The organism is Rahnella sp. 1L-D-7-B-C2 (genome assembly GCF_057290995.1).
This window is the reverse complement of sequence record NZ_JBXAVQ010000011.1, coordinates 56,827-114,497: the sequence shown is the minus strand read 5'-3', so window position 1 is coordinate 114,497 and position 57,671 is coordinate 56,827. Positions and strand designations below refer to the sequence as shown.

Genomic DNA, 57,671 nt, shown 5'->3' with positions numbered 1-57,671 from the left:
CTGGATATCGCGATGGGCGGCTCGACCAACACTGTTCTGCATCTGCTGGCTGCCGCGCAGGAAGGTGGAATCGAATTCGATATGATCGATATCGATCGTCTGTCACGCGTCGTACCGCACCTGTGTAAAGTGGCACCAAGCACGCCGAAATATCATATGGAGGACGTTCACCGCGCCGGTGGCGTACTGGCAATTCTGGGAGAACTGGATCGCGCGAACCTGCTGAACCGCGACGTCAAAAACATCCTTGGCCTGACTCTGACGGAAACGCTGAATCAGTACGACATCATGCTGACCAAAGATGAAGCCGTGAAAAAAATGTTCCGCGCCGGTCCCGCCGGTATCCGCACCACGCAGGCGTTCTCACAAGATTGCCGCTGGGACACGCTGGATGATGACCGCGCCGAGGGCTGTATCCGCTCGCTGGAAAATGCGTTCAGCCTGGAGGGCGGTCTGGCCGTGCTGTACGGCAATATTGCCGAAGCCGGCAGTATCGTGAAAACCGCAGGCGTGGATAAATCCAACCTGACCTTCCGGGGTCCGGCCAAAGTTTACGAAAGCCAGGACGACGCCGTGAGCGCGATCCTCGGTGGTAAAGTCGTTTCGGGCGACGTCGTAGTTATCCGCTACGAAGGGCCAAAAGGCGGGCCGGGTATGCAGGAAATGCTGTATCCGACTACCTATCTGAAATCCATGGGCCTTGGTAAAGAGTGTGCGCTGATCACCGATGGTCGTTTCTCTGGCGGCACATCTGGTCTGTCGATTGGTCACGTTTCTCCTGAAGCGGGCAGCGGCGGCATGATTGCGCTGGTTGAGGATGGCGACTTCATCGACATCGACATTCCAAATCGCAGCATGGTGCTGGACGTTCCGGCAGCCGAACTGGCAGCGCGTCACGCAGCAGAAGAGGCTCGTGGCGATCAGGCGTGGACGCCAAAGAACCGTGTGCGTGAAGTCTCCTATGCGCTGCGTGCTTACGCCATGCTGGCGACCAGTGCCGATAAAGGCGCCGTTCGCGACAAGTCTAAGCTGGGAGGCTAAAGGCCATGGCGGTATCTCAACCTTTGCCCGACCAGCCGTGCGGCGCTGAATATCTGCGCGCCGTGCTGCGTGCGCCGGTGTATGAAGTCGCACAGGTGACCCCTTTGCAGGTCATGGAAAAGATCTCTTCCCGGCTGGGTAATACCATTCTGGTGAAGAGGGAGGACCGCCAGGCTGTTCACAGTTTTAAACTGCGCGGCGCGTATTCCATGATAGCCAGTCTGACCGAAGAACAGGCTTCCCGCGGCGTGATTACGGCCTCAGCCGGTAACCACGCGCAGGGTGTTGCGCTTTCAGCCACCAAAAAAGGCATCAAGTCTCTGATAGTGATGCCGGTGGCGACTGCGGATATCAAAGTCGATGCGGTGCGCAGTTTCGGTGGCGAAGTATTGCTGTTTGGTGCGAATTTTGATGAAGCCAAAGGCAAAGCCATCGAGCTTTCGCAGCAGCAGGGTATGACGTTTGTTCCGCCGTTTGACCATCCTGCGGTGATCGCCGGTCAGGGCACGCTGGCGATGGAACTGCTGCAACAGGATGCGCATCTCGATCGCGTATTCGTGCCGGTCGGCGGCGGCGGTCTGGCGGCGGGCGTTGCCGTATTGATCAAACAGCTGATGCCGCAGATCCAGGTAATTGGCGTCGAAGCCGAAGATTCTGCCTGCCTGCGTGCAGCGCTGGATGCCGGTGAACCTGTTGATCTGGCGCGCGTCGGGCTGTTTGCCGAAGGCGTGGCGGTGAAGCGTATCGGCACCGAAACCTTTCGTCTGTGCCGTGAATATCTTGATGATGTGATAACCGTCGACAGCGATGCCATCTGCGCCGCAGTGAAAGATTTGTTCGAAGACGTGCGTGCTATCGCCGAGCCTTCCGGGGCGCTGGCGCTGGCCGGACTGAAGAAATACGTGCAGCAGCACAACATTCAGGGCGAGCGTCTGGCGCACGTGCTTTCGGGCGCGAACGTCAACTTCCACGGTTTACGTTACGTATCGGAACGCTGCGAGCTGGGCGAACAACGTGAAGCGCTGCTGGCGGTGACCATTCCTGAGCGCAAAGGCAGCTTCCTAAAATTCTGTCAGCTGCTGGGTGGCCGTTCGGTGACCGAGTTCAACTACCGTTATGCCGATGCAGATAACGCCTGCATCTTCGTGGGCGTGCGTCTGACGCGTGGCCATGCAGAGCGGTTGGAAATCATCGACGAGCTGAATCGCGATGGCTATCAGGTGGTGGATCTTTCTGATGATGAAATGGCGAAACTTCACGTGCGTTACATGGTGGGCGGACGTCCAACCAAGCCTTTGCGCGAGCGGCTTTACAGCTTTGAGTTCCCGGAATCACCGGGTGCTTTGCTGAAATTCCTGCACACTCTGGGCACGCACTGGAATATTTCCCTGTTCCATTACCGCAGCCACGGCACCGATTTCGGCCGCGTGCTGGCCGCGTTTGAGCTCAATGAGCAGGAACCGGAGTTCGAACAGAACCTGAAGGCGCTGGGCTATGACTGCCATAACGAAAGTGATAATCCTGCGTTCCGCTTCTTCTTAGCGGGTTAAAAATAAAACGGGACCCTGAAAAGCGTCCCGTTTTTTATTACCGGAAACAGTCAGAGCAGTTGCCAGAATGCGTCGATAAGCGGTTCGTTCAGGCGTTTTTTCTGCACGCAGACGCCCAGCTCCAGCGGTGCGCCGACGGTGACGTTATCCAGCACCGTAATGCGGTTACGGATGGATTCCGGGCTGTTATCGACGACGACCGAGGGGATTAGCGCAATGCCGCAGCCGAGCGCCACCATCGAGACAATCGCTTCGTGGCCGGAGACGGTGGCATAAATCAGCGGATTGCTCAGACGGTTTCGTTTGAACCAGATGTCGATGCGTTTTCGCGCCGGTCCGTGTTCCGGAAGAATGAACGGGATTTGCGACCAGTCGGGGTGCGGTTCGCTGGCCTGAGTCCGCACCGCGCAGGGCAGGGACGGCGAAATCAGGATCATCGGAATTTCGCCGATTTTGGTGAAATCAACACTACCCGGTAAGGTTTCAGGATGCCCGGCGATGCCTAAATCCGCTTCGGTGGATTGCACTTTTTCGACCGCATCGGCGGCATCACCGGTAGTAAGTTTGATTTCGACCAGCGGATGCTGCGCCCGGAAACGGTCAAGGATCGGCGGAAGATGGCTGTATGCGGCGGTGACTGAGCAGAACAAACGCAGTTCGCCGCTCAGCGTCGGGCCATGCTGATCCAGCCCGCTGCGCAGTTGCTGGTAATGCAGTAGCGTCTGCTGGGCAAAGTTTTTCAGTTGTTCACCCGCACTGGTCAGTTGCACGGTGCGGTTATCACGCTGAAACAGCGGCTGGCCGAGTTCTTCCTCCAGCCGTTGGATCTGGCGCGACAGCGTTGACGGGCTGACATGCATCGCTTTCGACGAACGGCCAAAATGGCGGCTTTCCGCCAGATGCAAAAACAGTTTCAGATCACGTAAGTCCATAAAGATTTCCCGGCTCTTTAGTTTCACAGATGACAAAATAAGAGTATTGCAGATTTTGCAACGTCATCTTCGTAATATATCAATTTAAGCAATGTGTCGCATGACATATAGTGAATTCACGGCGTTCACTGGTTCACCGGTGAAACAAAAAATAACAGCACTTACCTCGAAAGAACGGAGCAAGACATGGCTAACTATTTCAACACACTGAACCTGCGTCAGCAGCTGGCACAACTGGGCAAATGCCGCTTCATGGGTCGCGATGAATTCGCTGACGAAGCCAGCTACCTCAAAGGTAAAAAAGTGGTGATTGTGGGCTGTGGCGCACAAGGTTTGAACCAGGGTCTGAACATGCGTGATTCTGGTCTGGATGTGTCATATACCCTGCGTGCTGAAGCGATTGCTGAGAAACGTGCTTCATGGCGTAAAGCGACAGAAAACGGTTTCAAAGTTGGCACCTACGAAGAACTGATCCCGCAGGCGGATCTGGTGGTTAACCTGACTCCGGACAAACAGCACAGCGCAGTGGTTAAAGCGGTTCAGCCCCTGATGAAAGACGGCGCGACACTGGGCTACTCTCATGGCTTCAACATCGTTGAAGTGGGCGAGCAGATCCGTAAAGACATCACCGTGGTAATGGTTGCTCCGAAATGTCCGGGTACTGAAGTCCGTGAAGAGTACAAACGTGGTTTCGGCGTTCCAACGCTTATCGCCGTTCACCCGGAAAATGATCCAAAAGGCGAAGGCATGGCGATTGCTAAAGCCTGGGCTGCGGCGACCGGCGGCCATCGTGCCGGCGTTCTGCAATCTTCTTTCGTTGCTGAAGTAAAATCTGACCTGATGGGTGAGCAGACTATTCTGTGCGGTATGTTGCAGGCCGGTTCTCTGCTGTGCTTCGACAAACTGGTCGCTGACGGCGTTGATGAAGCCTACGCAGAAAAACTGCTGCAGTTCGGCTGGGAAACCATCACCGAAGCGCTGAAACAAGGCGGCATCACGCTGATGATGGACAGACTGTCTAACCCGGCGAAACTGCGTGCTTATGCGCTGTCCGAGCAACTGAAAGAGATCATGGCGCCGCTGTTCCAGAAACACATGGACGACATCATCTCGGGTGAATTCTCCAGCGGCATGATGGCTGACTGGGCGAATGACGACAAAAACCTGCTGACATGGCGTGAAGAAACGGGCGCTACCGCGTTCGAAAACGCGCCACAGTTCGACGGTAAAATTTCCGAGCAGGAATACTTCGACCACGGCGTTGTGATGATTGCGATGGTGAAAGCGGGCGTTGAGCTTGCCTTCGAAACCATGGTGGCGTCCGGCATCATCGAAGAATCTGCTTACTACGAATCACTGCATGAACTGCCGCTGATCGCCAACACCGTTGCGCGTAAGCGTTTGTACGAAATGAACGTGGTTATCTCTGATACCGCAGAATACGGTAACTACCTGTTTGCTAACGCAGCAGTACCGTTGCTGAAAGAGTTCATGACCACCCTGCAGGCGGGTGATTTGGGTAAATCTGTTGCCGAGACTCAGGTTGATAACGCGCAGCTGCGTGATGTTAACGAAGCTATCCGCAACCACCCAATCGAGTCAATCGGCCGCACCCTGCGTGGCTATATGACTGATATGAAACGCATTGCTGTAGCAAGTTAAGATTTCCCTGCAACGCGAAGTATTTTGGGTTGCGAGAGAGATATAAAAAGGGCACTGCATGAAAATGCGGTGCCCTTTCTTTTTTACTGCTCACTGCGCCGAAACGGAAACTCAGTTGCGGTACAGAATCTTGATAATGTGGTAACCAAACTGGGTATGCAGCGGGCCTTGTGGCTCGATAAGCGGCGCAGAGAATACCACTTTATCGAAAGCAGGTACCATGGCGCCTTGCTTGAATTCGCCCAGATGACCGCCTTTTTTACCTGACGGGCAGGTAGAGTGTTTTTTTGCCAGCTTTTCGAAATCGCCGCCGTTTTTCAACTGAGCCAGAATTTCATTCGCCTGTTCTTCTTCCTTTACAAGGATATGCATTGCTGCTGCGGTTTTTGCCATGATTGAGACCTTTTCTTGAGATGTGTTCCAGAGGCGTAATGTAACATTTGCAACTGCGCATGTGGACTCCGGCCTGCATTCCAGAGATAACAAATTGGGCGGTAAAGCCTGTCAATCTCAGGCGACGTTTCTGCTACAATCGCCGTCCTTGTCTATCCGGTGAGCAAAAATACGCCATGCGATTAAACCCCAGCCAACAACACGCCGTCGAATTCGTCACCGGACCCTGCCTGGTTCTGGCGGGTGCTGGCTCCGGTAAAACCAGGGTAATTACCAATAAAATCGCGCACCTGATCCGAGAATGTGGCTATCAGGCCCGTCATATTGCGGCCGTCACCTTTACCAACAAAGCCGCGCGTGAAATGAAAGAGCGTATCGGGCAAACCCTCGGGCGCAAAGAAGCGCGCGGTTTGCTGATTGCCACGTTCCATACGCTTGGTCTTGAAATCATTAAGCGCGAATTCGCTGCGCTGGGCATGAAATCTAACTTCTCCCTGTTCGACGATCAGGACCAGCTGGCGCTGCTCAAAGAGCTGAGCGAAAAGTGGCTGGAGAACGATAAAACGTTGCTTCAGCAGCTGGTTTCGACGATCTCAAATTGGAAAAACGATCTGGTCGATCCGTCTCATGCCGCTGGTCTTGCGCGATCCGAACGCGATCAGATCTTCGCGCACTGTTACAGCCTTTATCATGACCACATGCGCGCCTGTAATATTCTCGATTTCGATGACCTGATCCTGCTGCCGACGTTATTGTTGCAGAAAAACGAAGAAGTGCGCGAACGCTGGCAGAACAAATTACGCTATCTGCTGGTGGATGAATATCAGGACACCAATACCAGCCAGTACATGATGGTGAAACTGCTGGTCGGCAACCGTGCGCGGTTTACCGTGGTCGGCGATGACGATCAGTCCATCTACTCCTGGCGTGGCGCGCGCCCCCAAAATCTGGTGCTGCTGAAAGAAGATTTTCCCCAATTACAGGTCGTTAAGCTTGAGCAAAACTACCGCTCGACGCAGCGCATACTGAAAGCCGCCAACATTCTGATCGCCAATAACCCGCACGTTTTCGAGAAACGTCTGTTCTCTGAACTGGCCTACGGCGAATCGCTGAAAGTGGTGACGGCCAACAATGAAGATCATGAAGCTGAGCGCGTGGTCGGCGAGCTGATCGCCCATCATTTCATTAACAAAACGCAGTATGGCGATTACGCTATCTTGTACCGCGGGAATCACCAGTCGCGCCTGTTCGAAAAAATGCTGATGCAAAACCGCATCCCTTACCGTATTTCCGGCGGCACGTCGTTCTTTTCTCGTCCTGAGATTAAAGACCTGCTGGCGTATCTGCGTGTTCTGACCAACCCTGACGACGACAGCGCATTCCTGCGCATCGTCAACACGCCACGCCGCGAAATCGGTGCGGCGACCTTGCAGAAGCTCGGCGAGTGGGCGAATCAGCGCAACAAAGGCCTGTTTAAAGCCAGCTTCGACATGGGGCTAAGCCAGTCGCTGACCGGGCGCGGGCTTGAATCTTTACAACGCTTCACCCACTGGATGGGCTCGATTTCCGATTTGGCCGAACGCGAGCCGGTAGCCGCCGTGCGGGATTTAATTCACGGCGTCGATTACGAAAGCTGGCTGTTCGAAACGTCACCGAGCCCGAAAGCAGCAGAAATGCGCATGAAAAACGTCAATCAGCTGTTTAGCTGGATGACCGAAATGCTCGAAGGCACCGATCTGGATGAGCCGATGACGCTCACTCAGGTGGTGACGCGCTTTACGCTGCGCGACATGATGGAGCGGGGGGAAAATGAAGAAGAACTGGATCAGGTTCAGCTGATGACGCTGCACGCCTCGAAGGGGCTGGAATTCCCGTATGTCTATCTGGTTGGCATGGAAGAAGGTTTGTTGCCGCACCAGAGCAGCATTGATGAAGACAATGTAGATGAAGAGAGGCGTCTGGCGTACGTCGGTATTACCCGCGCGCAGAAAGAGCTGACCTTTACGCTGTGTCGCGAACGTCGCCAGTACGGCGAGCTTATCCGCCCTGAGCCGAGTCGTTTCCTGATGGAGTTACCGCAAGACGATCTGGCGTGGGAAAGCGAGCGTAAGGTGGTGAGTGCGCAGGAGCGAATGGTGAAAGGGCAGAGTCATCTGGAGAAAATCCGCGAACAGCTGGCGAAAGCCAAAGGCGGAAATTGAAAGATTAAGATGTAAAAAAGGCAGGGGATCAACCCTGCCTCAATAATTTACTGATTAATCAGGAAAATCAGCGTTGCTCTTCAACAAACAGAGGCCAGTGGACATAACTTTGCCAGTGGCTTTCCTGCTCTAACTCTTCGGCGCGCAGCGGATGCTGTTCCAGCCAGCCCTGTGGCACAATCACACTCAGTTCATCATCATTCGCACGTAAACGCACGGCAGGCAATGTGTCGTCACGGCGACGGCTGGCGAAGATGATCGCCAGTCGCAGAATGCGGCAAAGGCGCTGCGCCAGACGCGGCGGCAGAGCATTCTGCTCATTGAGCAAAGGTAAATCGAGCGTGCCGTTTTGATTCTGCAACAGCGTCGCCAGCAGTTTTTTCTGTGCCGGCGTGAAACCCGGTAAGTCCAGGTGACGGATCAGGTAGGCCGCGTGTTGCGGGGCTTTTTTGAAATCGACACTCAAACCAATTTCGTGGATCAGACAGGCGCTGTTAAGTAACTCACGGGCGCGGGCATCCAGCTTCCATTCCTGTGACACCTGTATCGAGAAGTTCTCGGCCAGCTGTGCCACCCGTTGCGCCTGTTCGTTATCCAGCAGGTAGCGACGTTGCAGATTTCGCAACGTGCGTTGACGGATATCCTGTTCGATCGGCAGATGCAGCATTCCGTACACCAGACCTTCGCGCAATGCGCCACCGGCCAGTGTCATGGTTTCGATATTCAGGGTTTTGAAGATGGCGATGAGAATCGACAGTCCGCTTGGGAAAACCAGCGCACGTTCCAGCGTCAGACCTTCAATTTCCAGCTCTTCCAGTTTGCCGCACTGAATCGCGCGCTGTTTGAGCTGCTGAAGTTTCGGCAACGTGATGCGCTCGTCCATGCCTTGCGCCACCATGATTTCCTGCAAAGCCTGCACCGTGCCGGAGGCGCCGACGCAAATCTGCCAGCCGTTAGCGATAAGATCTGGCGCAACGGGAAGGATCATGTCGATCGCGGCCTGTTCGGCCTGATCGAAGTTTTCCTTCGCCAGATTGCGATCGCTAAAATAGCGCTCAAGCCACGTGACGCAGCCCATCGGCAAACTGAACAGCGTGGTCGCCTGCGCGCCAACACCGGTCACTAACTCGGTGCTGCCGCCGCCAATATCGACCACCAGACGTTTATCCGGGCCACCCGTGGTATGGGCGACACCGTGATAAATCAGACGGGCTTCTTCTTCCCCGGCGATAACCTGAATCGGGCAGCCGAGAATCTCCTGCGCTTTGCCGAGAAATTCCTCGGCGTTGCTGGCAAGCCGTAAGGTGGCGGTCGCCACCACGCGGATTTGCTCGCGCGGGATATCCTGCAATCGTTCAGAGAACAATTTCAGGCATTGCCAGCCGCGTTGCATCGCTTCCTGAGAAAGCAGGTTTTGCTTATCCAAACCTGCGGCCAGACGCACTTTGCGCTTTATTCTGGCGAGGGTCTGGATACTGCCTGCCACCTCACGAACAACCAGCATATGAAAGCTGTTAGAGCCCAGATCGATTGCTGCGTAGAGTGAGGTGGAGCTTAGCATAGGTTATCAGCCCGGACGTTTACGGTTGCTACGCGGTGCGCTGCTGCGACGCGAAGACGAGTTGCTGTTACGGCGCGGACCGTTGCCGGTACGTGCACGTGCCAGACGTTTCGGAGCAGGCAAATCGGTTAACAGTGCTTCGCTGCTGTATTTGCTGACCGGAATGCTGTGGCCGGTATAGGTTTCGATTGCCGTCAGGTTCAGCGCATATTCTTCACACGCCAGGCTGATGGAGTGACCGCTCAGGCCAGCACGGCCGGTACGGCCAATGCGGTGAACGTAGTCTTCACAATCATCAGGTAAGTCATAGTTGAAGACGTGTGTCACGGCAGGAATGTGCAAGCCACGTGCGGCTACGTCAGTCGCCACCAGAATATCCAGCGTGCCTTTGGTGAAGTCTTCCAGAACGCGCAGGCGCTTTTTCTGAGGAACGTCACCGGTCAGCAGACCCACGCGATGTCCGTCGGCAGCCAGATGGCCCCAGACGTCTTCACAACGGTGCTTGGTGTTAGCGAAAATAATGCAGCGGTCTGGCCACTCTTCTTCAATCAGCGTCTGTAACAGGCGCATCTTTTCTTCATTAGAAGGGTAGAACAGCTCTTCCTGAATACGGTGACCGGTTTTTTGTTCCGGTTCGATCTCAATCGACTCGGCATTATTCATGTTTTCGAACGCCAGCTCTTTCACACGCCAGGAAAGTGTTGCGGAGAACAGCATGTTCAGACGTTGAGTGGCAGGCGGCATCCGGCGGAAGATCCAGCGGATATCTTTGATGAAGCCCAGATCGAACATGCGGTCTGCTTCATCCAGTACCACCACCTGAATCGCGCCCAGGTCGATGTGGTTCTGTTTTGCATAATCGATTAAACGGCCAGTGGTTCCAATGAGGATATCCACGCCGCTTTCCAGCACTTTAAGCTGTTTGTCGTAACCGTCGCCGCCGTATGCCAGACCTAATTTCAGCCCGGTAGACTCGGATAAAGCTTCGGCATCAGAGTGGATCTGCACAGCCAGTTCACGCGTCGGTGCCATGATCAAGGCACGCGGTTGGTTGGTCTTACGACCTTCCGCAGCGGGGTGAGAAAGCAGATAATGGAAAGTAGACGCTAGAAAAGCCAGCGTCTTGCCGGTACCGGTTTGCGCCTGACCTGCAACATCACGCCCAGCGAGCGTGATTGGCAAAGCTAATGCCTGGATAGGTGTGCAGTAATGGAACCCTTTCTTTTCAAGGGCTTCTACTGCAAGCGGGTGCAGGGCGAAGTCGGAAAACTTCTTTTCGGTCAAGTGTGTTTTGCTCATAGTGTGGTAGAATATCAGCTAACTATTGCTTTACGAAAGCGTATCCGGTGAAATAAAGTCAACCTAATGTTGGTTAATGCTACATCAACAAGGTAAAGATAATCCTTTGGAGTAGAACATGAGCGATAAAATTATTCACCTTACCGATGACAGTTTCGACAACGACGTATTGAAAGCCGAAGGGCTGGTGCTGGTCGATTTCTGGGCAGAGTGGTGTGGTCCTTGCAAGATGATCGCTCCGATTCTCGATGAAATTGCCACTGAGTTCGAAGGCAAGCTGACCATCGCGAAGTTGAACATTGATGAAAACCCAGGTACTGCACCTAAATACGGCATCCGTGGTATTCCTACCCTGCTGTTATTTAAAGGCGGCGAAGTCGCAGCAACTAAAGTTGGCGCACTGTCGAAAGGTCAGCTGAAAGAGTTCTTAACAGCTAATCTGTAAGCGGTCGGGATGACCCAGTTCAGGTGTTTAGCGGGCTGCCGTGTTTTTCACAATGTCCGCTAGACGCCTGTCAAGAAGCGTGCTAAGTTTACGCTTACTGCAAATAGAGCTTACCTGTAGTTTGATTCTTACGTTTTACTCTGTTGTGTCAAAAACATCTGCCTGATAGTTTCTTTGAATAAAAATTATATTGAACTGGCACTGTGCTTGACCATCTAACGGTTTTGAAAAAATCGGCTTTAAGACACCTCAATATCAGTTTGCCCCTCTAGAATCGCCCGCTGGCGACTGCCATCGGCTGGATTTTTAAGCTGTTATTTGAGTGTTGTTCTACACAAACAGGCACGGATGACCCTGCCATACCCATTCACGACAGATGTTCGAGACATACCCCGAGTTTAAGAACCCACCATTATGAATCTTACCGAATTAAAGAATACGCCGGTCTCTGACCTGATTGCACTCGGCGAAAATATGGGACTGGAAAACCAGGCCCGCATGCGCAAGCAAGACATTATCTTTTCAATATTGAAGCAGCATGCTAAAAGCGGAGAAGACATCTTCGGTGATGGCGTACTGGAGATATTGCAGGATGGATTTGGTTTCCTCCGCTCCGGCGACAGTTCCTACCTCGCAGGCCCCGACGACATCTACGTATCTCCCAGCCAAATCCGCCGCTTCAATCTTCGCACTGGCGACACCATTTCCGGTAAAATCCGCCCACCTAAAGAAGGTGAACGCTATTTTGCCCTGTTGAAAGTTAATGAAGTTAACTTCGACAAACCAGAAAACGCCCGCAACAAAATCCTGTTTGAAAACTTAACCCCTCTGCACGCAAACTCTCGTCTGCGCATGGAACGTGGTAACGGTTCAACCGAAGATTTGACCGCTCGCGTACTGGATCTGGCTTCCCCAATTGGTCGTGGTCAACGTGGTCTGATTGTCGCTCCGCCGAAAGCCGGTAAAACCATGCTGTTGCAAAATATCGCGACCAGCATTGCGTACAATCATCCTGACTGTGTACTGATGGTTCTGCTGATTGACGAACGTCCGGAAGAAGTGACCGAGATGCAGCGTCTGGTGAAAGGCGAAGTTATTGCATCCACCTTTGACGAACCGGCTTCCCGCCACGTTCAGGTAGCCGAAATGGTTATCGAAAAAGCGAAACGCCTGGTCGAGCATAAAAAAGACGTCATCATCCTGCTCGATTCCATCACCCGTCTGGCTCGTGCCTACAACACCGTGGTTCCTGCTTCAGGTAAAGTCCTGACCGGTGGTGTGGATGCGAACGCCTTACACCGTCCAAAACGTTTCTTCGGTGCAGCACGTAACGTGGAAGAGGGCGGAAGCCTGACCATCATCGCGACCGCGCTGGTCGATACCGGTTCTAAAATGGATGAAGTTATCTATGAAGAATTTAAAGGTACCGGCAACATGGAACTGCATCTGGCGCGTAAAATCGCTGAGAAGCGCGTGTTCCCTGCTATCGACTACAACCGTTCTGGTACGCGTAAAGAAGAGCTGTTGACCACGTCTGAAGAGTTGCAAAAAATGTGGATCCTGCGCAAAATCATCCATCCAATGGGTGAGATCGATGCGATGGAATTCCTCATCAACAAGCTTGCCATGACCAAAACCAATGACGACTTCTTCGATATGATGAAACGTTCGTAATTTGGTGTAAAAGTCAGCTAACGCCACGCTAAGCCGTGGCGTTTTTTGCTTTTGGTCGCTACCATTATGCGACTTAGGAGAAACAGTCAGTTTATTCGGATAATAGCTGATGGCTTTTCCATTGCCCTTTCTTTATTTTGTCGACGGACTCCCTGATAACATGAAGAAAGGGCAACAGATAAGGTATTGCCTGAGACAAAACCATAACTGTCACCCCCTGGATTAGATGTAAGGCTGTGAGGTTTATGATGTTCTTGTGCTCAATTCCACGCACCTTATTTTTGCAGAGATCTCTTAACTGTGAACCTACTCACTATGAGTACTGAACTCGTCATTGTTTTCTTATTTTCATTCCTGTTTTTACTTGTTGCCAGAAAGGTAGCGACCAAAATTGGTCTGGTCGATAAACCCAATTTCCGCAAACGCCATCAGGGTCTGGTACCACTGGTAGGCGGCATCTCTGTTTTCGCCGGGATCTGCTTCACCTTTTTCATTACCGATTACCGCATTCCCCACGGCCAACTTTATCTACTCTGCGCAGGAGTATTGGTGCTGGTTGGGGCGCTGGACGATCGATATGACATCAGCGTGAAAATTCGCGCGCTGGTGCAGGCCGGTGTTGCCGTCGCCATGATGAGCTTCGCCAACCTGACCTTGCGCAATCTCGGGCACCTGATTGGTCCCTGGGAAATGGTGCTCGGGCCGTTTGGCTATCTCTTCACGCTTTTCGCCGTCTGGGCTGCAATTAATGCATTCAATATGGTTGATGGTATCGACGGCCTGTTAGGCGGGCTTTCCTGTGTCAGTTTCGGTGCTATGGGCATCATCATGTACGACAGTGGCCATATGGATCTGGCGCTGTGGTGCTTCGCGATGATTGCGGCCACACTTCCCTATATTCTTCTCAATCTGGGCATCTTAGGCCGCCGCTATAAAGTCTTTATGGGCGATGCCGGCAGTACGCTGATTGGCTTCACAGTGATTTGGATCCTGTTGCAAAGTACGCAGGGGGAATCGCATCCGATGAATCCGGTCACCGCGCTTTGGCTTATCGCCATCCCTCTGATGGATATGATTGCTATTATGTACCGACGTCTGCGCAAAGGGCTGAGTCCGTTCTCGGCTGACCGCCAGCATATTCATCATTTGATCATGCGCGCCGGTTTTACTTCCCGTCAGGCATTTGTTTTGATCACCGTCGCTGCGGCGCTGCTGGCGGCAATTGGCGTCATTGGTGAGCATCTGCCGCTGGTGCCTGAATGGCTGATGTTAGTATTATTTTTCTTCGCGTTCCTGCTTTATGGCGTGTGTATTAAACGCGCCTGGCGGGTTGCACGGTTTATTAAACGGGTAAAAAGGCGTTTGCGCCGCTCCACCGTTCACTAATATTTATAACCCGAGGCTTACTGGCTGTGGATAAATCAGAAATGACAAGTAACCAGAATGAACGCGCCATCGAAAATGAACTCGATATCCGCGGCCTTTGCTGCATCTTATGGAATGGTAAGTTGTGGATTGCGGGTCTGGGGATCCTCTTTGCTCTCGTGGCGCTCGGTTCGTCCTATCTGATGAAGCAGGAATGGAGTGCCACCGCGATCACCGATCGTCCGACGGTGAACAACCTGTCGTCCTATTTCTCGCAGGCGCAGTTCCTGCGTAATCTGGATATGCGCAATGCGCCGCAGACTGACTCCAGCCGCCCGCCGATTTCTGATGAATCCTATAACGAATTTGTGATGCAGCTGGCGGCCTACGACACCCGCCGAGATTTTTGGCTGCAATCGCCGTATTACAAGCAGCATCAGGAAGGCGACGCGCGGGCAAATGCCGTTTTGCTTGATGATCTCGTTAACGATATTCAGTTCACCGCGCGCGACGGTCTGAAAGTCCCGAATGACATCGTCAAACTGACTGCAGATAACTCCGTCGATGCCAATAAGTTGCTGCGCCAGTACGTGAATTTCGCCAGCGCCCGCGCATCCCAGCACCTTTATGATGAACTTCAGGGCGCATGGGCCGCGCGTACGCAGTCGATGAAAGCGCAAGTGAAGCGTCAGGAAGAAGTCGCGCAGGCCATTTTCAAACGTACTGCGAACAATACGGAGCAGGCGCTTAAAATCGCCCAGCAGCAGAATATCAATAAGAGTGTGACGGACACGCCAGCCGAAGAATTGCCAGACTCCGACATGTTCCTGTTAGGCGTCCCGATGTTGAAAGCGCGTCTGGAACTGCTACAAGCTTCCGGTCCGGGGTACGATCTGGAGTATGATCAGAACCGTGCGATGCTTTCTACGCTCAATGTCGGCCCGACGCTGACTGCAAAGTTTCAGACTTACCGTTATCTCAGAACGCCTGAAGAGCCTGTAAAACGTGACAGCCCGCGCCGCGTATTTTTAATGATCATGTGGGGTGTTGTCGGTGGTTTAATCGGGGCTGGCGTTGCCCTGACGCGTCGCAAAAATAAGAGAAACACATTGTGAAAGTGTTGACGATTTTCGGCACCCGTCCGGAGGCCATAAAAATGGCGCCGCTGGTGCATGCTTTGTCGCAAGATGCGGCATTTGAATCCAGAGTTTGTGTCACGGCACAGCACCGTGAAATGCTCGATCAGGTATTACGTCTGTTTGAAATTACCCCCGATTATGATCTCGACATCATGAAACCGGGGCAGGGTCTGACTGAAATCACCTGTCGCATTCTGGCCGGGCTGAAACCCGTGCTGGATGATTTCAAACCGGATGTCGTGCTGGTTCATGGCGATACCACGACTACGCTGTCAGCTAGCCTGGCCGCGTTTTATCATCAGATCCCGGTCGGTCACGTTGAGGCCGGATTACGTACCGGCGATCTTTCATCGCCGTGGCCGGAAGAAGCCAACCGTCTGCTGACGGGGCATCTGGCAACGTGGCATTTTGCACCGACCGAAAATGCCCGCGCGAATTTACTCAAAGAAAATATCCCTGGCCAGGGTATTTACGTCACCGGCAATACGGTGATTGATGCCTTACTGTGGGTCAGGGATCGCTTCAGCGGCGATACCTCCCTGGCGCAACAGCTCGCCGCGAGTTACCCCTTCCTTGATGCCGACAAAAAACTCATTCTGGTTACCGGCCATCGTCGTGAGAGCTTCGGCGGCGGGTTTGAGCGGATCTGTTCCGCGCTGGCCGATATCGCCCGCCAGCATCCTGATGTTCAAATTGTCTATCCGGTTCACCTCAATCCTAACGTCAGTGAGCCGGTGAACCGTATCTTGCATGGTATCGACAACATTGTGCTTATCAATCCGCAGGATTACCTGCCGTTTGTCTATCTGATGGATAAGGCCTATTTGATCCTTACCGATTCCGGTGGCGTGCAGGAAGAAGCACCGTCGCTGGGCAAACCGGTGCTGGTGATGCGCGAAACCACGGAGCGCCCGGAAGCCGTCGATGCCAAAACGGTCAAGCTGGTCGGAACGGATCCCGCCAGAATTGTGGAAGAAGTGAACCGTCTGCTGACGGATGAAAATGAATACAACAGCATGAGCCGGGCACACAATCCTTACGGTGACGGCCATGCGTGTCACCATATTCTTGACGCACTGAAAAATCATTGGGTATCACAATGAGTTTTAATACGATCTCTGTTATCGGACTGGGCTACATCGGTCTGCCTACCGCCGCCGCGTTTGCTTCGCACCAGAAAAAAGTGATCGGTGTGGACATCAATCAGCATGCGGTCGACACCATTAATCGCGGGGCGATTCATATTGTCGAACCGGATCTCGATCTGCTGGTGAAGCGGGCCGTCGAAGACGGATTCCTGCGCGCCGTGACCACGCCGGAACCCGCAGACGCTTTTCTGATTGCCGTACCGACGCCTTTCAAAGGCGATCATCTGCCCGACATGAAATTCGTCGAATCCGCCGCGCTTTCTCTGGCGCCGGTGCTCAAAAAAGGCGATTTGATTATTTTGGAATCGACTTCTCCCGTTGGTGCGACCGAGAACATGGCCGCATTGCTGGCAGAAGTGCGTACCGACTTGACCTTCCCGCAGCAGGCAGGGGAGCAGGCTGACATCAACATCGCTTACTGCCCGGAGCGCGTTTTGCCGGGGCAGGTGATGGTCGAGCTGATTAAAAATGACCGCGTCATCGGCGGCATGACTGCGCTGTGTTCGCAGCGTGCGAGTGAACTTTACAATATTTTCCTCAAAGGCGAATGTGTCGTCACCAACTCCCGTACCGCTGAAATGTGCAAGCTGACTGAAAACAGCTTCCGTGATGTGAACATCGCATTCGCCAATGAGCTTTCGCTGATTTGTGATGCGCAGGGCATCAATGTGTGGGAGCTGATCGGCCTGGCAAACCGCCATCCGCGCGTCAATATTTTGCAGCCGGGACCGGGTGTGGGCGGCCATTGTATCGCCGTCGACCCATGGTTTATCGTCGCACAAAACCCGGAGCTGGCGCGCATTATCCGCACCGCGCGGGAAGTGAACGACAGCAAACCCTTCTGGGTGGTTGACCGGGTGAAAGCGGCGCTGGCAGATTGCCTGACGACTACCGGCAAACGCGCAGCCGATGTCAAAATCGCCTGCTTTGGTCTGGCGTTTAAACCGAACATCGACGACCTGCGCGAAAGCCCGGCCGTTGAAGTCACGCATTTGATTGCCGACTGGCATGCCGGAGAAACCTGGGCAGTTGAGCCGAACGTGCATCAGCTGCCAGCCTCTCTGGCCGAAAAAGTGACGTTACATGCGCTGGATGATGCGCTGAAAAACGCCGATCTGCTGGTGATGTTGGTCGATCACGCTTCCTTCAAAGCGATCCCCGCCGCTCAGATTGAGCAGTCGTGGATTGTGGATACCAAGGGCGTATGGCGATAAGCCTGCGCGGCAATGTTGATTCCCTCGACTGGGAGAGTGAGTTCTTCCAGTTGCAGAGCGCGAAGCTGACGCTCGATGCCGCCGCGCCTGAAGTCACGCTACAGGATTTTGTGCCGTATGCGCTGGTGCAGGCGAAAGTAGACGCCGATCTGACGGATACGCTGGATGCCCTCTCGGCGCTGGGTTTCCGGCTGGCAGAAGGTGAAACCGACGTTTGTGTGGCGACAGGCTCGCAGGACGCCGCGCTTACCGCCGGACGTCTGGCCATACCTGAAGAAATTGCGGATGTGGTGAGTATCGCCCGCCTGGCATTCCGGTTAAGCCGTTTTCGTGCGCCGTGGTATCACCCGCAGGACAGCGCGCGTTTCTACGCGATGTGGGCGGAGAAAGCGGTGCTCGGCACCTTCGACCATCTTTGCCTGTGGGCAGATGACGAACAGGGTAACGGGCTGGGCTTTGTGACGCTGCGAAGGCTCTCGCCGGACGAAGCAAGAATTGGCCTGCTGGCCGTCAGACCTGAATGTCAGGGACGGGGGGCGGGCAGGAAATTAATGGCGGCTGCGAAACGTTGGTGTGCCGAACAGGGAGTGTCGCGTTTACACGTCGCCACCCAAACCGGCAATCTCGCAGCCTTAAACCTTTATCTCGCCAGCGGTGGCAAAGTCACGCGCGCGGCGTACTGGCTGTACAGGTGAAACAATGATCCCTTTTAATGCGCCTCCGATCGTAGGTACTGAAATTGATTTCATGCGTGAGGCGATGAGCAGCGGCAAATTATGCGGTGACGGCGGCTTTACCCTGCGCTGCCAGCAATGGTTCGAACAGCGTTTTCACTGCCCGAAAGTGTTGCTGACGCCGTCCTGTACGGCTTCTCTTGAAATGGCCGCGCTGTTGCTCGATATCCAGCCCGGCGACGAAGTGATCATGCCGAGCTTCACCTTTGTTTCCACCGCCAATGCGTTCGTACTGCGTGGTGCGAAAATTGTGTTTGTCGATATTCGCCCGGACACGATGAACATCGACGAAACCCTGATTGAAGCCGCCATCACTGACAAAACCAAAGTGATTGTGCCTGTGCATTACGCCGGAGTGGCCTGTGAAATGGACACCATCATGGCGCTGGCCGAAAAGCATCGACTGTTTGTGGTGGAAGATGCCGCGCAGGGTGTGATGTCAACGTACAAAGGTAAAGCGCTGGGCACCATTGGCCATATCGGCTGTTTCAGTTTCCATGAAACTAAAAACTACACTGCCGGTGGCGAAGGCGGCGCGACGCTGATTAACGACGCAAAACTCATCGACCGCGCGGAAATCATTCGTGAAAAAGGCACCAACCGTAGCCAGTTCTTCCGGGGACAAGTGGATAAATATACCTGGCGCGATATCGGCTCAAGCTACCTGATGTCGGATTTGCAGGCCGCGTATCTGTGGGGAAATCTGGACGCCGCTGAGAAAATTAACCAGCGCCGGCTGTGCATCTGGAACGAGTATTACGAAGCCTTGCAGGATCTGGCCGATGCAGGCCGCATCCAGCTGCCGGGCATTCCGCAGGATTGTGTGCAGAACGCCCACATGTTCTATGTGCGCCTGAAGGATATCGAAGATCGCGATGCCTTTATCCGCCACATGAAAGCCGCGGATATTCTTACCGTCTTCCATTATATTCCGCTGCACGCCTGCCCGGCGGGTGAAAACTTTGGCCGTTTCGACGGCACTGACCGCTTTACCACGCAGGAAAGCGAACGTCTGGTGCGCCTGCCGTTGTTCTACAACATGACCGACGACACGCAGCGCACGGTGATTGCGGCCATGCTGCAATACTTCGCCTGATATGTCGCTGGCAAAAGCGTCTGTCTGGACCGCCGGCTCAACGCTTATCAAAATTGGTGCCGGGCTGCTGGTGGTCAAGTTGCTGGCCGTGGCGTTCGGACCAGAAGGTGTCGGGCAGGCGGGGAATTTTCGTCAGCTGGTGACGGTGCTGGGCGTATTGTCCGGTGCCGGGATTTTTAATGGCGTGACCAAGTATGTCGCGGAACACCACGAAAATCCTGAGCAGCTCAAAGCGGTCCTTGGCACGTCTTCATCGCTAATTTTAGGGTTCTCAACGCTGCTGGCGGCGGTATTTCTGCTGGCGGCAGCGCCGGTCAGCGTCGGGCTGTTTGGGCATGATCGTTATCAGGCGGTGGTTCGTGCCGTGGCCTTGATTCAGATGGGCATCGCCTACGCCAACTATTTTCAGGCCATCCTGAAAGGCTATCGCGATGCGATGGGCAACGCGCTGGCCGTTATCGGCGGCAGCCTGATTGGATTACTGGCCTATTTGCTGTGTTTCAAACTCGGCGGTTATGAAGGCGCACTGGCCGGTCTGGCGCTGGTGCCTGCGTTGGTGATTATTCCTGCGGCGGGTATGCTGTGGTGGCGCAAATCCTTTCCGCTGGCGTATCTGAGGCCGGGCTGGGATCGTTTTATCGCCAGCCATCTGGGCAAATTTACGCTGATGGCGGTGATTACCTCCGTCACCATTCCGGTGGCGTATGTGATGATGCGAAATCTCCTGGCAGAACATTACAGCTGGAAAGAGGTGGGGATCTGGCAGGGCGTTAGCAGTATTTCCGATGCGTACCTGCAATTTATCACCGCATCTTTCAGCGTGTATCTGCTGCCGACGCTGTCGCGACTGAAAGACAAACAGGCGATTTCCCATGAGATCGTTAAGTCGCTGAAATTTGTGCTTCCCGCCGTCGCTGCCGTCAGTTTTACGGTATGGCTGCTGCGGGATTTCGCCATCTGGCTGCTGTTTTCCAAACAGTTTATTGCGATGCGCGATTTGTTCGCCTGGCAGCTGGTGGGTGATGTGCTGAAAGTCGGCTCGTATGTTTTTGGATATCTGGTGATCGCCCGTGCGTCTTTGCGTTTTTACGTGCTGACTGAAATCAGCCAGTTCGCGTTACTGACCGGATTCTCACACTGGCTGATCCCGATTCACGGTTCCCTGGGCGCTGCACAGGCGTATATGGCGACGTATATCGTCTATTTCGCGCTGTGTTGCACCGTATTTCTTCTTTATCGTAGACGAGCATGACAACGCTGATTCACGTTTTGGGATCTGACATCCCCCACCATAATGTCACCGTACTGCGCTTTTTTAACGACGTGCTGGCCGAATGCGCGCCTGAAAAGTTAATTTGCCATTTTATGGTAGCAGCGAAGGACGCGTCGGCGTTTGCTGAATTCACGCGTCTGGATATTCGCGTTTATCCGGATAAAAAATCGCTGGCGGTGGCGGTAATTTCCCGCGCGCAGGAGCGGACGCACCGCTTTTTCTTCCACGGGCAATTTAACCCGACGCTCTGGCTGGCTATTCTGACCGGCAAAATCAAATCGCAGCAGGTGAGCTGGCATATCTGGGGTGCGGATTTGTATGAGTCGGCAGGTAGCCTCAAATTTCGGCTGTTCTATATGCTGCGCCGTCTGGCACAGGGACGTACCGGGCACGTTTTTGGCACGCGCGGCGATCTGATTCATTTCCATCAGCGTCACCCCCGTGTTCCGTCATCTTTACTCTATTTCCCGACACGCATGGATCCGGCGCTGACCCAGCCGGCAGGTCTGCCGGAGCCACAAGGGCCGATGACTGTGCTGGTCGGAAACTCCGGCGATCGCAGTAATCGCCACATTGAAGCCCTGCGATCCTTACATCAGCAATTCGGCCCGGATATCCGCGTGATTATTCCGATGGGCTATCCGGCCAATAATCAGACCTATATCGAACAGGTGCGGGCAGAAGCATTAAAACTTTTCGCTCCTGCCCATGTTGAACTGATGACCGACGCAATGGCGTTTGCGGATTATCTCAACGTGCTGCGTCGTTGCACGCTGGGCTATTTTATTTTCGACCGGCAGCAGGCGATTGGTACCCAATGTTTGCTGATCCAGTTCGGCGTGCCGTTTGTGGTCAGCCGCCAGAATCCGTTCTGGCAGGATCTGGCGGAACAGCATCTGCCTGTACTGTTTTACGGTGATGCACTGGATGTGAAAACCGTGGCCGAGGCGCGTCGCCAGTTGCTCAATACCGACCGGCAGAACATCGCTTTCTTTAATCCGAATTACATTACGGGTTGGCAGCAGGCGTTGCTGCTGGCAGCGGGAGAGGCATCATGACGCTGGCACAGTTAGGTGGCCTGTCTTTGGTTTACGCGCTCTCGCTGCTGTTTATCCTGACGCTAACCTACAAAGAATTCCGCCGTGTGCGTTTCAACTTCAACGTCCTGTTTTCGTTGCTGTACCTGCTGACCTTTTACTTCGGTTTTCCGCTGACCTGTGTGCTGGTTTTCCAGTTTGATGTCAAAGTGGTGCCGGTGGAAAACCTGTTGCAGGCCATGCTCGCCGCCACCTGTTTCTATGGCATTTACTACGTTAGTTACAAAACGCGGCTGAAGGCCAAACGTGACGGGCCTTCACGGGCGATATTCACCATGAACCGGGTGGAGACGCATCTGACATGGATCCTGCTGGCGCTGATCGCGGTAGTAACGGTCTCTATTTTCTTTATGCACAACGGTTTTTTGCTGTTTAAGCTAAAATCCTACAGCCAGATTTTTTCCAGCGACGTCTCCGGCGTGGCGCTCAAACGTTTCTTCTATTTCTTCATTCCGGCCATGCTGGTGGTGTTTTTCCTCAAGCCAGATGTGCGCCGCTGGCTGTTTTTCCTCGCCAGTACCGTTGCCTTTGGTTTCCTGACTTACGTTATCGTCGGCGGTACACGCGCCAATATTATCATCGCTTTTGCGTTGTTTTTGTTTATCGGCATTGTGCGCGGCTGGATCTCATTGTGGATGCTGGCGGCCGCAGGCGTGCTGGGGATTGTCGGGATGTTCTGGCTGGCGCTGAAGCGCTACGGCCTGAACGTCAGTGGCCCGGAAGCGTTTTATACCTTCCTGTATCTGACGCGCGATACCTTCTCGCCGTGGGAAAACCTCGGCCTGCTGTTGCAGAACTACGACAAAATCAGCTTCCAGGGTCTCGCGCCCATCGTGCGTGACTTCTACGTCTTTATCCCGAGCTGGCTGTGGCATGACCGTCCGAGCGTGGTGCTTAACACTGCCAACTATTTCACCTGGGAAGTGCTGGATAACCATTCCGGTCTGGCGATTTCCCCGACGCTGATTGGTTCGCTGGTGGTGATGGGCGGCGTGTGGTTTATTCCACTCGGTGCCGTCGCCGTGGGCATGATCATCAAGTGGTTTGACTGGCTGTATGAGAAAGGCAAGGCTGATGCGAATAAGTATAAAGCGGCGATTCTGCAAAGTTTCTGCTTCGGCGCAGTCTTCAATATTATCGTGCTGGCCCGTGAAGGCGTGGATTCCTTCTTCTCACGGGTGGTGTTTTTCTGTGTCGTGTTCGGTGCCTGTCTGGTCGCGGCCAAATTGTTGTACTGGATGCTGGACGCTGCGGGGCTGATCCGTGCCAAAATGCCGCGCAATGAAAACCTCATCGGGACGGTAGCTGTCAGGAAAGCCAATGAACTCTGAAAAAAATAACATTCCACACTACGACATACGCGGGATAAGCCTCTGGGGCTTTCGTGATATGGCGCATTTTCTCGATTATTTGTTTGCCGGTCATCAGGTCAAAACCGGTGCGCTGGTGGCAATGAATGCTGAGAAAGTGCTGACCGTCGAAAGTAACCCGGAACTCAGCACGCTGATCGGTGAGGCAGAATACAAATACGCCGACGGGATCAGCATCGTGCGCGCCATCCGCAAGAAATATCCGCAGGCGAAGGTCTCTCGTATTGCGGGTGCCGATTTGTGGGAAGGCCTGATGCAGCGCGCAGGCGCAGAAGGGACACCGGTGTTTCTGATCGGCGGTAAACCGGAGATCCTGCAACAAACCGAAGACAAGTTGCGCGCGCAGTGGAACGTCAATATCGCCGGCAGCCAGAACGGGTATTTTACGCCGGATCAGCGCCACGCGTTATTTGAACGGGTGAAAGCCAGCGGCGCGGCGATCGTGACCGTCGCGATGGGCTCGCCAAAGCAGGAAATCCTGATGCGAGACTGCCGTCTCGTTCACCCGGACGCGCTGTATATGGGGATCGGCGGCACTTACGACGTGTTCACCGGCCATGTGAAACGCGCGCCGAAGATCTGGCAGAAGATGGGGCTGGAGTGGCTGTACCGCCTGATTTCGCAACCGAGCCGTCTTCGCCGCCAACTGAAACTGCTCAAATTTGTTCGCTATTACTACACCGGCCGCCTGTAATCTCTTCCGCCGTCCTAAAATAGCGGGACGGCGCGTCACTTCTCATTTCTTTGTCTCGCTTACAGCCTCTTGCACCCAGTCTTGTCTGCCAATGCGTACCTTTCTCAATTGTGGTTTGCAACTCGTCTGAAAATACGGAACCATAACGCCGTTTTTCCGCATTCTGCGGGCGATCTCACAATAAAAATAACATTCCGGTCATTCCGGAAGGCAAACACCAACACTGAGAAATTGAGGATCTATGGCGAATCAAGAAGAAAAGGGTGGGCTACACAGGGGGCTGGAAGCCAGACATATCGAGCTGATAGCGCTGGGCGGTACCATTGGCGTCGGGCTGTTTATGGGCGCGGCGAGTACCCTGAAATGGGCGGGACCATCGGTCCTGCTGGCATATATTCTGGCCGGTATTTTTGTCTTCTTTATCATGCGCTCGATGGGCGAAATGTTGCATCTGGAACCCGTGGCCGGTTCTTTCGCGGTGTACGCGCACAAATATCTCGGGCCGTATTACGGCTATCTGACGGCGTGGAGCTACTGGTTTATGTGGATAGCGGTGGGGATTTCAGAAATCACCGCGATTGGCGTCTACGCGCAGTACTGGTTCCCGGAATTACCGCAGTGGATCCCGGCGTTAGCCGCCGTGGCGATTGTCGCGGCTGCCAATCTGGCCGCCGTAAAACTTTACGGTGAGATGGAGTTCTGGTTTGCGCTGATCAAAATCACCACCATCATTGTGATGATCGTTGTCGGTCTGGCCGTTATCTTCTTCGGTTTCGGTAATCACGGCGAACCGGTCGGCTTTGCCAATCTGACCGCGCACGGCGGTTTCTTCGCTGGTGGCTGGAAAGGGTTCCTGTTTGCGTTGTGTATCGTCGTGGCGTCTTATCAGGGCGTCGAACTGGTGGGTATTACCGCCGGTGAAGCGAAAAATCCGCAGGTGACGCTCAAGCGTGCCATCAACAATATCCTGTGGCGTATCCTGATTTTCTACGTGGGTGCGATTTTCGTCATCATCACCATCTTCCCGTGGAATGAAATGGGGACGCACGGCAGCCCGTTCGTGCTGACGTTCGCGAAGATTGGTATCGCCTCGGCGGCGGGCATCATCAACTTTGTGGTGCTGACGGCGGCGCTGTCCGGTTGTAACAGCGGCATGTACAGCTGCGGGCGCATGCTCTATGCGTTATCTAAGAATCGCCAGTTGCCCGCATTTTTGAGTAACGTCTCGAAAAGTGGCGTACCCGTGTACGGTATCGCGATCACCATTTTATGTCTGCTGGTCGGCTCATGTCTGAACTACCTGATCCCGAATCCTGAGAAAGTCTTCGTCTACGTTTACAGTGCCAGCGTTCTGCCGGGCATGGTGCCGTGGTTCGTGGTGCTCATCAGCCAGCTGCGTTTTCGTGAGGCGCATAAAGAGAAACTGAAGAACCATCCGTTCAAATCAATTTTGTTCCCTTATACCAACTATCTGACGCTGTTTTTCCTGACCTGCGTACTGGTGGGCATGGCGATTAATCCGGATACGCGCATTTCTTTGCTGGTAGGCGGTATTTTCATCGCGGGAGTGTCCCTGATATACTTCGGTCTTGGCATGCATAAGCGTGCTGCGCTGATGACGGAAAAGGCAAAATAACGTCGTAAGTCATGGGTGGGTAAGGTAAGGCGCTTACTTTTAGTGCGTATTGGACAAAGCGTAATCAAACGCAATATTTCTGATAAAAAGCACTAGACAGCTAGTCGTTAAAACCGTAGTATCCCCACCCGCAACGGCGCTAAGCGCCCGTAGCTCAGCTGGATAGAGCGCTGCCCTCCGGAGGCAGAGGTCTCAGGTTCGAATCCTGTCGGGCGCACCATTAGTTTGCGCTAGAGTTGCGGTGGTCTTGTTCGAAGTTGAACGGTCCACGATGTAGAAAAGTTTGAAATGGTGGCTATAGCTCAGTTGGTAGAGCCCTGGATTGTGATTCCAGTTGTCGTGGGTTCGAGCCCCATTAGCCACCCCAAATTTTTTAAATGATTTTGTGATTGTGACATGCGATGGTGGCGGAATTGGTAGACGCGCTAGCTTCAGGTGTTAGTGTCCTTTGGATGTGAGGGTTCGAGTCCCTCCCTTCGCACCACACACAAAAAGCATTTAAATGATGCAGTTAGCGTCAAGACGTAGTAAGATGCACGACATCGGCGAGTAGCGCAGCTTGGTAGCGCAACTGGTTTGGGACCAGTGGGTCGGAGGTTCGAATCCTCTCTCGCCGACCAATTCGAATAAAGAGCCCTGCAGAAATGCGGGGCTTTTTGTTATCTGCGATTTGATCAATTCCCTTTCCACACCTGTTGTTGCTTTTCGGCGACTTCATACCTTCATTTTGTCTCTGTTTTGAGACGCTTATCTCATTGATAAAATAGGATAATTTCATTTTCATTCTGTGGTGTCGTCGTCAGGAGACAGATCAGGGGCAATGGCAGGAGATTCGCGGAAGTTTGAAAAAGTACGCGTGTTTAGCGAATAATAAAAACCTTGATAATCATAACGATAAAATATTTTACTTCAGGTATTGCCAGAGTGGCACGCGTCCTGCAGTATTCCCGCCGTAGATGCTCATTCCACCCATTATGTTTGCTCCGGCTTCATAAACCTGGGAATGATGCAGAGCCAATTTATAGTGCCTATTGTCACCCTGACCGATAACGCTTCGGCATTATCATGCAGATGACAAAACGTTGAGTGAGGCACTCACTGTTGTCCTAGACCTGATTGTTTTTAGACACCTGCCTTATGTGCAGGTGTTTTTTTTATCTAAAATTTGCGACCGACGTAAAAAAGGCTCCATAAGGAGCCTTTTGCAGAATGCTTTAAGGTCAGAACATTACGGCTGCTGCGAGTTGTTCAGCGTCAACATTAGCCCTTCACGACGCATCTCCGCCGCTTCTGCCGGTTTATGCAGCTTATCTAACGCATCCGCCAGCCACGCATAGTCATACGCGTCAGGACGCTGTTTCAGCGCCTCACGGAAGGCTTCGCTGGCCTGCATCCATTCGCCATGCTTCATCAGCAACTGACCGAGCGTACTGCTCAGCAGCGGCGTTGTGCCGTTTTGCTTGATCAACTGACGCAGGGTTTTTTCCAGCTGTTCCGGATCCCCTGAGCGTAGTTTTGGCATCAGCGCGACCAGACGATCGTCGTACTGACGTTTCAGTCCGTCGAGGATCACTTCCTGTGCCAGATCCTGATCGTTACATTCAATCAGATGCGTGGCCATCGCTACCTGCAACGCGACTTCATGACGGGTTTTACGGTTCTGATCTTTCCACCAGCGCTTGAGCCCATCGCTGCCTTCTTCTGCCATCAGCTGATTCATCATGCCGATATAAGCTTGTTCCTGCAGAATGCGGATTTCATCATCAGTATGAATATCTGCTTTCGCCATGGATGGCAGAATTTCCAGCAGTGACCCGTACGCGCCGGTGCGCAGATAAGCCTGCTCAGCCAGACGTAAAATCTCCGGATGACGCGGCGACTGACCGATTAAACGGTCTACGCCGTGACGGGCTGCGTGGATTTCGCCCTGCGCCAGCTGGATGCGCACGCGGGTGATATCCACTGGCATCTGGTCGTTATCGGCGATTTCTGCCGCGCGCTCCAGATACTGATTGGTACGAATGGTGTCGCCACGTTGCTGTGCCGCTTCCGCTGCCAGCAGGTAGTTCACCACCGGCTGGTCGGCGTGGTCGGCATTGCGCGCCAGCAGTTTTTCCATCTTACGATGATCGCCTTCTGCCAGCTTGAGCATCGCCTCTTTGGTCTGCTTACGCGCTTTAGAACTTTTACGACCAGCAAACCAGCCGCGGGTACGCGCACCGGTGCGCAGAACGCGACGCAGGATCCATTCGATGAAAAACAGCACCAGAATCAGCACGATCAGCATAATCACTAAGCCGGTCACGCTGGTTTCGATGTTGTAGTTGTCAGTCTGAATCAGAACATAGCCCTGATGGCCGGCCAGCATCGGGCCGACGATAATCCCGGCAAACACAATCAGGAATAACACGAAAACTCGTAACATGCGTTATTCCCCCTGCGTTGCGGCGGCGGGCTGCTGAAGCAGGTTACGCACGCGGGTTTGCATCAGTTTTTCCAGCATCGGCTGGCTTTTCAGCTGCTCCGGCACGTCCATCGAAATGGATTGCTGGCTGAGATTATCCAGTTCTTCCAGGAACGCTTTGGTCGAGGGATCGGTCGTATCGAAGTAGGCACGAACCCACGTGGATACGCTTTCCAGCGACTGTTTGTAGACTTCATCCTGATGACGCGGAACGGCCTGCGCAGCGATCAGCAGCCGGGAGCGGATATTCTCGCGCAGATAGACGTCCTGATTCGGTGCCAGCAGCGGCTCAGCTGTCGAATCACGGCGGCGGATGGTGATGAAATCATCCATAAAGTTGTGCCAGCTTTTAGTCAGGTTCTGCCGCCATTCGGTCAGTGAACCAGACAGGCTGGTGCTGTCGCTGTCCATCGGTGAATCGTCGGTATCGTTATCGGCCAGGCGGAGGTTATCCACCTGATTCGACAGCTGATTCAGCTTGAGAATAATGCCGTCGAAATCGACCTGTGTGACCGCAGACAAACTGCTCACGTCTTCATTTAGCGCGCGGCGCACATCAATCAGGCTTGGATCGTTCATGTCCGCCAGGCTGGCGTCGGCGCTTTTCAGCAACGCCGCGGCGGTAGTGACATCCTGATCGCTCCACAGCTTGCGGCCCGCCAGTTTCACCAGATAATCGGCCTGAGCCAGTAACCAGGTTTTGGCATCGCTGCCGGAAATGCTGGCGACTTTATCCTGCAGTTCGTTCAGCTGACGGCCAAACGACGCCTGCTGGCGATCGGCGGCCTGCTGGGTTTTCTCCTGCTGAGCAAGCAGGTTAGCGATTTGCTGTTTATCCTGTTGCTGACTTTTTTGCAGGCTGTCGAGTTGTTCAGAAAGTGATTCATCCGAGGCGGCCTGAGCCAGCGCCTGCTGGTGGCCGTGATAGTAAAGACCCGCGCCGAGCGCGATCACTAACACAATGGCGATAGCGCCCAGGACGGGCGCGGTACGCTGCTTTTTACGCAGGGTTTTCAGCTCCTGATCCCGTTCAAAAGCATCTGGCTGGGGGCTCTCAACCGCCGGGGCGATAACAATTTCATCATCCGGAGCGGAAGGATTTTTTTGTTCCGTCATTTTGGCACTTCCCTTAGTCAGGTAATTGTAATGCGCGAATCAGCGCATCATTGTCTGCATTCTCGGCAACCCGAATAGCGCTCCAGCCGAGCTGGCGGGCGAGGGTTGCCAAACGTTCGCTGACCACCACCAGGCTACAGCGCAGTAACCATGAATGCCGGTAATAATCAGGGACTAACGTATACAACTGTTGCAGCATTTCACCGCTGGTGACCACCAGCGTATCCACACCGGCGCGTTGCCATACGGCACTTTGCTCGCTGGCGTCGTAGTGGATCGGGCTGCGCTGATAACACTCGCAGTACGACACTTCAACGCCGCGTTCAGCCAGCGTTTCCGCCAGTTTTTCGCGTCCGCCGTTGCCGCGCAAAATCAGGGCTTTCTTGCCCTGAATACGCTGCAAAGACGGAAGGTTCAGCAACATCTCACTGGTTTCGCCATCCTGTGGATAGAGAACCGGCAGACTGCTTGCACGATGAAACAGCAGGCCGGTGGTGCGGCCAATCGCGTAATAATTCACATTGCCCGGCCAGCGTGTGGCGGACTGACGCAATGCGCGATCGGCGTAGTTCACGGCATGTTGTGACAGGACAAACACCAGATCCTGCTGATCTAAAGAGGATAGCAGGTTCGGCAGCATAGCGAGTTGGTTCCCCGGCGCAAATTCAATCAGCGGGGAATGGAAGGCGACCCGACCCAGAGCGCGCAGCCGGCTGACCAGCGTTTCTCCTGCCGGAGAAGGACGGGTAACCAGAATGGTCATTTTGGTGCGTTCCCCTGATAGACCTCTTGCAGAATTTCACGTGCGCCGTTCGCCAGCAGCTCATCGGCCAGACTGATGCCCATGCTTTCGGCACTGGCCGCCGGGCCACGGCGTTCGCCGCAGACCATCTGACTGCCGTCCGGTGCGCCAACCAGCGCACGCAGCCACAGCTGGTCGCCTTCAAGTTCAGCGTAACTGCCGATCGGCACCTGACATCCGCCTTCGAGGCGCATGTTCATGGCACGTTCTGCCTGAACGCGCAGTGTGGTTTCACGGTGCGCCAGTGGGGCAAGTAATTCGCGGGTGTGATGATCGTCGAGACGACATTCGATGCCGACGGCACCTTGTCCGACTGCGGGCAGGCACTCTTCCGGGGTCAGCGCTGCACGGATGCGGCTGTCGAGCCCCAGACGTTTCAGGCCAGCAACTGCCAGAATAATGGCATCATAATCGCCGTTATCAAGCTTCGATAAACGGGTGCCAACGTTACCGCGCAGATCGCGTATTTGCAGATCAGGTCGCTGCTGACGCAACTGGCACTGACGGCGCAGACTGGATGTACCGACCACGCTGCCGTGCGGCAATTCTGCCAGAGAAGCGTAGTGATTGGAGACGAACGCGTCGCGCGGGTCCTCGCGTTCACAAATCGTCACCAGCCCCAGACCTTCCGGGAACTCGACCGGCACATCTTTCATAGAATGTACCGCGATATCCGCACGACCATCGAGCATCGCCAGCTCAAGTTCTTTCACAAACAACCCTTTGCCACCCACTTTGGCCAGCGGGGTATCTAAAATGATATCGCCCTTGGTGACCATCGGAACCAGTTCGACCTGCAAACCGGGGTGACAAGCCATTAACTGGCTTTGAACATATTGTGCCTGCCACAAAGCCAGCGGGCTCTGGCGGGTGGCAATTCGAATGATTTTGTCTAACATGTTTGTTACCGTTTATCTGTCTCTGTGACCATCCTACCACTGACAATAGAAAGCTGTCAGCGTAAGAAGCCATTCGCAAAAGAAGGGTAACGGGCGTAAAGGAGATTTGTTCTGTTTGACAGCAAACGGTAAAATCGAGAGAAGCGGAAGAGTAATTGTGGTGCGTTACTTTCTTTACGGTCAATCAGCAAGGTGTTAAATTGATCACGTTTCCAGCAATAATTCGTCAACTATTTGCACAATCGCGGTTGTTCAAAGCATAAGCATCACGATAAATGGCGGATTTGGAACGGGGTTCTTTCCAAACACTGTATAATCAGGCGAAACGTCTTGTACCTCTACATCGAGACACTGAAGCAAAGATTGGATGCGATCAACCAGTTACGAGTCGATCGTGCACTGGCGGCAATGGGGCCTGCGTTTCAACAGGTCTACACGTTGCTTCCCGTCTTTTTACATCATCATCACCCTCTGATACCGGGATACCTTGAAGGTAAGGTTCCGCATGGTATCTGCCTCTTCACGCCTGATGAATCGCAAAAAACCTATCTGGCCGACCTCGAAGACAAATGGGGCAGCGCGCTTGAGCCTATGGCGAAGGGCGAATTGCCGATAACCGGCGTCTATTCGATGGGTAGTACCTCGTCAATCGGCCAAAGCCAGAGCTCCGACCTGGATATCTGGGTCTGCCATCAGTCCTGGCTTGATAATGAAGAACGCAACCGCTTACAGGAAAAATGCAGCCTGTTGGAAAAATGGGCCGCGTCGCTGGGCGTGGAAGTCAGCTTCTTCCTGATCGACGAAAACCGTTTCCGTCACAACGAAAGCGGCAGCCTGGGTGGGGAAGACTGCGGTTCCACGCAGTACATCTTATTACTCGACGAATTCTACCGGACGGCTGTGCGGATGGGCGGCAAGCGTATTCTTTGGAATATGGTGCCGGGTGAAGAAGAAGCGCATTACGATGAATATGTGCTTTCTTTGTATGCGCAGGGTTCTCTGACGCCAAACGAGTGGCTCGATCTCGGCGGGCTCAGCACACTGTCGGCGGAAGAGTATTTTGGTGCCAGTCTGTGGCAGCTGTATAAAAGCATCGATTCGCCTTACAAGGCCGTGCTCAAAACGCTGCTGCTGGAAGCCTATTCGTGGGAATATCCAAAAACCCAGTTACTGGCCATGGACATTAAACAGCGTCTGCATCAGGGCGAGATCGTAAACTTCGGTCTTGATTCCTATTGTATGATGCTCGACCGCGTGACCCGCTACCTGACCCAGATTGAAGATACTACCCGCCTTGATTTAGTCCGCCGATGTTTCTATCTCAAAGTCTGTGAAAAACTTTCCCGCGCACGAGCATCAGTCGGCTGGCGTCGTGAAATTCTCAGCCAGCTGGTGGCCGAATGGGGCTGGGACGAAGAGCGTCTGGTGATGCTCGATAACCGTGCTAACTGGAAAATCGAGCGCGTGCGCGAAGCGCATAACGAACTGCTCGATGCCATGATGCAGAGCTATCGCAACCTGATCCGCTTTGCCCGTCGCAACAATTTAAGCGTCAGCGCCAGCCCGCAGGATATTGGCGTGCTGACCCGTAAGTTGTACGCCGCTTTCGAAGCGCTGCCGGGCAAAGTCACACTCGTGAACCCGCAGATCTCGCCTGACCTGTCAGAGAACGACTTAACCTTTATCCATGTGCCGATTGGCCGCGCCAACCGCACCGGCTGGTATCTGTATAACCAGTCACCGTCGATGGAATCGATCGTCAGCCATCAGCCGCTGGAATATAACCGCTACCTCAATAAATTGGTGGCCTGGGCGTATTTCAACGGTTTACTGACTTCCACCACGCGCCTGCACATCAAAAGTGGTGGTCTGTGCGACATTGCCAAACTGCGCGAGCTGGTGGCGGACGTCTCGCACAACTTCCCGCTGCGTTTAGCAGCACCGACGCCAAAAGCGTTGTACAGCCCGTGTGAAATCCGTCATCTGGCGATCATCGTCAATCTCGAACATGATCCGACCGCCGCCTTCCGTAATCAGGTGGTGCATTTTGATTTCCGTAAGCTGGATGTGTTCAGCTTCGGGCAGAATCAGGAATGCATGGTCGGCAGTATCGATCTGCTGTATCGCAACTCGTGGAACGAAGTGCGTACGCTGCATTTCAGCGGCGAGCAGGCGGTGCTGGAAGCGCTGAAAACCATTCTGGGCAAAATGCATCAGGACGCCGCGCCGCCGGAGTCGGTAGAAGTGTTCTGCTACAGCCAGCACTTACGCGGCCTTATCCGCACGCGTATTCAGCAGCTGGTGACCGAGTGCATCGAGCTGCGTCTGTCGAGTAAACGCCTCGAACCGGGTCGTTTCAAAGCCGTGCGCGTTGCCGGACAAACCTGGGGTCTGTTCTTCGAACGCCTGAGCGTGTCAGTGCAGAAGCTGGAAAATGCTATCGAATTTTACGGCGCAATTTCCAATAACAAACTGCACGGTTTGTCGGTGAAATTGCAGACCGATCAGGCGCACCTGCCTGCGGTGATTGACGGCTACGCCAGCGAAGGGATTATTCAGTTCTTCTTTGAAGACAGCGCGGATGAGATCGGTTTTAACATCTATATTCTCGATGAGTCGAACCGTGTTGAGGTGTACCACCATTGCGAAGGCAGTAAAGAAGATCTGGTGCGTGACGTCAGCCGATTCTATTCTTCCTCGCACGACCGTTTCACATACGGCTCAAGCTTCATCAACTTCAACCTGCCGCAGTTCTATCAGATAGTGTCCCTTGATGATCGTATTCAGGTGATCCCTTTTCGCAGCAATGCGTTATCTGCCGTCTGCGCCACGCTGCCAGAAAGCGAGATCGAACCTTCCCGGCTGACACAGCAATTCCAGCTCCATTAGAAAAAGGTTCTGCATCGCCTGCATGCGGCAGATTATCTGGCTTTCCTTCCCTTTCACTCCTGAAAATGTGCCTGCGGGTTTTATCGATTCCTGTTGCTTTTCATGATCCACCTGCGATTATAGAGAGCTTGGTCGCATGAATTACAGGCATTCATAAAATGAAAAACGCTTTACGCTGGTCTCTGGCCGCGACGATATTATTTTCTCTCTCCGGTTGCGGACTGAAAGGGCCGTTATATTTTCCGCCTGCGGATAAATCTTCCACGCAGAAAACCAGTCAGGTTCCGGGCACCAGTAATGACGGTTCATCGCAGCAAAAAGGCGTATCACCAGAAGATCTCTCGACGAATTCCAGAGATTAATCAGCCCTCGGGCTGAGGTTCCGGCGGGTTTCTGCCGGGTCCGCATCATTAAGGGATCATCGCGACTGGATTTGACCAGCGGTAAACGGAGTCAGTTATGCAGTTCTCCAAAATGCACGGCCTGGGCAACGACTTTATGGTTGTTGACGCCGTGACTCAAAATGTCTATTTCTCCCCTGAGTTGATCCGCCGTTTGTCCGATCGCCATCGTGGCGTGGGTTTTGACCAGCTGCTGGTGGTAGAGCCACCTTACGATCCTGAGTTAGACTTTCATTACCGCATCTTCAACGCCGACGGCAGTGAAGTAGCGCAGTGCGGCAACGGCGCGCGCTGTTTTGCCCGTTTTGTCCGTATCAAAGGGCTGACCAACAAACGCGATATCCGCGTCAGTACGCAGACAGGTCGCATGACGCTGACGGTCACCGAAGATGAAGACGTGCAGGTGAACATGGGCGAACCGGTCTTTGAACCGCAGCAGGTGCCTTTCCGTGCCGCGAAACCGGAAAAGACCTATATTCTGCGCGCCGAAGAGCGCACAGTATTTTGCGGTGTGGTCTCAATGGGCAATCCGCATTGCGTGTTGCAGGTTGATGACGTGCTGACGGCCGAAGTCGATATTCTCGGGCCGATCCTCGAAAGCCATGAACGCTTCCCTGAGCGCGTGAACGTCGGGTTCATGCAGATAGTCAGCCCGGACACCATCAAGTTACGCGTTTACGAGCGTGGTGCAGGTGAAACACAGGCGTGCGGAAGCGGCGCGTGTGCGGCCGTCGCCATTGGTATTCAGCAAGGATTACTCGCAGAAGAAGTACAGGTGGAACTGCCGGGAGGCAGCCTCGAAATTCGCTGGCAAGGGCCGGGTCACCCGCTGTATATGACCGGACCTGCCACTCATGTTTACGACGGATTTATTCATCTATGAACAATCTTGATGACCAGATTGACCCGGTGATAGCACTCGACGACGACAGCGTGATGCAGTATTTGCTGCAAAACCCGGATTTCTTTATTCGCAATGCCCGCAGCGTCGAGCAATTGCACGTACCGCATCCGGTGAAAGGCAGCACCTCGCTGGTTGAATGGCAACTCGGGCGTCAGCGTCATCAGATTGCTCAGCTTGAAGAAGAAATTACGCTGCTGATGGAACAGGCGTCGATCAACGAATCTCTGTTCGGACGGATGATCGAGCTGCAGGCGACGCTTGCCGCGGCCAGTGGTTTGCAGGATATGCTCAACCGCCTGCAACGCTGGTCGCGCAGCCTCGGTCTGGCAGGGGCGAACGTGCGTCTGTTCAGTGAAAGCTGGCGCATCGGTGCGCCGTCGGATTTCACCCATCTGGCGGTCAGCCGCAGCGCGTTTGAATCCATGCGCATTCAGCGTCTGGGCGAAACCCCGCATTATCTCGGCAGCCTGAACGGCCCGGAACTCCTGCTGTTATTACCGCAGGCGAAAGCCGTCGGTTCCGTCGCGTTATCGCTGATGGGTGAGCAGGGTGAACTGGGCGTTCTCATCTTCAGCAGCCGCGATCCGCAGCACTATCAGCCGGGAATGGGCACCGTGTTGCTCGACCAGCTGGCAAAAATGCTACCCGGTTTACTGGAACGCTGGATAGAACGGGTATGACGCCTACTGAATCGCCCCTGTATCCCGCAGTCGAGGCGTTTCTGCGTTATCTGCACGTTGAGCGTCAACTCAGTCCGCTGACCTCAACCAACTACAGCCGCCAGCTTGACGCACTGATCGAGATGGCTGCTGAAATCGGCATTTCCCACTGGCAGCAGCTTGATGCGCCGAAAGTCCGCATGCTGCTGGCGCGCAGCAAACGCGCGGGTTTAGGCCCGGCGAGTCTGGCGCTTCGCATGTCTTCGCTGCGCAGTTTCCTCGACTGGCTGGTGCGTCAGGGCGTTCTGAGCGCCAATCCGGCTAAAGGTATATCCACGCCGCGTTCACCTAAGCATTTGCCAAAGAATCTCGATGTTGATGAAGTGAACAAGCTGCTGGAAATCAATCTCGACGACCCGCTTTCAGTGCGTGACCGCGCGATGCTGGAAGTGATGTACGGCGCTGGTATTCGTTTATCGGAACTGGTCGGTATCGACTGCAAACATGTCGATATGGCCTCCGGCGAAGTCCGCGTCATGGGTAAAGGCAGCAAAGAGCGTCAGGTGCCGATTGGCCGCACCGCCGTCACCTGGCTGGAGCACTGGCTGGTGCACCGTCCGCAGTTTGGCCCGCAGGACGATGCGATGTTTTTATCCAGTCAGGGCAACCGCATTTCAGCGCGCAACGTACAAAAACGCTTTGCCGAGTGGGGCGTAAAACAGGGTGTGAACAGCCATATCAATCCGCATAAGTTGCGGCACTCCTTTGCGACACACGTTCTGGAGTCCAGTGGTGATCTGCGTGCGGTGCAGGAGTTGCTGGGCCACGCCAATCTGTCCACCACCCAAATCTATACCCACCTCGACTTTCAACATTTGGCGACGGTTTACGATGCCGCCCATCCCCGCGCAAAACGAGGCAAATCCTGATGAAGTTCTATCGTCCGCTGAAACGCATTGAAGCGATCACTTTCGATTTAGACGACACGCTGTATGACAATTATGACGTTATCCGCCGTACCGATTCCGAAACGCTGAAGTCTATTCAGGGTTTTCACCCCGCGCTGGCTGAGATGTCGCCGGACGCCATCCGGCTAATGCGCGCCGAATTGCTGGCAGAAGATACCGAGATTTATCATGACGTTACCGAATGGCGGCGTCAGGCCGTGTTGCTCGCCATGACCCGCGCCGGGCTGAGTGAGAGTGATGCAAAGCAGGGCACGAAGGCCGCTATGGAAACCTTCGCCTACTGGCGCAGTAAGATTTATGTGCCGGAAGAAAATCATAATGCGCTGGCCGCCCTCGCAGAACGCTGGCCGCTGGTGGCCGTCACCAACGGCAATGCCGATCCGCATGCCTGCGGGCTGGCGCAGTATTTCCAGTTCACTTTGCGAGCGGGCGATCACGGCCGCGCGAAGCCCTATGCCGACATGTATAAAAAGGCGTCGAATAAGCTGGGCATCCCGCTGGAAAATATCCTGCACGTGGGTGACGATCTCACGACAGACGTCGCGGGTTCCGTGGCCTGCGGAATGCAGGCGTGCTGGATAAACCTGCGTGAAGGCGACCTGATGCATATCCGTGATGCCCGCCTGTTACCGCATATTGAGATTTCGCAGTTGGCATCGCTGACAGCATTGCTATAATCCCCTCATCAATTACTCTGTATAAATTCACAGTAGAAAAGCGTTCATGGCGGCATTCATCGCCGGAGTGCTTTTCTCATCCTGACAAACGGTGCCTATGGACGTTTCTGACCTGCTCGACAGCCTGAATGAAAAACAACGTGAAGCCGTGGCCGCGCCGCGCAGCAATCTGTTGGTGCTGGCCGGGGCAGGCAGTGGCAAAACCCGCGTGCTGGTGCATCGTATCGCATGGCTGCTGTCGGTAGAAAACTGCTCGCCGTATTCCATCATGGCGGTGACTTTTACCAACAAAGCGGCGGCGGAAATGCGTCACCGCATCGAACAGCTGATTGGCACCAGTCAGGGGGGCATGTGGATCGGTACTTTCCACGGGCTCGCGCACCGTTTACTGCGCGCGCACCATCTGGACGCCAAACTGCCGCAGGATTTTCAGATCCTCGACAGCGACGATCAGCTGCGCTTAATTAAGCGTTTGCTTAAAGCGTTGAACATCGACGATAAGCAGTGGCCGCCGCGTCAGGCGATGTGGTACATCAACGGCAAAAAAGACGAAGGTCTGCGCCCGCATCACGTCGAAACCTACAACAACCCGATTGAAGCCACATGGCTGCGAATCTATCAGGCGTATCAGGAAGCCTGTGACCGCGCCGGGCTGGTGGATTTCGCCGAGCTGTTACTGCGCGCGCATGAGCTGTGGCTGAACAAGCCGCATATCCTGCAACATTATCGCGAGCGTTTTACCAACCTTATGGTGGACGAGTTCCAGGACACCAACAGCATTCAGTACGCGTGGATCCGTCTGCTGGCGGGTGACAACAATAATGTGATGATCGTCGGCGACGATGACCAGTCGATCTACGGCTGGCGCGGTGCGCAGGTTGAGAATATCCAGCGTTTCCTGAAGGATTTCCCGAACGCGGAAACCATCCGCTTAGAGCAAAATTACCGCTCCACCAGCACCATTCTGAAAGCCGCCAACTCGCTTATCGAGAACAACAGCGGTCGTATGGGTAAAAACCTGTGGACCGAAGACGGTGAGGGCGAAAAAATTTCCCTGTACTGCGCCTTTAACGAGCTCGATGAATCGCGCTTTGTGGTGAACCGTATCAAAACGTGGCAGGACAACGGCGGTGCGCTGAAAGACTGCGCCATTCTCTATCGCAGCAACGCCCAGTCGCGCGTGCTGGAAGAAGCGTTATTGCAGATGGCGATGCCGTACCGCATCTACGGCGGGCAACGATTCTTCGATCGTCAGGAAATCAAAGATGCGCTGGCATATCTGCGTCTGATGGCTAACCGTAATGACGACGCCGCCTTTGAGCGCGTGGTGAATACGCCGACTCGCGGCATCGGTGACCGCACGCTGGACGTGGTTCGCCACACTGCCCGCGACCGTCAGCTGACCATGTGGCAGGCGACGCGCGCGCTGTTGCAGGACAAAGTGCTGGCGGGGCGCGCGGCCTCTTCGCTGCAACGTTTCACTGAACTGGTGGATGCGCTGGCGCATGAAACCGCCGATATGCCGCTGCACGTTCAGACTGACCGCGTGATCAAAGATTCCGGCCTGTTCATCATGTATGAGCAGGAAAAGGGTGAAAAAGGCCAGGCGCGAATCGAAAACTTAGAGGAACTGGTGACGGCAACGCGCCAGTTCAGCTATCAGGACGAAGACGAAGATCTGATGCCGTTGCAGGCGTTCCTGTCACATGCTGCACTGGAAGCGGGCGAAGGTCAGGCCGACGCCAATCAGGACGCCGCGCAGCTAATGACGCTGCACTCGGCGAAAGGGCTGGAATTCCCGCAGGTGTTTATCGTCGGCATGGAAGAGGGCATGTTCCCGAGCCAGATGTCGCTGGAAGAAAGCGGTCGTCTGGAAGAGGAGCGCCGTCTGGCCTATGTTGGCGTGACGCGGGCGATGCAAAAACTGACGCTGACCTTTGCTGAAACCCGTCGTCTGTATGGCAAAGAAGTCTCGCACAAGCCGTCGCGTTTTGTCGGCGAGCTGCCGGAAGACTGCGTGGAAGAAGTGCGAATGCGCGCTAACGTCTCGCGCCCGATGAGCAATCGCAGCGTCGGCACGCCAACCAGTGTCAGCGATACCGGCTTCAAACTTGGCCAGCGCGTCGTGCATCCTAAATTCGGCGAAGGCACCATCGTGAACATGGAAGGCAGCGGCGAACACAGCCGCCTTCAGGTGGCGTTCCCAGGGGAAGGGATCAAATGGCTGGTTGCCGCCTACGCTCGCCTCGAAGCCGCAAGCTAGCTTACTTGCGATCTTGAGTCCGGGCAGTGCTCGACATCCTCATGGACTACGTGTCCATTCCGGTGTCTCCGCGCTGGCCGGACTCAACCTCGCTGCGCCGCTGACGCTTGCCCGACAGAGTATCAGAGGCTAAATGTTTCACCCACTTCCGCTTTCGCATACCATTCCAGCGTTTCTTTCACGCGTTCGTCGCCTTCTGGCGGTGTACCGGGCAGGTAATCCTGTTCCTGAACGGGCTGATACGCCCCGTGTTTCACTTCGAAAATCACGCCACCTTCATCGAGCGATAATACGCTATGCCAGGTGTTGGCCGGGATTTCCAGCAGTTTGGTTTCTGCGCCGAGCCATAAGCGTTCGGTGACTTTGCCGCTTTCGTCGTACGTCAGCACCAGAAAACGGCCACGCAGCGCGGTCAGCATTTCCCATGTGTGCGGGTGGCGGTGAATGCGCACATAAGTGCCCGGTTCCATGGCGATCGCCAGACGTTGTACCTCATCTTCCGGGGCAGGGTGGATGTTCAGATTCTGGCGCAGTCGCGGTGAATGCGCGGCCTGAGTGATCAGGTCGCACAGCGTGTCTTGGGTAATCTGCTTAATCATTATTGGCTTCAGAAATAGAAAGGGAGTCAGGCCCCTGAGTGTAGCCAAAAAAGGGTTCTGACATAAGCGGGCAAAGGTTGCCAACATCGACTGTATTTTATGCATAAATGTTGCGGGAATAGATTTGTTCGCGGTTGACAGTCTTTTTCTTCTCGGCGTAACATGCGCGCACTATTATCAATGAGGAACTGCGCCTTGGACACACCCAGTAGATACTGGCTCAATAACCTGTTCGTTAGGTACCACTTCTAAGGCCCTCCTCTTTGCTGATGGCCTTAGTGGTTGTCAGCGACCCCCGTTCTGTCGCTGTGAGTCGGATCTGAATTTGGTCTGAATTACGCCGGTGACTCTTTTCGCCTCGTGATTTTCTGTGCTTCAACGCGTTGTCCACTTTCTGTCATTCTTGGGAGAACGGGCACATGCTGAGTGCTTTTAAATTAGAAAACAGCCGCTTATCCCGTTTAGAGCTGGACGAGGCAGACGATCTCAAAACCTCATTGTGGGTTGATTTGGTCGAGCCTGATGAGCAAGAGCGCGAGCGCGTTCAACATGAATTAGGGCAAAGCCTGGCGACGCGTCCCGAACTGGATGACATCGAAGCCTCTGCACGTTTCTTCGAAGACGAAGACGGCCTGCACATTCACTCCTTCTTTTATTATGAAGATGCCGAAGACCACGCGGGCAACAGCACCGTGGCATTTACCGTGCGTGAAGGTCGGCTCTACACCCTGCGCGAGCGCGAGTTACCGGCGTTTCGGCTTTATCGTATGCGCGCGAGAAACCAGACGCTGGTCGATGGTAACGCTTACGAGCTGCTGCTGGATTTGTTCGAAACCAAAATCGAACAGCTGGCGGATGAAATCGAAAATATCTACAGCGATCTGGAAAAACTCAGCCGCGTGATCATGGAAGGGCATCAGGGCGACGAATATGACGCCGCGCTGTCTACGCTGGCGGAGCTGGAAGATATCGGCTGGAAAGTGCGTTTGTGTCTGATGGATACCCAGCGCGCGCTGAACTTCCTGGTGCGCAAAGCCCGCTTACCGGCAGGTCAGCTGGAGCAGGCGCGCGAAGTGTTACGCGATATCGAATCCCTGTTGCCACACAACGAATCCCTGTTCCAGAAAGTGAACTTCCTGATGCAGGCGGCGATGGGCTTTATCAACATCGAGCAAAACCGCATTATCAAGATCTTCTCGGTCGTGTCCGTGGTGTTCCTGCCGCCGACGCTGGTCGCATCGAGCTACGGGATGAACTTCGAATTCATGCCTGAGTTGAAATGGGCATTTGGTTATCCGGGCGCAATTGGTCTGATGATCATCGCCGGGCTGGCGCCGTACCTGTATTTCAAACGTAAAAACTGGCTGTAATTTTTTGCGTAGACAATAAAAAAGCCCCTGAACGGGGCTTTTTGCTGCGGTTATGCTTTTGCCGCCACACCACGACGCAAGCGGCCCTGCGTGTAAAGCGCGTCAGTGATAAAGCACAGCAGACCGGCCCAGATAAAGCCGAAGGTGATGAGCTGTGAGGTATTCACCGTTTCGCCGTAGAACACCACCGCCAGCAGGAACATCAGCGTCGGGCCGAGATACTGGAAAAATCCCAACGTCGAGAGCTTCAGCCGCGCCGCCGCTGCGGTAAAGAACAGCAGCGGAATGGTAGTGATGATCCCCGCCGCCATCAGCAGTAAATCCAGTGACCATGGATTTGCTGACAGATTGCTGGTCGGGCTGTTAGCGATAAAGAACAGATACACGCCTGCCAGCGGCAGCAGCCAAAGGGTTTCTATAAGCATACCGGTCTGAGAATCCACACCGATTTTCTTACGCAGCAGGCCGTAAAAAGCGAACGTGAGCGACAGCCCCAGCCCGATGATCGGCACTGAACCAAACATCCAGATCTGAATCAGCACACCGGCAAATGCCAGCACCACAGCCAGCCACTGCAAACTTCGGAATCTTTCGCGCAAAAAAAGCATGCCGAGCACGACATTCACCAGCGGGCTGATAAAGTAACCAAGGCTGGCTTCGAGAATGTGATTATTATTAATCGCCCAGATAAAAATCAGCCAATTCCCACCGATAAACAGTGCGGTGATGAGTAACATGCCGACTTTCTTTGGTTGTGCGAGTACCCGCCGGACGTCACCCCAGCTACGACTGACGGACAACAGCACTAACATAAAGAAGAACGACCAGATGACCCGATGGGTAAGAATTTCATCGGCTGGCACTTCTTTGATGAGCTTGAAATACGCCGGAGCGATCCCCCAAATCAAATAGGCGATAAAGGCAAAAATGACGCCTTGCCGGGTACGTTGTGCATCCATGTGGGTACCTGAAGTAAATAAGAATGAAAGGTCGCGAGTGTAACTGATTTACGTCGCATGATTTCTTTTTCGACGCCTCAGCCAACCATGTAGGTCGCTGTCGTTGTCGCAATATGTACGCCGGTGTCATTGTGCAGATCGACGCGGGCGACGGAGACTTTATTTCCGGCGCGGATCAGGCTGGCTGACGCGATGAAATACTCGCCACGACCGGGTCGCAGATAATCCACACGCAAATCAACCGTGCCCATTTTTGACAGGCGCTGGCGCATTTCTGCTTCGAGCAATGGGTGATCGGGTTTGTCGCGGCGGATTAACGAACTGGTGACGCACACCAGCCCGGCTGCGACGTCGAGCACTGCGGCGATCACACCACCGTGTAATATTTTTTGTGCTGCGTTGCCAACCAGTTTGGTTTGATTAGCGAATTTCAGCTCCGCGTAATCGCAGTCGAGACGTTTAAGCTCCAGACCGAGTTCGCGGTTAAAAGGCATGTCATAAACGAAAATATTGCCAATCAGCTGCAGGGCAGCTTCGTGGCTGAGGGATGACGCGGACATGAAAGTTTTCCTGATCCAAACGACTGAGCGTTATAGTCGCCCAATTGGTTAACGAAATGTTGATTTTATGTGCCAAGGGCAGTGAACTCCACCTCGTGCATGATAAATCTATTCATTACTCTTGCGTGAATGTATATGTGTGTAAAATGCTCTGCTTTGTTTCTGAAGACCGGCCGGTAGTTGGCTATTTCAAACCATTAATTCGAAAAAAACATTTAACACTATAGGGTGAGGAAAAAATGCGTAAAACTTGGGCTGTCGGGGCCACTATGTTGGCGTTGCCATTGCTGGGACATGCAGAAGAAGCAACAGTGCAGGAAGTGCATGATAAGCCGGCAGTACGCGGCAGCATCATTGCCAGCATGTTGGAGGATCACGATAACCCGTTCACGCTTTATCCTTACGAATCGAACTACCTGCTTTACACCGACACCAGCAATATCAACAAGAAAGCCATCCAGTCTTATGACTGGGCAAATAAAGCGCGCCATGACGAAGTCGCTTTCCAGCTGAGCCTGGCCTTCCCGCTGTGGCGCGGCATTGCCGGTGATAACTCGGTGCTCGGTGCATCCTATACGCAGAAATCCTTCTGGCAGCTTTCTAACAGCGGGCAGTCTTCACCATTCCGTGAAACTAACTACGAACCGCAGCTTTTCCTGGCGTGGGCAACGGATTACGACTTCCTGGGCTGGACTCTGCGTGAAGCTGAATACGGCGTGAGCCACCAGTCGAACGGTCGCTCAGATCCGACGTCGCGCAGCTGGAACCGCGTCTATGCGCGCTTTATGGCACAGCACGGCAACTGGCAGGTAGATCTCAAGCCGTGGTATCGCATTCCTGAAAGTGAAGAAAATGATGATAACCGCGATATCACCAAATACATGGGTTATTACCGTCTGAAAGTCGGTTATGCGTGGGGCGACAGCGTGTTCAGTGTGGAAAGCCGTTACAACTGGAACACCGGCTACGGCGGCGCGACCACTGGCTGGAGCTACCCGATTTCCAAGCACGTACGCTTCTACACGCAGGTGTTCAGTGGTTACGGTGAGTCATTGATTGACTACAACCACAAGCAAACTCGCGTGGGTGTGGGTATCATGCTTAACGATATGATGTAATACCCGTCATACTTCAGGTTGCAGATGCGTTGGCTGCGCCGGGTCCCCCGGATCACTTACTCAGGTAAGTTCATCGGGATGCCCTCACTTGCCGCCTTCCTGCAGCCCGAATTATTGAGGGTATATAATAGTGTAGCAGTACAGCCCCGGTGGCTTTAGGGCTTAGCCGGGTGGTTTGAACAGTTGGGGAATTGAGTGTCTACGGCGGCAGTGATAAATAAAGAAGAGCTGGCTCATCAGGTATTACGCGATACCTTCGGCTATCAGCAATTCAGACCGGGTCAGCAAACGATCATCAATACCGCCATTTCTGGCCGGGATTGTCTGGTGGTGATGCCGACCGGCGGCGGTAAGTCGCTGTGCTATCAAATCCCTGCGCTGGTGATGGACGGCCTGACGCTGGTGGTTTCACCGCTTATCTCCCTGATGAAAGATCAGGTCGACCAACTGATGGCGGCGGGTGTTGAAGCCGGTTGCCTGAACTCGACCCAGACCCGTGAGCAACAACAGGAAGTGATGGCGGGCTGCCGTACCGGCCGCATCAAAATGCTGTATATCGCGCCGGAACGCCTGATGCTGGGCGATTTCCTCGAGCAGCTACAACAGTGGAATCCGGCAATGCTTGCCGTCGATGAAGCTCACTGTATTTCCCAATGGGGCCACGATTTCCGCCCGGAATACCGTGCGCTCGGCCAGCTCAAACTGCGTTATCCGCAACTGCCGGTGATCGCGCTGACGGCCACCGCCGATGAAGCCACCCGCAACGACATCGTCCGTCTGCTGGAGCTTAACGATCCGCTGATTCAGGTCAGCAGTTTTGATCGTCCCAATATCCGTTACACGCTGGTGGAGAAGTTTAAACCGCTCGATCAGCTGATTCGTTTCGTGCAAGACCAGCGCGGTAAAAGTGGCATTATTTACTGCAACAGCCGTGCGAAAGTTGAAGACACCGCCGCGCGCCTGCAAAGCCGTGGTCTGAGCGTCGGGGCTTATCACGCCGGTCTGGACAACGACACCCGCGCCCGCGTGCAGGAAGGTTTCCAGCGCGATGATTTGCAAATTGTAGTCGCCACCGTGGCGTTCGGAATGGGCATTAACAAGCCCAACGTGCGTTTTGTGGTTCACTTTGATATTCCGCGCACCATCGAGTCCTACTATCAGGAAACGGGTCGCGCCGGGCGTGATGGCCTGCCTGCCGAAGCGGTGCTGCTCTACGATCCGGCCGATATGGCGTGGTTACGCCGCTGTCTGGAAGAGAAGCCTGCTGGTGCGCAGCAGGACGTTGAGCGTCACAAACTGAATGCGATGAACGCTTTCGCGGAAGCGCAAACCTGCCGCCGTCTGGTGCTGCTGAACTACTTCGGCGAAGGCAAACAGAACGCCTGCGGTAACTGCGACGTTTGTCTTGATCCGCCAAAACGCTACGATGGCCTGCTGGACGCGCAAAAAGCGTTGTCAGTGGTCGCGCGCGTCGGACAACGTTTTGGTTTAGGTTACGTGGTCGACGTGCTGCGCGGTTCGAATAATCAGCGTATACGCGAATACGGGCATGACAAACTGACCGTCTACGGCATCGGTAAAGAACACAGCAACGAACACTGGACCAGCGTGGTACGCCAGCTGATCCACCTCGGGCTGATTATGCAAAATATCGCCATGCATTCGGCATTACAGCTGACCGAAGCGGCGCGTCCGGTACTGCGCGGAGAAATCCCTTTGCAGCTGGCGGTGCCACGTATTCAGACGCTGAAGATTAAAAGCCCGTCCCGCCAGAAAACTTACGGCGGCAATTACGATCACAAGCTATTTGCCAAACTGCGCAAGCTGCGTAAGTCGCTGGCCGATGACAACAATGTGCCACCGTACGTGGTGTTTAACGACACAACGCTGCTGGAAATGGCCGAACATCTGCCGATAAGCCCAAGCGATTTGCTGGATATCACCGGCGTCGGCCAGCGTAAGCTGGAGAAATTCGGGCGACCGTTTATGGCGATGATCCGCGATCATATTGATAACGGCGACGACTAACAGATTCTACTACCTACACATAACACAGAGAGTTAATCATGCTGACGCTGTTTCTGATGGTTGCGATGGTACATATGATCGCACTGGCGAGTCCTGGTCCGGACTTCTTCTTTGTCTCGCAGACAGCGGCCAGCCGCTCGCGCAAAGAAGCGATGATGGGTGTTATTGGCATTACGCTGGGTGTTGCCGTGTGGGCCGCCGTGGCGCTGATGGGTCTGCATCTGATCCTGCAAAAAATGGCATGGCTGCATCAGATTATTACCATCGGCGGTGGCCTGTATCTGTGCTGGATGGGCTGGCAGTTGCTGAAATCCGCTCGTTCTAAAAAGCAGGACGGTGGCACTGAAGCCGACGTGTCCGTCGCATTACCTGCCCGTGGTCGCACCTTTATGCGCGGGCTGCTGACCAATCTGTCCAACCCGAAAGCCGTCGTCTACTTCGGCAGCGTGTTCTCGATGTTCGTGGGCGACAGCGTCAGCGGCGGCGAGCGTTCAGCCATATTCCTGTTAATCGTGATTGAAACCCTGGCCTGGTTCTCTTTAGTCGCCATGGTCTTTGCGCTGCCGAAGATGCGTCGCGGCTATCAGCGTTTAGCCAAATGGATCGATGGCGTAGCGGGCGTGGTATTTGCCGGATTCGGTATCGCGTTAATTGTGAATCGCTGATCAGAACATTGCGCGCATAAAAAAGGGTCCGGCTAAATAGCGGACCCTTTTTGCATTCTGAGAAATTAAACCTTCCGCGCACTCGCCAGCAATACCCCTACCAGCATAAACAGCGAGCCGAAAATCCGGTTCAGCAGTTGCATTTGTTTCGGGGCTTTTACCCAGCCCGCGATGCGTGTTGCCAGCGTGGCGTAACCGATCATCACGATGATATCGACCACCACGGTCGTCACGCCCAACACCACGTATTGTGCAGCCTGCGGCTGGTGAGGAATGATAAACTGCGGGAACAGCGCGGCCAGAAAGACGATGCTTTTGGGATTGGTGAGGTTCACCAGAATGGCGCGTTTGAACAGGCGACGGCGCGGCATGCTGCTGGCCAGCGCGTTCAGGTCAATCGCCCCGGCAGAGCGCCACTGGCAGATACCCAGCCAGATTAGATACGCCGCCCCCAGCCATTTCAGCATCTCAAACGCCAGCAGCGATTGCGAAATCAGCGCGCCAAGACCGATACCCACCAGCACGATGTGGATAGACAACCCCAGCTGGAGCCCGGCAATCGATGCCACCGCGCCGCGATAGCCGTGACTGATGCCGGTGCTCATCGTATTAATTGCGCCAGAACCCGGGGACAGACTTAAGATAGAAGTAGTGAGCAGGTAGGTTAACCACCAGTCCAGTGTCATTGCGAGACTCCCTGAATACGTTTTATGTTGTTTTATGGCACAATACGCCATTGTTTATAGTTGTGCTATAGCTCACAAATAACACTTTTCTCCTCTGCGCCTAACAATTTTGGATCAATTGAATGTCTGCGAATTACGCAAGGTGGTTAACACGTGAAAAGGAGTTTTCCGCCTTTGCGACCGGGCCGCTGCTCGATTTCTGGCGTACGCGTGAGGAAGGTGAGTTTAACGGTGTAGACGATGTACCGATCCGCTACGTCCGGTTCTGTTCCCCCGATCATGATAAAGTCATCATGGTGTCACCGGGCCGTATCGAAAGTTACGTAAAATACCCCGAAGTAGCCTACGATTTATTCCACTGTGGTTATGATGTGATGATTGTCGATCATCGCGGGCAGGGACGTTCCGGCAGGATGCTTGACGATCCGCACTGCGGTCACGTACAGCACTTCGATGATTACGTTGAAGATTTCGAGCGCTTTTATCAGCTTGAGATTGCGCCCCGTCAGTACGCGAAAAAGTTCGCGCTGGCACACTCGATGGGCGGTGCGATCCTGGCACTGTATCTGGCCAAAAATCCGCAAAGTTTCGACGCGGCGGCATTGCTGGCCCCGATGACCGGCATTTATCTGCCGATGCCGGGCTGGATATCCCGCCGGATCCTTAACTGGGCGGAAAACCGTCCGGTACGTCGCGACGGTTATGCGCTCGGCACCGGTCACTGGCGGCCTTTGCCGTTTGTGGTCAATCGTCTGACCCACAGTCGCGAACGTTATCGCCGTAATCTGCGCTACTACGCCGATTATCCGGAGCTGCAGGTCGGCGGACCAACGTATCACTGGGTGCGTGAAGGTATCGACGCCGGGATGCATATCCTGAAAGAAGCCGAGAAAATCACTACGCCCGTCCTTTTATTGCAGGCAAGCGAAGACCGTGTAGTCGATAACCGGTCTCATCTTGCTTTTTGTCAGGCCATGGCCGTTGCGGGTCACCCTTGTGAAGGGGATAAACCGCTGGTCATTGAAGGCGCGCGCCATGAGATCCTGTTCGAGCGGGACGACCTTCGGGCACAGGCGCTGGACGCTATCATGCGCTTTTTTGCGCGACAGCATTAATCCGCGGTACGCCGCGCACAACTCCATCAGAGGTTAGAACCTACGCTATGTACCATGTTGTTGCTTCCGATTTAGATGGCACACTGCTATCACCTGACCATACCCTGAGCCCGTTCGCGAAAGAGACGCTCAAGCTGCTCACGCAGCGCGATGTGCATTTTGTGTTCGCCACCGGGCGTCACCATATCGATGTCGCGCAGATGCGTGACAATCTGGAAATCAGCGCTTATATGATCACCTCGAACGGTGCGCGCGTGCATAACACCGACGGTGAGCTGATTTTCTCCCACAATCTGGACGAAGATATTGCCCGCGATCTGTTCGGCATCATGCACAATAATCCGGATATTTTGACCAACGTTTACCGTAACGACGACTGGTACATGAACCGTGACCGCGCCGATCAGGACGATTTCTTCCGCGAATCCGTGTTCAAATACAAGCTGTACGAGCCGGGTCTGCTGGAAACCGACGGCATCTGCAAAGTCTATTTCACCTGCGAAGATCACGAGAAACTGCTGCCACTGGAAGAAGCGATCAACGCACGCTGGGGCGATCGTGTAAACGTCAGCTTCTCGCTGCCGGTCTGTCTGGAAGTCATGGCGGGCGGCGTATCGAAAGGACATGCGCTGGAATACGTGTCGAAACTGATGGGTTACACGCTGAAAGATTGTATCGCCTTTGGCGATGGTCTCAATGACCTTGAGATGCTGAGCATGGCCGGAAAAGGCTGTCTGATGAGCGGCTCTCTGCCGCGCCTGAAAGCAGCGATGCCGGATGCGGAAATCATCGGTTCTAACGCCGACGATGCGGTGCCGCATTATCTGCGCAAAATGTATCTGTCGGAATAATTCAGACTGTGAAGTACGTTGATCAGTAAATGAAAAAGGCACCGTTGGTGCCTTTTTGCTATGTGTCATATCAGTAGGAATCAGGCATTTTTCGCCAGTTGCGCTTTGTGCTTATTCTCACTGAGCATGGTTAATACCAGCAGCAGAACCGCCAGCACACATCCGGCAATCATCACGATAAAGCCGCCATCCCAGCCGAAGTAATCCACGGTGTAACCAACGATGGCACTTGCCGCAACCGAGCCGCCCAGATAACCAAACAATCCGGTAAAGCCCGCCGCCGTACCCGCCGCTTTCTTCGGTGCCAGTTCCAGAGCATGTAAGCCAATCAGCATTACCGGGCCGTAGATCAGGAAGCCAATAGTGATCATACAGGCCATATCAATGCCCGGATTGCCGACCGGGTTCAGCCAGTAAACAACAGTCGCGATGGTCACCAGCACCATGAAGAACACGCCGGTCGCGCCGCGGTTGCCTTTGAACACTTTGTCAGACATCCAGCCGCACAGCAGCGTCCCCGGTATACCCGCATATTCATACAGGAAATACGCCCACGAGGATTTATCCAACGCGAAGTGCTTCACTTCTTTCAGGTAGGTCGGCGACCAGTCGAGAATGCCGTAGCGCAGCAGGTAAACAAACACGTTCGCCAGCGCGATGTACCACAGCAGTTTGTTCGGCAAAATGTATTGCATGAAGATCTGCTTCGCCGTCAGCTCCTGCTCGGCGGATTCTTTCACGTAATCCGGCGGATAATCGTTTTTGTATTCTTCGATAGGCGGCAGACCGCAGGACTGCGGAGTATCGCGCATAGCCATGAAGGCAAACACCGCCAGCAGGATCGCGCCGAAAGCGGGCATATACAGCGCCGCATGCCAGTCGTTAAACCACGCCATCCCCAGCAGGAACAGCAACGGAGGAATGCCGCCGCCGACGTTATGCGCGCAGTTCCACACCGAGACAATTCCGCCGCGCTCCTTCTGTGACCACCAGTGAACCATGGTGCGTCCGCACGGCGGCCAGCCCATGCCCTGAAACCATCCGCACAGGAACAACAGCACGAACATGATGGCGATGCTGGAGGTTGCCCATGGCACAAATCCCATAAACAACATGACAGCGGCGGCGAGGATCAGGCCCGCAGGCAGGAAGACGCGCGGATTAGAGCGGTCAGAGACCGAACCCATAATGAATTTCGAGATACCGTAAGCGATGGAAATCCCGGAAAGCGCAAAACCCAGATCGCCGCGCGAAAAGCCCTGGTCGATGAGATAAGGCATGGCCAGTGCGAAGTTTTTGCGCACCAGATAGTAAGCCGCGTAACCGAAGAAAATCCCCATGAAGATTTGCCAGCGGAGACGGCGGTAGAGCGGATCGACGTGGCTTTCATCCACGGGCGCTTTGTGTGGCGCGGGTTTGAAGATACTGAGCATACATGCCTCCAATGGCATAAATCAGGTCTGACTCATCATGAGCCACTGACAAAGGGCAGTGCCGTTATGTTCCAAAACGAACATCATGCTAACGGGCAGAGCGCCTATGAACTGTGATAGATGACAGAATTGTTACAGTTTTATGACTAAGGAGGCGGATTTTGCGATATTGAGTAACAAAATGAAACGTCAGAAGGGCGGAATCTGTGGTTGAATCACATTTTTGATGGGTATCCCGGCCGTTAACGTGATCGCGCGCGTTTCCCTTCGAATGTGAGCGAAAAAACCCATTTCAACGGTGTGGGCAACGCGTTGAGGTGCCAAACCTGGCAGATCAGCAACAAAAAAGCGGAGCCAAAGCTCCGCCTGAGAGTGCCGCTGAAAGCAAAGATTACTGAACTTTCAGGGTATTAATAATAGCTTCAGCATCCGCCTGCGCCTGTTGCTGATTGTCAGCCGGCAGGGTAATTTGCAGCGTCAGCAGATGGCTGTCTACTTTGCCCAGCACGATAGACGAATAAGCTTTCTGACCGGCAGAGGTGATCACGCTGTCGTACTGTTGCATCGTCTGGCCGTTAACCTGAATCGATTTATTCGTCACGACTTGCAGGTTGGTATCGCGGGCTTTTTGCTGATCCTGCAAACGGGCAGTTAGCGTTTCCAGCGATTCGGTAGTGTTATCTCCGAGGATCACAATCACCGCTTTCTGACCGGTGCTGTCGGCGTACACGTGCATATTGTTTGCCTGAGTGCCCAGCTTACCGCTCTGGTCGCTCATTCCCTGCGGCAGGGAGAAGGTGACTTTTCCATCCAGCAGGCTGACTGGCGCGGTGGTTGTCGCCGCGGCTGCTGCTTTATCCGCTGCCGGTGCGTCAGTAGTTTTACCGTCACACGCCGCCAGACCGGCGACCAGTACTGCCATTCCCATCATTTTAGCGAAGTTACGCATCGGTCTTCCTTAAGTGGCCTGTTTATCAGGCTTAGATGTTGACTTAACGGCCTTATGGCAACCTATTCACGCCGCAAATGCAAGTCAGATTATGGCGCGATTTTTGTTTTGGGGAAGGCGGATCTGAAAAGGGGCGAAAGCCCCTTGTTAGCCGCTAGTGCGCACGCATGGCCGACGGAGTGTGATTTCCCTGAGCGGACAGACTCTTAAGCAGCATGTTCAGCAGTACGCCGTACATCGGCAGGAAGAACACCAGACAGATCAGCACTTTGAACGTGTAATCCACCAGCGCGATTTCCACCCAGTGTTCGGCCATAAAAGCGTCGGTGCTTTTGTAGAACGCGATGAAGAAGAACGACAGCGTATCGCTGATATTTCCCAGAAACATCGAGGCGACCGGTGCTATCCACCAGCGGCGGTTCTGGCGCAGGCGGTTGAAGACGTGAACGTCGAGAATTTGCCCCAGCACATACGCCATAAAGCTTGCGGTCGCAATGCGTGCCACCATGATGTTCAGGCTGCTGAGTGCGCCGACGCCCTGCCACTGCGCTTCAAAGAACAGGGCGGAAATCACGTAGGAAATAGCCAGTGCAGGTACCATCACGGAAAGAATAATCCGTCGCGCCAGCGGTGCGCCGAAAATTCGCACGGTCAGATCGGTGGCCAGAAAAATAAACGGAAATGTGAATGCGCCCCAGGTGGTGTGGAAACCAAAAATGGATACGGGTAACTGAACCAGATAATTACTGGAGGTAATGATGGCGATGTGAAAAAGCGATAGCCATATCAACGCGGAAAACCGCTGTTGAGCAGTAAAGGAATACATGATGTGACCTTTTTAGTGAATTGGGGTGAGGGAACCCAAGAGTGTCTTTTCTTTCACACCGGTATTTCCGGTGCGGCGCGCATAGTATCTGTTGCGCACCGTTTGCGCAACAGATCCGGTGGTTAATTATAGCGCAACGGTTTGCGCAGGTTGCGTGAGAAAACCAGCGGGTTAAACTGTGGCCCATTACCGTACAATCGCGCATTGCCGCTGAAAATGTTGAGAAACGAAATGACCGATCCCTTTATCAACCCGGACCATCAGCTTGATGCACTGGGCCTGCGTTGCCCGGAACCTGTAATGATGGTTCGTAAAGCAGTACGCACCATGAAAGACGGTGAAACATTGCTGATCGTCGCCGATGATCCGGCAACCACCCGCGATATTCCTGGCTTCTGCCGCTTTATGGAACACACGTTGTTAGCGTCTGATACCGACAGCCTGCCTTACCGTTATCTGCTGTGCAAAGGGCGGATCAGCGAGACCCGCCCATAATCCTCAGCGCGATTTATTGCGCAACAGTCTCAGGGCGTTGGCAGTGACGAGTGCCGTTGCGCCCGAATCTGCCAGCACCGCCAGCCACAGGCCGGTCAGCCCCATAATGGTGGTGACCAGAAAAATTGCCTTCAGCCCCAGCGCGATGGTGATGTTCTGACGGATGTTCGCCCGCGTGGCGCGCGACAGGCTGATCATCTGCGCCAGCCCGCTCAGGCGGTTGTGCGTCAGCGCAGCATCGGCGGTTTCCAGCGCCACGTCGGTGCCGCTGCCCATCGCAATTCCGATTGTTGCGGCTTTCATCGCCGGCGCATCGTTGATGCCGTCGCCGACCATCGCCACCGGTTTCACTGCGTTCAGCTCAGTGACCGCAGAGACTTTATCGGCAGGCAATAAACCGGCACGAAAATCGATGCCCAGCCGGTCAGCAATAGTTTTGGCCGCACGCGGATTATCGCCGGTCAGCATCACTGCCGATACGCCGAGCGCTTTCAGACTGCGCAACGCGTCGATGGCATCATCGCGCAGGCGATCCTGCATCGCGACCAGACCGATAGCCTGCGCGTCCTGCATTACCACGACCACAGTTTTACCGGCGGATTCCCACCCGGCGATTTGCGTTGTGGCGTCCGCACTCAGCGCGCTTTCTTCCACGCGTTTCGGTGCCAGCACCTGAATCTTTCTGCCGGAGACAATCCCTTCCACGCCGGAACCCGCCAGTGCCCGGCGATCCTGTGCGGTGATTGGCAGCGGATTATGGGCTTTCGCGCGGGCTAAAATCGCCTGAGCCAGCGGGTGATGTGAACCTTCTTCGACCGCAGCGGCGAGGCTTAGCACTTCGCCTTCGCTGGCGCCGTTCAGCACCAACACGCCGGTGACCTCCGGTTTACCTTCGGTGAGCGTGCCGGTTTTATCCAGCGCCACGGTTTCGATCAGCGCCAGTTGTTCCAGCGCTGCACCGCCTTTGATTAACGCACCCTGACGCGTGGCTGCCGCCAGTCCGGACGTAATCGCCGCAGGCGTCGAAATCACCAGCGCACACGGGCAGCCGATCAGCAGTAACGTCAGGCCACGATAAATCCATGTTTCCCACGAAAGCCCCATCGCCAGCGGCGGAATGATAATGACCAGCAGCGAAAGCAGCATGATAATCGGGGTGTAGTAACGGCTGAAGGTATCGAGGAAACGCTCGATCGGCGCGCGGCGCTCGTCGGCTTCTTCGATCAGTTGCAGAATGCGGTCAATAGCGCTGTTGCCGGGTGCGGAGGCGACTTCCAGACGAGCAAGACGATCGACGCACAGGCTGCCCGCAGGGACTTTTTCGCCAGGCTGGCGCTCAACGGGCACCGATTCTCCGGTCAGCGCGCTTTCATCAAAACTGGCGGCGCTGTGCAAAATCGCATCGGCAGGCAGACGCCCTCCGGCGGCGATTTCAATAATATCGCCGGGACGCAGACTGGCGACCGGCACGGATTCGGTTTTGCCATCAATGACCCGTACGGCGGTGTCCGGAATCAGCGCCATCAGTGCTTTCACCCCGCTGCGCGCGCGACTGGCGGCAAAGGATTCGAGGCGTTCACCGATCATAAACAGCAGCAATACCATCGCAGCTTCAGCGGTGGCGCCGATAAACAGCGCACCCAGCGCGGCGATGCTCATCAGCGTTTCAATGGCAAAAGGCGAACCGGAACGTGTCTGGCGGATCGCCTGACGCAACACTGGCCACAGGCCGACCAGCGTGGTGGCGATAAACGCCATTTCACCGGCCTGCAGATTGAAAATATCGAGGATCCAGCTCAGTAACATCAGCGTGGAAAGGGCGATCAGCGGCATATACTCTTTGAGCCGGGACGCTTCCTGCGCGGGGGCGTTCTGAGTTTTATCGAGAGATTGCAGGGTAAAACCTGCGCCGGTGACGGCACGCAGAACGTTTTGCGAAATATCATAACTGGCGTCAATCACCAGTTTTTCGGTGGCGAACAGCACTTTGGCGCGACTGACGCCGTTCAGGCCTGATACGGCATTTTCGATTTTACGGGCGCAAGCCGGGCAATCCATTCCCTCGACACGCCAGCTGTATTGCTGGTTGCCGGAAAGCGGCGCGCTGGGATCATCTTCACCCGGCGAGCCTTCCGCTGTACCGTCGGCTGCAGTGTGTGAGTGTTCACTTGTTTTTGGTGCGCAGCAGCTTTCGGCGACGGTAGCCCGGGGGGCATTGTCGCTGCAACAGCTGGCAGGATGCGCAGCTGCTGGCGCAACGGCGCTGATTTTATTGATGTGAAGTCCGGGCGCACGTTTACCCTGACAACCGCACTGACAGGCGGTGGTTTTTTGACATTGAATCATACTGCCTCCGGGATGAAACCGAATGAGATTACAGGCAGTTTAAACGTTGGAGTAGACTCCAGGGTCAAGCGATATTTGAGAGGGCGGAACCGGACGGTTCCGCCGCAGGGATTTCAATACAGATTACAAATAAAGTGATCGCACAATCAGGAAATGGCCGCCGAAATAGCAGGCAGCCACCAGCGCATCGGCGACGCGGAACTTGAATCGGTAGCGGCTGAGCAACCAGAAAATATTGCCCAGCAAAAGCAGCACGGTACCGCAGAATAGCGAAAAGGCCATGTCAGTGCTGCGCGCAAAATACTGTTCTCCCGCCAGCCAGACCATCAGCAGTGTCATCGCGATGTAAGTGGTTACTGCCCATTTAAGCTCGGCCAGCCTTGACCAAATAACCGCCAGCAGCAGTGCGCCAATGACCAGTAACGCCAGCGGTAGCGGCCAGAAAAAGGTGATCGTCATCTGGCTGGCGAAACTGAGCGTATACAGCAGATGCGAAAGGAAGAACGCGCCAAGGGCGTACATAAACCGCTCTTCCGGCAACAGCAGAAGGCCATCGGCCACCAGTGTCGCCGCCAGACCCAGCAGGATCAGATAGCTGTACACATTGAGCGTCGGTGCCTGCCAGGCGAGTAACAGCAGCAGTAATAAGGTGACGGGTTTGAAGACCCAGCGCTGCCAGCGCAGGCCGCGGTAGCTGGCATCAACGAACAACCAGCCGGAGAAAAATACTGCGAGGAATGGCCAACTCATTGTTTATCCTTTTATATTTCAAAACAGAACATCAAACCCATACCAGTATCTGCGTGCAGGAAAACGCATCCTGTTTTCCTGTATTTGATCCCAGTGTAGGAGACTGGCGCTGCCTTCGACAATCAGAAATCCCTGTTTCAGGCTGTGTGGCGAATTCCCACATGCTAAATTAGGCTGATTCATTATCGCCTTCATCTTCTGCGAACACAGACAAACAATGACTAAACCTCCGATGATTTTTATTGCGTTTATCGTGGTCATCGCGATTTTCGCCACCCGCCAGTATTTCCAGCAGCGGCGAACCAACGCCGATAACGATGCCGCGCCGCTTCGCACAGTGCAGGTGGAAGTGACGGCCAAGCGTGAGTATCTGTCGCCCAACCGGCGTTCGCGCCAGCGGGAGCAGATCCCGGTCGAAGATAAAAAATATGAAGGCTATTTCAAACCGCAAAACGGCGGTGCGGAGCTGAAACTCGTGCTGGATGAAGCGGCGTATCACCAACTGGCGAAAGGCCAGAAGGGGGCATTGAGCGTGAATGGCAGCCGTTTTGTGGCTTTTACGGCGCAGGACGCGCCGTAAAAACAGAGATTACTTTTTGGTGGGCAGTGGGGGTTGTTTCTTCTGCCATGCCATCAGTTCAAACACGCCAAACAGAAAAATGCGCGTTTGCAGCCACGGGCCAATCGTATCTTTTTCTTTTCCCTGGGTGGCTTTAAGCAACATAACCTGCAAACCGTGCATGAAGAACATGAACACAATCGCCACATCCAGAAAGTATTTGATCGGTTTCGGGAATGGGTGAATCAGGTTAAACGCCAGAAACCCCCAAATACACAACATCAACAACCGACCAATATTGATCAACATCTTACTGCTCCTGTTCAGGTGAGCCGGTTTCAGGCGTCACATCGCGATGGTAAAGACGATAAGCAACTTGTCCGGCGACTTTCTCACGGTGTAACCGCCAGCTGGCGGGCACGTCAAGCGTGTCGTGTTCGGCTTCTGTTTCGACGTAAATCCAGGCCTCATCGGCCAGCCACTGATTTTGCTCCAGCAAATTCAGTGTGTCTTGCAGAATACCTTTGCGAAAAGGCGGATCGAGGAAAACCACGTCAAAGGCACTTCCGGCTTTTGCCAGCCAGTTCAATGTATTAACGTTGAATACTTTCGCATCTTTGGCGTTTAGCAGCGCCAGGTTTTTCTCTAGCTGTTGCGCAACCGGGCGTTCAAACTCCAGCAGGGTAGCGCTGGCGGCATAGCGTGACAATGCTTCCAGACCCAGCGCGCCGCTGCCTGCAAAACAGTCCAGACAATGGGCGCCCTGTAACACCGGCGCAAGCCAGTTAAACAGCGT

51 protein-coding genes and 4 tRNA genes (2 of these 55 only partly in view) are annotated in these 57,671 nt (G+C 54.3%); 36 read left to right on the top strand and 19 right to left on the bottom strand.

What is annotated here, in order from left to right:
• On the top strand, positions 1 to 1,041 hold the 3' portion of the coding sequence (gene ilvD, locus AC0Z7K_RS17335) for a dihydroxy-acid dehydratase (RefSeq protein ID WP_413531067.1). Its footprint begins 810 nt before the window's first position; the window shows 1,041 of its 1,851 coding nt (coding positions 811-1,851); its start codon lies off the left edge, out of view; the stop codon is at positions 1,039 to 1,041.
• A gap of 5 nt (positions 1,042 to 1,046) precedes the next feature.
• Positions 1,047 to 2,591: a threonine ammonia-lyase, biosynthetic gene (ilvA, locus tag AC0Z7K_RS17330; RefSeq protein WP_413531068.1), complete on the top strand. Its 1,545-nt coding sequence runs from the start codon at positions 1,047 to 1,049 to the stop codon at positions 2,589 to 2,591.
• 50 nt (positions 2,592 to 2,641) lie between these two features.
• On the opposite strand, the gene ilvY is transcribed toward ilvA, so the two are convergent.
• Positions 2,642 to 3,523: an HTH-type transcriptional activator IlvY gene (gene ilvY / locus AC0Z7K_RS17325; protein WP_413531069.1), complete on the bottom strand. Its 882-nt coding sequence runs from the start codon at positions 3,521 to 3,523 to the stop codon at positions 2,642 to 2,644.
• A 186-nt stretch (positions 3,524 to 3,709) separates the two neighbouring features.
• Here ilvY and ilvC point away from each other — a divergent pair, with 186 nt between their 5' ends.
• Positions 3,710 to 5,185: a ketol-acid reductoisomerase gene (gene ilvC, locus AC0Z7K_RS17320; protein WP_056772344.1), complete on the top strand. Its 1,476-nt coding sequence runs from the start codon at positions 3,710 to 3,712 to the stop codon at positions 5,183 to 5,185.
• A 111-nt stretch (positions 5,186 to 5,296) separates the two neighbouring features.
• On the opposite strand, the gene ppiC is transcribed toward ilvC, so the two are convergent.
• Positions 5,297 to 5,578 (bottom strand): peptidylprolyl isomerase PpiC, encoded by a 282-nt coding sequence (gene ppiC / locus AC0Z7K_RS17315; protein WP_112165480.1) that lies wholly within the window; start codon positions 5,576 to 5,578, stop codon positions 5,297 to 5,299.
• Positions 5,579 to 5,754: 176 nt separating this feature from the next.
• On the opposite strand from ppiC, the gene rep reads away from it, so the two are divergent.
• The gene (gene rep, locus AC0Z7K_RS17310; protein ID WP_485615301.1) at positions 5,755 to 7,779 is read left to right on the top strand and encodes a DNA helicase Rep; all 2,025 of its coding nucleotides are present in this window, start codon (positions 5,755 to 5,757) and stop codon (positions 7,777 to 7,779) included.
• Between the two features lie 67 nt (positions 7,780 to 7,846).
• On the opposite strand, the gene gppA is transcribed toward rep, so the two are convergent.
• The gene (gppA, locus tag AC0Z7K_RS17305; RefSeq protein ID WP_485615300.1) at positions 7,847 to 9,340 is read right to left on the bottom strand and encodes a guanosine-5'-triphosphate,3'-diphosphate diphosphatase; all 1,494 of its coding nucleotides are present in this window, start codon (positions 9,338 to 9,340) and stop codon (positions 7,847 to 7,849) included.
• A 6-nt stretch (positions 9,341 to 9,346) separates the two neighbouring features.
• Complete coding sequence (gene rhlB / locus AC0Z7K_RS17300; RefSeq protein WP_112165487.1) at positions 9,347 to 10,639, bottom strand: ATP-dependent RNA helicase RhlB; 1,293 nt, start codon at positions 10,637 to 10,639, stop codon at positions 9,347 to 9,349.
• Positions 10,640 to 10,757: 118 nt separating this feature from the next.
• Between rhlB and trxA the strand changes: the two genes are divergently transcribed.
• From trxA to AC0Z7K_RS17215, 17 genes are all read left to right on the top strand, one after another.
• Entirely contained in the window at positions 10,758 to 11,084 is a 327-nt protein-coding gene (trxA, locus tag AC0Z7K_RS17295) for a thioredoxin TrxA (RefSeq protein WP_013577537.1), read from the top strand.
• A gap of 414 nt (positions 11,085 to 11,498) precedes the next feature.
• Entirely contained in the window at positions 11,499 to 12,758 is a 1,260-nt protein-coding gene (gene rho, locus AC0Z7K_RS17290; protein WP_056772325.1) for a transcription termination factor Rho, read from the top strand.
• Between the two features lie 300 nt (positions 12,759 to 13,058).
• Positions 13,059 to 14,144 (top strand): UDP-N-acetylglucosamine--undecaprenyl-phosphate N-acetylglucosaminephosphotransferase, encoded by a 1,086-nt coding sequence (gene wecA, locus AC0Z7K_RS17285; RefSeq protein ID WP_485615299.1) that lies wholly within the window; start codon positions 13,059 to 13,061, stop codon positions 14,142 to 14,144.
• Positions 14,145 to 14,185: 41 nt separating this feature from the next.
• Positions 14,186 to 15,238, top strand: a complete 1,053-nt coding sequence (gene wzzE, locus AC0Z7K_RS17280) for an ECA polysaccharide chain length modulation protein (protein ID WP_485615298.1) — start codon at positions 14,186 to 14,188, stop codon at positions 15,236 to 15,238.
• Positions 15,235 to 16,365 carry a non-hydrolyzing UDP-N-acetylglucosamine 2-epimerase gene (gene wecB / locus AC0Z7K_RS17275; RefSeq protein ID WP_485615297.1) on the top strand — a complete coding sequence of 377 codons (1,131 nt, stop codon included), beginning with the start codon at positions 15,235 to 15,237 and terminating at the stop codon, positions 16,363 to 16,365. Before wzzE ends, wecB begins: the two co-directional genes overlap by 4 nt.
• Positions 16,362 to 17,624: a UDP-N-acetyl-D-mannosamine dehydrogenase gene (gene wecC, locus AC0Z7K_RS17270; RefSeq protein ID WP_413531075.1), complete on the top strand. Its 1,263-nt coding sequence runs from the start codon at positions 16,362 to 16,364 to the stop codon at positions 17,622 to 17,624. The genes wecB and wecC overlap by 4 nt, the downstream gene beginning before the upstream one ends.
• Positions 17,615 to 18,319 (top strand): dTDP-4-amino-4,6-dideoxy-D-galactose acyltransferase, encoded by a 705-nt coding sequence (rffC, locus tag AC0Z7K_RS17265; protein ID WP_485615296.1) that lies wholly within the window; start codon positions 17,615 to 17,617, stop codon positions 18,317 to 18,319. The genes wecC and rffC overlap by 10 nt, the downstream gene beginning before the upstream one ends.
• Before the next feature lie 4 nt (positions 18,320 to 18,323).
• Positions 18,324 to 19,454 (top strand): dTDP-4-amino-4,6-dideoxygalactose transaminase, encoded by a 1,131-nt coding sequence (gene rffA, locus AC0Z7K_RS17260; RefSeq protein ID WP_413531077.1) that lies wholly within the window; start codon positions 18,324 to 18,326, stop codon positions 19,452 to 19,454.
• A gap of 1 nt (position 19,455) precedes the next feature.
• The gene (wzxE, locus tag AC0Z7K_RS17255) at positions 19,456 to 20,706 is read left to right on the top strand and encodes a lipid III flippase WzxE (protein ID WP_413531078.1); all 1,251 of its coding nucleotides are present in this window, start codon (positions 19,456 to 19,458) and stop codon (positions 20,704 to 20,706) included.
• On the top strand, positions 20,703 to 21,785 hold the full coding sequence (locus AC0Z7K_RS17250; protein WP_485615295.1) for a TDP-N-acetylfucosamine:lipid II N-acetylfucosaminyltransferase: 1,083 nt from the start codon (positions 20,703 to 20,705) through the stop codon (positions 21,783 to 21,785). Before wzxE ends, AC0Z7K_RS17250 begins: the two co-directional genes overlap by 4 nt.
• Positions 21,782 to 23,155: an ECA oligosaccharide polymerase gene (wzyE, locus tag AC0Z7K_RS17245; RefSeq protein ID WP_485615294.1), complete on the top strand. Its 1,374-nt coding sequence runs from the start codon at positions 21,782 to 21,784 to the stop codon at positions 23,153 to 23,155. Before AC0Z7K_RS17250 ends, wzyE begins: the two co-directional genes overlap by 4 nt.
• Positions 23,145 to 23,888, top strand: coding sequence for a lipopolysaccharide N-acetylmannosaminouronosyltransferase (gene wecG, locus AC0Z7K_RS17240; protein WP_485615293.1), 744 nt, complete (start codon positions 23,145 to 23,147; stop codon positions 23,886 to 23,888). The genes wzyE and wecG overlap by 11 nt, the downstream gene beginning before the upstream one ends.
• Positions 23,889 to 24,129: 241 nt before the next feature.
• Positions 24,130 to 25,524 (top strand): bifunctional threonine/serine APC transporter ThrP, encoded by a 1,395-nt coding sequence (thrP, locus tag AC0Z7K_RS17235; protein WP_485615291.1) that lies wholly within the window; start codon positions 24,130 to 24,132, stop codon positions 25,522 to 25,524.
• 143 nt (positions 25,525 to 25,667) lie between these two features.
• A tRNA-Arg gene (locus AC0Z7K_RS17230) sits at positions 25,668 to 25,744 on the top strand.
• A gap of 71 nt (positions 25,745 to 25,815) precedes the next feature.
• Positions 25,816 to 25,891, top strand: a tRNA-His gene (locus tag AC0Z7K_RS17225).
• Positions 25,892 to 25,922: 31 nt separating this feature from the next.
• Positions 25,923 to 26,008, top strand: a tRNA-Leu gene (locus tag AC0Z7K_RS17220).
• 59 nt (positions 26,009 to 26,067) lie between these two features.
• Positions 26,068 to 26,144, top strand: a tRNA-Pro gene (locus tag AC0Z7K_RS17215).
• Between the two features lie 608 nt (positions 26,145 to 26,752).
• Here the strand turns inward: AC0Z7K_RS17215 and hemY are convergent.
• From hemY to hemC, 4 genes are read right to left on the bottom strand one after another with little or no spacing between them, the layout of a single operon-like run.
• Positions 26,753 to 27,949 carry a protoheme IX biogenesis protein HemY gene (gene hemY / locus AC0Z7K_RS17210; RefSeq protein WP_485615290.1) on the bottom strand — a complete coding sequence of 399 codons (1,197 nt, stop codon included), beginning with the start codon at positions 27,947 to 27,949 and terminating at the stop codon, positions 26,753 to 26,755.
• Between the two features lie 3 nt (positions 27,950 to 27,952).
• Complete coding sequence (hemX, locus tag AC0Z7K_RS17205; RefSeq protein WP_485615289.1) at positions 27,953 to 29,104, bottom strand: uroporphyrinogen-III C-methyltransferase; 1,152 nt, start codon at positions 29,102 to 29,104, stop codon at positions 27,953 to 27,955.
• A 13-nt stretch (positions 29,105 to 29,117) separates the two neighbouring features.
• Positions 29,118 to 29,867, bottom strand: coding sequence for a uroporphyrinogen-III synthase (hemD, locus tag AC0Z7K_RS17200; RefSeq protein WP_485615288.1), 750 nt, complete (start codon positions 29,865 to 29,867; stop codon positions 29,118 to 29,120).
• Positions 29,864 to 30,805: a hydroxymethylbilane synthase gene (gene hemC, locus AC0Z7K_RS17195; protein ID WP_413531086.1), complete on the bottom strand. Its 942-nt coding sequence runs from the start codon at positions 30,803 to 30,805 to the stop codon at positions 29,864 to 29,866. The genes hemD and hemC overlap by 4 nt, the downstream gene beginning before the upstream one ends.
• Positions 30,806 to 31,135: 330 nt before the next feature.
• Here hemC and AC0Z7K_RS17190 point away from each other — a divergent pair, with 330 nt between their 5' ends.
• The 7 genes from AC0Z7K_RS17190 to uvrD all read left to right on the top strand — a co-directional run bounded on the left by AC0Z7K_RS17190 (position 31,136) and on the right by uvrD (position 39,566).
• Positions 31,136 to 33,694, top strand: coding sequence for a class I adenylate cyclase (locus AC0Z7K_RS17190; RefSeq protein WP_485615287.1), 2,559 nt, complete (start codon positions 31,136 to 31,138; stop codon positions 33,692 to 33,694).
• Positions 33,695 to 33,852: 158 nt separating this feature from the next.
• On the top strand, positions 33,853 to 34,056 hold the full coding sequence (lptM, locus tag AC0Z7K_RS17185; RefSeq protein ID WP_413531088.1) for an LPS translocon maturation chaperone LptM: 204 nt from the start codon (positions 33,853 to 33,855) through the stop codon (positions 34,054 to 34,056).
• A 97-nt stretch (positions 34,057 to 34,153) separates the two neighbouring features.
• A complete protein-coding gene (dapF, locus tag AC0Z7K_RS17180) occupies positions 34,154 to 34,978 on the top strand; it encodes a diaminopimelate epimerase (protein WP_485615286.1) in 825 nt (274 codons plus the stop codon).
• Positions 34,975 to 35,679, top strand: coding sequence for a DUF484 domain-containing protein (locus AC0Z7K_RS17175; RefSeq protein WP_112165523.1), 705 nt, complete (start codon positions 34,975 to 34,977; stop codon positions 35,677 to 35,679). The genes dapF and AC0Z7K_RS17175 overlap by 4 nt, the downstream gene beginning before the upstream one ends.
• Positions 35,676 to 36,587 (top strand): tyrosine recombinase XerC, encoded by a 912-nt coding sequence (gene xerC / locus AC0Z7K_RS17170; RefSeq protein ID WP_413531090.1) that lies wholly within the window; start codon positions 35,676 to 35,678, stop codon positions 36,585 to 36,587. Before AC0Z7K_RS17175 ends, xerC begins: the two co-directional genes overlap by 4 nt.
• On the top strand, positions 36,587 to 37,303 hold the full coding sequence (gene yigB, locus AC0Z7K_RS17165; protein WP_485615285.1) for a 5-amino-6-(5-phospho-D-ribitylamino)uracil phosphatase YigB: 717 nt from the start codon (positions 36,587 to 36,589) through the stop codon (positions 37,301 to 37,303). Before xerC ends, yigB begins: the two co-directional genes overlap by 1 nt.
• Positions 37,304 to 37,400: 97 nt before the next feature.
• Positions 37,401 to 39,566, top strand: coding sequence for a DNA helicase II (gene uvrD, locus AC0Z7K_RS17160; RefSeq protein WP_485615284.1), 2,166 nt, complete (start codon positions 37,401 to 37,403; stop codon positions 39,564 to 39,566).
• A 122-nt stretch (positions 39,567 to 39,688) separates the two neighbouring features.
• Here the strand turns inward: uvrD and AC0Z7K_RS17155 are convergent, their stop codons facing one another.
• Positions 39,689 to 40,165, bottom strand: coding sequence for a WbuC family cupin fold metalloprotein (locus AC0Z7K_RS17155; protein WP_485615283.1), 477 nt, complete (start codon positions 40,163 to 40,165; stop codon positions 39,689 to 39,691).
• 419 nt (positions 40,166 to 40,584) lie between these two features.
• On the opposite strand from AC0Z7K_RS17155, the gene corA reads away from it, so the two are divergent.
• Positions 40,585 to 41,535, top strand: coding sequence for a magnesium/cobalt transporter CorA (gene corA, locus AC0Z7K_RS17150; protein WP_112165536.1), 951 nt, complete (start codon positions 40,585 to 40,587; stop codon positions 41,533 to 41,535).
• A 50-nt stretch (positions 41,536 to 41,585) separates the two neighbouring features.
• On the opposite strand, the gene rarD is transcribed toward corA, so the two are convergent.
• Entirely contained in the window at positions 41,586 to 42,494 is a 909-nt protein-coding gene (gene rarD, locus AC0Z7K_RS17145; RefSeq protein WP_485615282.1) for an EamA family transporter RarD, read from the bottom strand.
• 77 nt (positions 42,495 to 42,571) lie between these two features.
• A complete protein-coding gene (locus AC0Z7K_RS17140; protein ID WP_112165540.1) occupies positions 42,572 to 43,054 on the bottom strand; it encodes a thioesterase family protein in 483 nt (160 codons plus the stop codon).
• A 239-nt stretch (positions 43,055 to 43,293) separates the two neighbouring features.
• Between AC0Z7K_RS17140 and pldA the strand changes: the two genes are divergently transcribed.
• The 3 genes from pldA to rhtC all read left to right on the top strand — a co-directional run bounded on the left by pldA (position 43,294) and on the right by rhtC (position 46,865).
• A complete protein-coding gene (gene pldA, locus AC0Z7K_RS17135) occupies positions 43,294 to 44,172 on the top strand; it encodes a phospholipase A (protein WP_485615281.1) in 879 nt (292 codons plus the stop codon).
• 195 nt (positions 44,173 to 44,367) lie between these two features.
• Positions 44,368 to 46,200: an ATP-dependent DNA helicase RecQ gene (gene recQ / locus AC0Z7K_RS17130; protein ID WP_485615280.1), complete on the top strand. Its 1,833-nt coding sequence runs from the start codon at positions 44,368 to 44,370 to the stop codon at positions 46,198 to 46,200.
• Between the two features lie 38 nt (positions 46,201 to 46,238).
• A complete protein-coding gene (gene rhtC, locus AC0Z7K_RS17125) occupies positions 46,239 to 46,865 on the top strand; it encodes a threonine export protein RhtC (RefSeq protein ID WP_485615279.1) in 627 nt (208 codons plus the stop codon).
• 65 nt (positions 46,866 to 46,930) lie between these two features.
• Here the strand turns inward: rhtC and rhtB are convergent, their stop codons facing one another.
• Positions 46,931 to 47,551: a homoserine/homoserine lactone efflux protein gene (gene rhtB, locus AC0Z7K_RS17120; protein ID WP_112165547.1), complete on the bottom strand. Its 621-nt coding sequence runs from the start codon at positions 47,549 to 47,551 to the stop codon at positions 46,931 to 46,933.
• Positions 47,552 to 47,673: 122 nt separating this feature from the next.
• Here rhtB and pldB point away from each other — a divergent pair, with 122 nt between their 5' ends.
• Both pldB and yigL read left to right on the top strand, forming a co-directional pair.
• The gene (gene pldB / locus AC0Z7K_RS17115; RefSeq protein ID WP_413531098.1) at positions 47,674 to 48,666 is read left to right on the top strand and encodes a lysophospholipase L2; all 993 of its coding nucleotides are present in this window, start codon (positions 47,674 to 47,676) and stop codon (positions 48,664 to 48,666) included.
• Positions 48,667 to 48,713: 47 nt separating this feature from the next.
• Complete coding sequence (gene yigL / locus AC0Z7K_RS17110) at positions 48,714 to 49,517, top strand: sugar/pyridoxal phosphate phosphatase YigL (RefSeq protein WP_413531099.1); 804 nt, start codon at positions 48,714 to 48,716, stop codon at positions 49,515 to 49,517.
• Between the two features lie 80 nt (positions 49,518 to 49,597).
• On the opposite strand, the gene glpT is transcribed toward yigL, so the two are convergent.
• The 3 genes from glpT to AC0Z7K_RS17095 form a co-directional block, all read right to left on the bottom strand.
• Positions 49,598 to 50,950, bottom strand: a complete 1,353-nt coding sequence (gene glpT / locus AC0Z7K_RS17105) for a glycerol-3-phosphate transporter (protein WP_485615278.1) — start codon at positions 50,948 to 50,950, stop codon at positions 49,598 to 49,600.
• A 391-nt stretch (positions 50,951 to 51,341) separates the two neighbouring features.
• Positions 51,342 to 51,899 carry a DcrB family lipoprotein gene (locus AC0Z7K_RS17100; protein WP_413531101.1) on the bottom strand — a complete coding sequence of 186 codons (558 nt, stop codon included), beginning with the start codon at positions 51,897 to 51,899 and terminating at the stop codon, positions 51,342 to 51,344.
• 154 nt (positions 51,900 to 52,053) lie between these two features.
• The gene (locus AC0Z7K_RS17095; RefSeq protein WP_485615277.1) at positions 52,054 to 52,725 is read right to left on the bottom strand and encodes a 7-cyano-7-deazaguanine/7-aminomethyl-7-deazaguanine transporter; all 672 of its coding nucleotides are present in this window, start codon (positions 52,723 to 52,725) and stop codon (positions 52,054 to 52,056) included.
• A 231-nt stretch (positions 52,726 to 52,956) separates the two neighbouring features.
• On the opposite strand from AC0Z7K_RS17095, the gene tusA reads away from it, so the two are divergent.
• Positions 52,957 to 53,220 (top strand): sulfurtransferase TusA, encoded by a 264-nt coding sequence (gene tusA, locus AC0Z7K_RS17090; protein ID WP_413531103.1) that lies wholly within the window; start codon positions 52,957 to 52,959, stop codon positions 53,218 to 53,220.
• A 3-nt stretch (positions 53,221 to 53,223) separates the two neighbouring features.
• Here the strand turns inward: tusA and AC0Z7K_RS17085 are convergent, their stop codons facing one another.
• Positions 53,224 to 55,566 carry a zinc/cadmium/mercury/lead-transporting ATPase gene (locus AC0Z7K_RS17085; protein WP_485615276.1) on the bottom strand — a complete coding sequence of 781 codons (2,343 nt, stop codon included), beginning with the start codon at positions 55,564 to 55,566 and terminating at the stop codon, positions 53,224 to 53,226.
• A gap of 123 nt (positions 55,567 to 55,689) precedes the next feature.
• On the bottom strand, positions 55,690 to 56,316 hold the full coding sequence (locus tag AC0Z7K_RS17080; RefSeq protein ID WP_413531105.1) for a lysoplasmalogenase: 627 nt from the start codon (positions 56,314 to 56,316) through the stop codon (positions 55,690 to 55,692).
• Positions 56,317 to 56,533: 217 nt separating this feature from the next.
• On the opposite strand from AC0Z7K_RS17080, the gene AC0Z7K_RS17075 reads away from it, so the two are divergent.
• Positions 56,534 to 56,896 (top strand): DUF2500 domain-containing protein, encoded by a 363-nt coding sequence (locus AC0Z7K_RS17075; RefSeq protein ID WP_485615275.1) that lies wholly within the window; start codon positions 56,534 to 56,536, stop codon positions 56,894 to 56,896.
• A gap of 9 nt (positions 56,897 to 56,905) precedes the next feature.
• On the opposite strand, the gene AC0Z7K_RS17070 is transcribed toward AC0Z7K_RS17075, so the two are convergent.
• The gene (locus tag AC0Z7K_RS17070) at positions 56,906 to 57,184 is read right to left on the bottom strand and encodes a DUF1145 family protein (protein ID WP_112165564.1); all 279 of its coding nucleotides are present in this window, start codon (positions 57,182 to 57,184) and stop codon (positions 56,906 to 56,908) included.
• Position 57,185: 1 nt separating this feature from the next.
• Positions 57,186 to 57,671, bottom strand: the 3' portion of a protein-coding gene (gene rsmD / locus AC0Z7K_RS17065) for a 16S rRNA (guanine(966)-N(2))-methyltransferase (protein WP_112165566.1). 126 nt of this gene lie beyond the right edge of the window; only the last 486 of its 612 coding nucleotides appear in the window; the start codon falls outside the window, past its right edge; its stop codon occupies positions 57,186 to 57,188.

Bases quoted from the DNA above. Each gene is read 5' to 3' on its own strand.
- ilvA (WP_413531068.1), top strand. From the start codon at position 1,047: ATGGCGGTATCTCAACCTTTGCCCGACCAGCCGTGCGGCGCTGAATAT.
- ilvY (WP_413531069.1), bottom strand. From the start codon at position 3,523: ATGGACTTACGTGATCTGAAACTGTTTTTGCATCTGGCGGAAAGCCGC.
- ilvC (WP_056772344.1), top strand. From the start codon at position 3,710: ATGGCTAACTATTTCAACACACTGAACCTGCGTCAGCAGCTGGCACAA.
- ppiC (WP_112165480.1), bottom strand. From the start codon at position 5,578: ATGGCAAAAACCGCAGCAGCAATGCATATCCTTGTAAAGGAAGAAGAA.
- rep (WP_485615301.1), top strand. From the start codon at position 5,755: ATGCGATTAAACCCCAGCCAACAACACGCCGTCGAATTCGTCACCGGA.
- gppA (WP_485615300.1), bottom strand. From the start codon at position 9,340: ATGCTAAGCTCCACCTCACTCTACGCAGCAATCGATCTGGGCTCTAAC.
- rhlB (WP_112165487.1), bottom strand. From the start codon at position 10,639: ATGAGCAAAACACACTTGACCGAAAAGAAGTTTTCCGACTTCGCCCTG.
- trxA (WP_013577537.1), top strand. From the start codon at position 10,758: ATGAGCGATAAAATTATTCACCTTACCGATGACAGTTTCGACAACGAC.
- rho (WP_056772325.1), top strand. From the start codon at position 11,499: ATGAATCTTACCGAATTAAAGAATACGCCGGTCTCTGACCTGATTGCA.
- wzzE (WP_485615298.1), top strand. From the start codon at position 14,186: ATGACAAGTAACCAGAATGAACGCGCCATCGAAAATGAACTCGATATC.
- wecC (WP_413531075.1), top strand. From the start codon at position 16,362: ATGAGTTTTAATACGATCTCTGTTATCGGACTGGGCTACATCGGTCTG.
- rffC (WP_485615296.1), top strand. From the start codon at position 17,615: ATGGCGATAAGCCTGCGCGGCAATGTTGATTCCCTCGACTGGGAGAGT.
- rffA (WP_413531077.1), top strand. From the start codon at position 18,324: ATGATCCCTTTTAATGCGCCTCCGATCGTAGGTACTGAAATTGATTTC.
- wzxE (WP_413531078.1), top strand. From the start codon at position 19,456: ATGTCGCTGGCAAAAGCGTCTGTCTGGACCGCCGGCTCAACGCTTATC.
- AC0Z7K_RS17250 (WP_485615295.1), top strand. From the start codon at position 20,703: ATGACAACGCTGATTCACGTTTTGGGATCTGACATCCCCCACCATAAT.
- wzyE (WP_485615294.1), top strand. From the start codon at position 21,782: ATGACGCTGGCACAGTTAGGTGGCCTGTCTTTGGTTTACGCGCTCTCG.
- wecG (WP_485615293.1), top strand. From the start codon at position 23,145: ATGAACTCTGAAAAAAATAACATTCCACACTACGACATACGCGGGATA.
- thrP (WP_485615291.1), top strand. From the start codon at position 24,130: ATGGCGAATCAAGAAGAAAAGGGTGGGCTACACAGGGGGCTGGAAGCC.
- hemY (WP_485615290.1), bottom strand. From the start codon at position 27,949: ATGTTACGAGTTTTCGTGTTATTCCTGATTGTGTTTGCCGGGATTATC.
- hemX (WP_485615289.1), bottom strand. From the start codon at position 29,104: ATGACGGAACAAAAAAATCCTTCCGCTCCGGATGATGAAATTGTTATC.
- hemD (WP_485615288.1), bottom strand. From the start codon at position 29,867: ATGACCATTCTGGTTACCCGTCCTTCTCCGGCAGGAGAAACGCTGGTC.
- hemC (WP_413531086.1), bottom strand. From the start codon at position 30,805: ATGTTAGACAAAATCATTCGAATTGCCACCCGCCAGAGCCCGCTGGCT.
- lptM (WP_413531088.1), top strand. From the start codon at position 33,853: ATGAAAAACGCTTTACGCTGGTCTCTGGCCGCGACGATATTATTTTCT.
- dapF (WP_485615286.1), top strand. From the start codon at position 34,154: ATGCAGTTCTCCAAAATGCACGGCCTGGGCAACGACTTTATGGTTGTT.
- AC0Z7K_RS17175 (WP_112165523.1), top strand. From the start codon at position 34,975: ATGAACAATCTTGATGACCAGATTGACCCGGTGATAGCACTCGACGAC.
- xerC (WP_413531090.1), top strand. From the start codon at position 35,676: ATGACGCCTACTGAATCGCCCCTGTATCCCGCAGTCGAGGCGTTTCTG.
- yigB (WP_485615285.1), top strand. From the start codon at position 36,587: ATGAAGTTCTATCGTCCGCTGAAACGCATTGAAGCGATCACTTTCGAT.
- uvrD (WP_485615284.1), top strand. From the start codon at position 37,401: ATGGACGTTTCTGACCTGCTCGACAGCCTGAATGAAAAACAACGTGAA.
- AC0Z7K_RS17155 (WP_485615283.1), bottom strand. From the start codon at position 40,165: ATGATTAAGCAGATTACCCAAGACACGCTGTGCGACCTGATCACTCAG.
- corA (WP_112165536.1), top strand. From the start codon at position 40,585: ATGCTGAGTGCTTTTAAATTAGAAAACAGCCGCTTATCCCGTTTAGAG.
- rarD (WP_485615282.1), bottom strand. From the start codon at position 42,494: ATGGATGCACAACGTACCCGGCAAGGCGTCATTTTTGCCTTTATCGCC.
- AC0Z7K_RS17140 (WP_112165540.1), bottom strand. From the start codon at position 43,054: ATGTCCGCGTCATCCCTCAGCCACGAAGCTGCCCTGCAGCTGATTGGC.
- pldA (WP_485615281.1), top strand. From the start codon at position 43,294: ATGCGTAAAACTTGGGCTGTCGGGGCCACTATGTTGGCGTTGCCATTG.
- rhtC (WP_485615279.1), top strand. From the start codon at position 46,239: ATGCTGACGCTGTTTCTGATGGTTGCGATGGTACATATGATCGCACTG.
- rhtB (WP_112165547.1), bottom strand. From the start codon at position 47,551: ATGACACTGGACTGGTGGTTAACCTACCTGCTCACTACTTCTATCTTA.
- pldB (WP_413531098.1), top strand. From the start codon at position 47,674: ATGTCTGCGAATTACGCAAGGTGGTTAACACGTGAAAAGGAGTTTTCC.
- yigL (WP_413531099.1), top strand. From the start codon at position 48,714: ATGTACCATGTTGTTGCTTCCGATTTAGATGGCACACTGCTATCACCT.
- glpT (WP_485615278.1), bottom strand. From the start codon at position 50,950: ATGCTCAGTATCTTCAAACCCGCGCCACACAAAGCGCCCGTGGATGAA.
- AC0Z7K_RS17100 (WP_413531101.1), bottom strand. From the start codon at position 51,899: ATGCGTAACTTCGCTAAAATGATGGGAATGGCAGTACTGGTCGCCGGT.
- AC0Z7K_RS17095 (WP_485615277.1), bottom strand. From the start codon at position 52,725: ATGTATTCCTTTACTGCTCAACAGCGGTTTTCCGCGTTGATATGGCTA.
- tusA (WP_413531103.1), top strand. From the start codon at position 52,957: ATGACCGATCCCTTTATCAACCCGGACCATCAGCTTGATGCACTGGGC.
- AC0Z7K_RS17085 (WP_485615276.1), bottom strand. From the start codon at position 55,566: ATGATTCAATGTCAAAAAACCACCGCCTGTCAGTGCGGTTGTCAGGGT.
- AC0Z7K_RS17080 (WP_413531105.1), bottom strand. From the start codon at position 56,316: ATGAGTTGGCCATTCCTCGCAGTATTTTTCTCCGGCTGGTTGTTCGTT.
- AC0Z7K_RS17075 (WP_485615275.1), top strand. From the start codon at position 56,534: ATGACTAAACCTCCGATGATTTTTATTGCGTTTATCGTGGTCATCGCG.
- AC0Z7K_RS17070 (WP_112165564.1), bottom strand. From the start codon at position 57,184: ATGTTGATCAATATTGGTCGGTTGTTGATGTTGTGTATTTGGGGGTTT.